The organism is Microcystis sp. M049S2 (assembly GCF_020245625.1).
GTDB classification, from domain to species: Bacteria; Cyanobacteriota; Cyanobacteriia; order Cyanobacteriales; family Microcystaceae; genus Microcystis; species Microcystis ichthyoblabe_A.
Genome location: NZ_JADBUN010000132.1, coordinates 1 through 41,660, shown reverse-complemented (window position 1 = coordinate 41,660; position 41,660 = coordinate 1). Strand labels below are relative to the sequence as shown.

40 protein-coding genes, 1 tRNA gene and 1 pseudogene are annotated in these 41,660 nt (G+C 43.5%); 26 read left to right on the top strand and 16 right to left on the bottom strand.

From position 1 onward, the window contains the following. Nucleotides 1-478: 478 nt before the first annotated feature. Nucleotides 479-769: a DUF2288 domain-containing protein gene (locus IM496_RS11330; protein ID WP_287661959.1), complete on the bottom strand. Its 291-nt coding sequence runs from the start codon at nucleotides 767-769 to the stop codon at nucleotides 479-481. A 133-nt stretch (nucleotides 770-902) separates the two neighbouring features. Here IM496_RS11330 and IM496_RS11325 point away from each other — a divergent pair, with 133 nt between their 5' ends. The 6 genes from IM496_RS11325 (at nucleotide 903) to IM496_RS11300 (ending at nucleotide 5,787) form a co-directional block, all read left to right on the top strand. Further along, the gene (locus IM496_RS11325) at nucleotides 903-1,475 is read left to right on the top strand and encodes a TetR/AcrR family transcriptional regulator (RefSeq protein ID WP_287661958.1); all 573 of its coding nucleotides are present in this window, start codon (nucleotides 903-905) and stop codon (nucleotides 1,473-1,475) included. A 31-nt stretch (nucleotides 1,476-1,506) separates the two neighbouring features. Further along, on the top strand, nucleotides 1,507-2,790 hold the full coding sequence (locus tag IM496_RS11320) for an HlyD family efflux transporter periplasmic adaptor subunit (RefSeq protein WP_287661957.1): 1,284 nt from the start codon (nucleotides 1,507-1,509) through the stop codon (nucleotides 2,788-2,790). A 107-nt stretch (nucleotides 2,791-2,897) separates the two neighbouring features. After that, a complete protein-coding gene (gene devC, locus IM496_RS11315; RefSeq protein ID WP_287661956.1) occupies nucleotides 2,898-4,070 on the top strand; it encodes an ABC transporter permease DevC in 1,173 nt (390 codons plus the stop codon). An 18-nt stretch (nucleotides 4,071-4,088) separates the two neighbouring features. Then, nucleotides 4,089-4,808, top strand: a complete 720-nt coding sequence (locus IM496_RS11310; RefSeq protein ID WP_287661955.1) for a DevA family ABC transporter ATP-binding protein — start codon at nucleotides 4,089-4,091, stop codon at nucleotides 4,806-4,808. A 61-nt stretch (nucleotides 4,809-4,869) separates the two neighbouring features. Continuing rightward, nucleotides 4,870-4,961, top strand: a tRNA-Ser gene (locus tag IM496_RS11305). Between the two features lie 19 nt (nucleotides 4,962-4,980). After that, on the top strand, nucleotides 4,981-5,787 hold the full coding sequence (locus IM496_RS11300; protein WP_287661954.1) for a radical SAM protein: 807 nt from the start codon (nucleotides 4,981-4,983) through the stop codon (nucleotides 5,785-5,787). Here IM496_RS11300 and mrdA read toward each other — a convergent pair. Continuing rightward, complete coding sequence (gene mrdA, locus IM496_RS11295) at nucleotides 5,784-7,658, bottom strand: penicillin-binding protein 2 (protein ID WP_287661953.1); 1,875 nt, start codon at nucleotides 7,656-7,658, stop codon at nucleotides 5,784-5,786. The two genes, IM496_RS11300 and mrdA, sit on opposite strands and share 4 nt — an antisense overlap. A 604-nt stretch (nucleotides 7,659-8,262) precedes the next feature. After that, a complete protein-coding gene (locus IM496_RS11290; RefSeq protein WP_004268950.1) occupies nucleotides 8,263-9,372 on the bottom strand; it encodes an S-(hydroxymethyl)glutathione dehydrogenase/class III alcohol dehydrogenase in 1,110 nt (369 codons plus the stop codon). An 83-nt stretch (nucleotides 9,373-9,455) separates the two neighbouring features. Between IM496_RS11290 and IM496_RS11285 the strand changes: the two genes are divergently transcribed. Further along, entirely contained in the window at nucleotides 9,456-13,331 is a 3,876-nt protein-coding gene (locus IM496_RS11285) for a tetratricopeptide repeat protein (protein ID WP_287661952.1), read from the top strand. A 230-nt stretch (nucleotides 13,332-13,561) separates the two neighbouring features. Here the strand turns inward: IM496_RS11285 and IM496_RS11280 are convergent, their stop codons facing one another. After that, complete coding sequence (locus tag IM496_RS11280; RefSeq protein WP_002749954.1) at nucleotides 13,562-13,912, bottom strand: hypothetical protein; 351 nt, start codon at nucleotides 13,910-13,912, stop codon at nucleotides 13,562-13,564. Then, nucleotides 13,913-14,221 carry a hypothetical protein gene (locus tag IM496_RS11275; protein ID WP_353737637.1) on the bottom strand — a complete coding sequence of 103 codons (309 nt, stop codon included), beginning with the start codon at nucleotides 14,219-14,221 and terminating at the stop codon, nucleotides 13,913-13,915. A gap of 312 nt (nucleotides 14,222-14,533) precedes the next feature. On the opposite strand from IM496_RS11275, the gene IM496_RS11270 reads away from it, so the two are divergent. The 3 genes from IM496_RS11270 to IM496_RS11260 all read left to right on the top strand — a co-directional run bounded on the left by IM496_RS11270 (nucleotide 14,534) and on the right by IM496_RS11260 (nucleotide 17,493). Continuing rightward, nucleotides 14,534-15,031: a DUF29 domain-containing protein gene (locus tag IM496_RS11270; RefSeq protein ID WP_194013256.1), complete on the top strand. Its 498-nt coding sequence runs from the start codon at nucleotides 14,534-14,536 to the stop codon at nucleotides 15,029-15,031. 443 nt (nucleotides 15,032-15,474) lie between these two features. Next, nucleotides 15,475-16,107, top strand: coding sequence for a type I restriction endonuclease (locus IM496_RS11265; RefSeq protein WP_287661950.1), 633 nt, complete (start codon nucleotides 15,475-15,477; stop codon nucleotides 16,105-16,107). 219 nt (nucleotides 16,108-16,326) lie between these two features. Next, a complete protein-coding gene (locus IM496_RS11260) occupies nucleotides 16,327-17,493 on the top strand; it encodes a SpoIID/LytB domain-containing protein (RefSeq protein WP_287661949.1) in 1,167 nt (388 codons plus the stop codon). Between the two features lie 300 nt (nucleotides 17,494-17,793). Here IM496_RS11260 and csaB read toward each other — a convergent pair whose 3' ends face one another. Continuing rightward, nucleotides 17,794-18,831: a polysaccharide pyruvyl transferase CsaB gene (gene csaB / locus IM496_RS11255; RefSeq protein ID WP_287661948.1), complete on the bottom strand. Its 1,038-nt coding sequence runs from the start codon at nucleotides 18,829-18,831 to the stop codon at nucleotides 17,794-17,796. A gap of 17 nt (nucleotides 18,832-18,848) precedes the next feature. Beyond that, nucleotides 18,849-19,928 (bottom strand): RuBisCO accumulation factor 1, encoded by a 1,080-nt coding sequence (gene raf1, locus IM496_RS11250; protein WP_194013260.1) that lies wholly within the window; start codon nucleotides 19,926-19,928, stop codon nucleotides 18,849-18,851. Nucleotides 19,929-20,141: 213 nt separating this feature from the next. Between raf1 and ccmO the strand changes: the two genes are divergently transcribed. The 8 genes from ccmO to IM496_RS11210 all read left to right on the top strand — a co-directional run bounded on the left by ccmO (nucleotide 20,142) and on the right by IM496_RS11210 (nucleotide 24,509). After that, nucleotides 20,142-20,942, top strand: coding sequence for a beta-carboxysome assembly protein CcmO (ccmO, locus tag IM496_RS11245; protein ID WP_002775137.1), 801 nt, complete (start codon nucleotides 20,142-20,144; stop codon nucleotides 20,940-20,942). Between the two features lie 382 nt (nucleotides 20,943-21,324). Continuing rightward, nucleotides 21,325-22,017: a hypothetical protein gene (locus IM496_RS11240; RefSeq protein WP_287661947.1), complete on the top strand. Its 693-nt coding sequence runs from the start codon at nucleotides 21,325-21,327 to the stop codon at nucleotides 22,015-22,017. A 292-nt stretch (nucleotides 22,018-22,309) separates the two neighbouring features. Then, nucleotides 22,310-22,534 carry a type II toxin-antitoxin system MazE family antitoxin gene (gene mazE, locus IM496_RS11235; RefSeq protein ID WP_147070224.1) on the top strand — a complete coding sequence of 75 codons (225 nt, stop codon included), beginning with the start codon at nucleotides 22,310-22,312 and terminating at the stop codon, nucleotides 22,532-22,534. Continuing rightward, nucleotides 22,527-22,898 (top strand): type II toxin-antitoxin system PemK/MazF family toxin, encoded by a 372-nt coding sequence (locus IM496_RS11230; protein WP_287661946.1) that lies wholly within the window; start codon nucleotides 22,527-22,529, stop codon nucleotides 22,896-22,898. The genes mazE and IM496_RS11230 overlap by 8 nt, the downstream gene beginning before the upstream one ends. A 146-nt stretch (nucleotides 22,899-23,044) precedes the next feature. Beyond that, a complete protein-coding gene (locus IM496_RS11225) occupies nucleotides 23,045-23,254 on the top strand; it encodes a DUF2281 domain-containing protein (RefSeq protein ID WP_194013263.1) in 210 nt (69 codons plus the stop codon). Next, complete coding sequence (locus tag IM496_RS11220) at nucleotides 23,254-23,661, top strand: PIN domain-containing protein (RefSeq protein ID WP_287661945.1); 408 nt, start codon at nucleotides 23,254-23,256, stop codon at nucleotides 23,659-23,661. Before IM496_RS11225 ends, IM496_RS11220 begins: the two co-directional genes overlap by 1 nt. Nucleotides 23,662-23,848: 187 nt before the next feature. Further along, nucleotides 23,849-24,151: a hypothetical protein gene (locus IM496_RS11215; RefSeq protein ID WP_271932027.1), complete on the top strand. Its 303-nt coding sequence runs from the start codon at nucleotides 23,849-23,851 to the stop codon at nucleotides 24,149-24,151. Then, entirely contained in the window at nucleotides 24,132-24,509 is a 378-nt protein-coding gene (locus IM496_RS11210) for a type II toxin-antitoxin system PemK/MazF family toxin (RefSeq protein ID WP_287661943.1), read from the top strand. The genes IM496_RS11215 and IM496_RS11210 overlap by 20 nt, the downstream gene beginning before the upstream one ends. Nucleotides 24,510-24,654: 145 nt before the next feature. Here IM496_RS11210 and IM496_RS11205 read toward each other — a convergent pair whose 3' ends face one another. Continuing rightward, the gene (locus tag IM496_RS11205) at nucleotides 24,655-24,876 is read right to left on the bottom strand and encodes a DUF29 domain-containing protein (protein ID WP_287661960.1); all 222 of its coding nucleotides are present in this window, start codon (nucleotides 24,874-24,876) and stop codon (nucleotides 24,655-24,657) included. Between the two features lie 439 nt (nucleotides 24,877-25,315). On the opposite strand from IM496_RS11205, the gene IM496_RS11200 reads away from it, so the two are divergent. From IM496_RS11200 to IM496_RS11190, 3 genes are all read left to right on the top strand, one after another. Then, nucleotides 25,316-27,517 carry a PhoX family protein gene (locus IM496_RS11200; protein WP_287661942.1) on the top strand — a complete coding sequence of 734 codons (2,202 nt, stop codon included), beginning with the start codon at nucleotides 25,316-25,318 and terminating at the stop codon, nucleotides 27,515-27,517. Nucleotides 27,518-27,808: 291 nt separating this feature from the next. Next, the gene (locus IM496_RS11195; protein ID WP_194013268.1) at nucleotides 27,809-28,675 is read left to right on the top strand and encodes a response regulator; all 867 of its coding nucleotides are present in this window, start codon (nucleotides 27,809-27,811) and stop codon (nucleotides 28,673-28,675) included. Continuing rightward, on the top strand, nucleotides 28,672-28,962 hold the full coding sequence (locus IM496_RS11190) for a circadian clock KaiB family protein (RefSeq protein WP_002752661.1): 291 nt from the start codon (nucleotides 28,672-28,674) through the stop codon (nucleotides 28,960-28,962). Before IM496_RS11195 ends, IM496_RS11190 begins: the two co-directional genes overlap by 4 nt. 254 nt (nucleotides 28,963-29,216) lie before the next feature. Here IM496_RS11190 and lepB read toward each other — a convergent pair whose 3' ends face one another. Continuing rightward, nucleotides 29,217-30,314 (bottom strand): signal peptidase I, encoded by a 1,098-nt coding sequence (gene lepB / locus IM496_RS11185; RefSeq protein WP_287661941.1) that lies wholly within the window; start codon nucleotides 30,312-30,314, stop codon nucleotides 29,217-29,219. 173 nt (nucleotides 30,315-30,487) lie between these two features. Here lepB and IM496_RS11180 point away from each other — a divergent pair, with 173 nt between their 5' ends. The 3 genes from IM496_RS11180 (at nucleotide 30,488) to IM496_RS11170 (ending at nucleotide 32,213) form a co-directional block, all read left to right on the top strand. After that, nucleotides 30,488-31,147: a glutathione S-transferase family protein gene (locus tag IM496_RS11180; RefSeq protein WP_194013270.1), complete on the top strand. Its 660-nt coding sequence runs from the start codon at nucleotides 30,488-30,490 to the stop codon at nucleotides 31,145-31,147. Next, a complete protein-coding gene (locus IM496_RS11175) occupies nucleotides 31,148-31,444 on the top strand; it encodes a glutathione S-transferase (RefSeq protein ID WP_194013271.1) in 297 nt (98 codons plus the stop codon). It begins immediately after the preceding gene. 148 nt (nucleotides 31,445-31,592) lie between these two features. Next, nucleotides 31,593-32,213 (top strand): chorismate lyase, encoded by a 621-nt coding sequence (locus IM496_RS11170; protein WP_193957480.1) that lies wholly within the window; start codon nucleotides 31,593-31,595, stop codon nucleotides 32,211-32,213. A 319-nt stretch (nucleotides 32,214-32,532) separates the two neighbouring features. Here the strand turns inward: IM496_RS11170 and IM496_RS11165 are convergent, their stop codons facing one another. Further along, nucleotides 32,533-34,572, bottom strand: coding sequence for a hydantoinase/oxoprolinase family protein (locus tag IM496_RS11165; protein WP_287661940.1), 2,040 nt, complete (start codon nucleotides 34,570-34,572; stop codon nucleotides 32,533-32,535). An 84-nt stretch (nucleotides 34,573-34,656) separates the two neighbouring features. On the opposite strand from IM496_RS11165, the gene IM496_RS11160 reads away from it, so the two are divergent. After that, nucleotides 34,657-35,664 (top strand): Gfo/Idh/MocA family protein, encoded by a 1,008-nt coding sequence (locus IM496_RS11160; protein WP_194013274.1) that lies wholly within the window; start codon nucleotides 34,657-34,659, stop codon nucleotides 35,662-35,664. Between the two features lie 326 nt (nucleotides 35,665-35,990). Further along, nucleotides 35,991-36,233 (top strand): annotated as a pseudogene (locus tag IM496_RS11155) (DUF4164 domain-containing protein); the annotation flags it as partial. Here the strand turns inward: IM496_RS11155 and IM496_RS11150 are convergent. The 6 genes from IM496_RS11150 to IM496_RS11130 form a co-directional block, all read right to left on the bottom strand. Next, nucleotides 36,230-36,913 (bottom strand): N-acetylmannosamine-6-phosphate 2-epimerase, encoded by a 684-nt coding sequence (locus IM496_RS11150; RefSeq protein ID WP_287661939.1) that lies wholly within the window; start codon nucleotides 36,911-36,913, stop codon nucleotides 36,230-36,232. The pseudogene IM496_RS11155 and the gene IM496_RS11150 overlap by 4 nt on opposite strands. A gap of 223 nt (nucleotides 36,914-37,136) precedes the next feature. After that, nucleotides 37,137-37,646: an inorganic diphosphatase gene (locus IM496_RS11145; protein WP_002770856.1), complete on the bottom strand. Its 510-nt coding sequence runs from the start codon at nucleotides 37,644-37,646 to the stop codon at nucleotides 37,137-37,139. 161 nt (nucleotides 37,647-37,807) lie between these two features. Continuing rightward, the gene (locus IM496_RS22710; protein ID WP_012267246.1) at nucleotides 37,808-38,002 is read right to left on the bottom strand and encodes a TLTLP motif-containing protein; all 195 of its coding nucleotides are present in this window, start codon (nucleotides 38,000-38,002) and stop codon (nucleotides 37,808-37,810) included. Between the two features lie 715 nt (nucleotides 38,003-38,717). Then, the gene (locus IM496_RS11140; protein ID WP_149986983.1) at nucleotides 38,718-39,896 is read right to left on the bottom strand and encodes an AI-2E family transporter; all 1,179 of its coding nucleotides are present in this window, start codon (nucleotides 39,894-39,896) and stop codon (nucleotides 38,718-38,720) included. 476 nt (nucleotides 39,897-40,372) lie between these two features. Continuing rightward, the gene (locus tag IM496_RS11135; protein WP_287661938.1) at nucleotides 40,373-40,828 is read right to left on the bottom strand and encodes a PIN domain-containing protein; all 456 of its coding nucleotides are present in this window, start codon (nucleotides 40,826-40,828) and stop codon (nucleotides 40,373-40,375) included. After that, nucleotides 40,821-41,072: a UPF0175 family protein gene (locus tag IM496_RS11130; protein ID WP_002764591.1), complete on the bottom strand. Its 252-nt coding sequence runs from the start codon at nucleotides 41,070-41,072 to the stop codon at nucleotides 40,821-40,823. Before IM496_RS11130 ends, IM496_RS11135 begins: the two co-directional genes overlap by 8 nt. Between the last annotated feature and the right edge of the window lie 588 nt (nucleotides 41,073-41,660).

Below are 41,660 nucleotides of genomic sequence, written 5' to 3'. Positions count from 1 at the left end.
TTTCCTCTGTATTTTGATCAGCTACTAATTGGGATTTTAAAGTATGATAACCTCTTTTACCCACAAAAAAATCGGCTCTTCTCGACTTTGTGTGATAATTTTTGCTTATGGAATCGTGAAATGCTTATCGGGCAACACTTTTAGGACTATTTTGTCGAAGAAACTATCAGTATAGACCTCGTTTCCACACAGAAACCAGAAGAGCCAAAAAATCTTTCTGTTTCTTTTGGGGGCGTTCAATGGGAGTTTCCGTTACATCCATTACCGTTACGACCCTGGCCAAGATACTTGTCGGGTTGCCGACCGGGGCAATAGCTCGATGCCAGGATTATTCTTTCTCACCTCTCAATCCCACAAGATTGGGGGGGTTGGTTTTATAGCATTTCCTGTTCGCAAGAGGTACATTATCGATGTTTAAAAGCTTAACCAGCAAAAGTTTAAGTGTACCACACAGTTGTGAAAACCGCTATATCTAAATCTAAACTGCGGCCTGAATTAACACAAAAGGTTGCACGATTAGTGTACTAAAAAGGTTATCGGGATGGGAATTCCAATCGCTTAATTGCTCTTGTGTCGGTTTTTCTAGTAGTTTTTCCCCGATCCAATTCTGCACTTGAGCAACTTGATCACTGGCGATCGCTTCTGCCACTTCGATTAAATTGAGGGAATCGGAAACCAGGATCAGCGCATCCCTTTGAGCATGGGGGATCAAGTCACTCCACTCCACTTCGGCTAATTCCTCTAATAACTGCTCGTGAATATTACCCATACTGTGAATCCTCGCAAAAAAGCTCGCTCAATAACGAATTAGCTCCTCTTTCTAGCATACAGGCAAAGGGACGACCGATTTCCATCTATAGTAATGTTAAGCTAAAATATAACGAACGTTCGATATTAAACTTATGCCTAAGATAGTAGATGTAGAACAATACCGAAAAGAACTCCTCTTAAAAAGTGCCGAACTCTTTGCCGAGAAGGGCTATGCTAACATGACGACGAGAGAATTAGCGCAAGGATTGGGAGTGTCCACGGGAACGCTATACCACTACTTTCCCAGTAAAGCGGCACTTTTCGAGCAATTAGTCGAGGAGATGTGCCGAGAGGATGTTTTATTAGCTAAAGCCGAGATCGATCGAGGAAAAACCCTGACAGAAAAGCTAAAAATTCTCGGAAAATTTATGACTAATCGCGAGGATTACTGCATCAAACAATTATTCTTATGGATTGATTATTCTCAATATCAAGGACGAGAAGAACTGAGTCGTAGTCAATTTTTTGAGCGCGTTGATCGCCGCTATCATCAGGCAGTAATCGAGATTTTAGGTATTACCGATCCGAGTGTAGCTTGGTTAGTTGTCAGCGTTATTAATGGACTGATATTAGAGCGCCTGTGGTGCAATGAACAGATTGCGATCGATGAACAAATGGAATTATTAGGTAAAATTCTTACTACTTATTTGCAGAAAAACTGTTAACCCCCAACAATCACTTATTAACTAAAAAATTATGAAAGGTAAAACTTTTGTGAAACCAAATCAAAAGTTAATGATCGGGTTAATAGTATTAGGCACAGGATTATTAGGAATAACCACCTTTTATAGTCTTTCCCAATTCGCCAGCAAACCCGAAACCAAAACCCCTGTCATTGCCTCGCCCGCACCGCAAAAAATCACCGCTTTAGGCAGAATTGAACCGAGGACAGAAATTATCAGCATATCTGCCCCGATGTTGCTTAATTCCGATCGAGTCAAGCAATTATTAGTCGATGAAGGAGATAGCGTCAAAACGGGACAAATAATCGCCATTCTCGAAAGTCAGGAAAGATTAGAGGATAACCTGCGACAGGCACAAGAACAGGTAAGAGTAGCCGCAGCCAAGGTAGAACAGGTAAAAGCTGGAGCAAAAGTCGGTGAAATCGATGCTAATGCCGCTAACGTGCGAAAAATCGAAGCACAATGGGTAGGGGATCAAGCAAACCAACGGACAACTATCCAAAGATTAACAGCGCAATTAGAAGGGGATATAGCTGCCCAAAAAGCGACAATTGCTAAATTAGAAGCAGAATATCGCAATGCCAAAGCTGAATTTGATCGCTACGAAAAACTCTATCAAGAAGGGGCAATTTCCGCCTCTAGTTTTGATAGTAAAAGACTGAATTTAGAAACCAGTAATCAACAACTAACAGAAGCAAAAGTTACCCTAGAGAGGATTGAAAGCACTGGTAAACAACAGATACAAGAAGCCAAGACTACCCTAGCCCGGATTGAATCCACCGGTCAACAGCAGATCAAAGAGGCCAGATCCACTTTAAATCAAGTCTCGGAAGTGCGGGGAGTCGATGTGCGGGCAGCCGAAGCGGAGGTAAATGCTGCCCTAGTTGCCGTTAAAAAGGCCCAAACCGAGTTAAATCAGGCTTATATTCGATCGCCAATTACCGGCAAAGTGATTAAAGTCAATACCCGTATCGGGGAACAAATCAGCGATCAAGGAATTGTTGACCTCGCTGAAACCGAGCGCATGGAAGTAATTGCCGAAATCTATCAAAGCGATATCGGCAAAATTCGCAAGGGACAAACTGCCACGATTACCGGATCGGCGTTTAAGGGCGAAGTTAGGGGGAAAGTGCGCTTAATTGCCTTAAAAGTTGACCAACAAAATATCTTCAGCAATCAACCAGGGGAAAACTTCGATCGCAAAGTTATCTCTGTCCGCATTGCCTTAGATCGCAAAAACAGTGAAAAAGTGGCAGGTTTAACCAATTCCCAAGTAACTGTAACTATTAATCAGTAGGTTTTAGGGGAAGTGGGGAAGTGGGGAAGTGGGGAATTTCAAATAAAACCCCAACACCCCAACACCCCAAAACCCCAACACCCCAAAACCCCAACACCCAACACCCAATGAAACTAACCCATCTATTCAAAAAAACGCCCCTATCTTGGTTACAGGTGACGCGAGAGAAAACCCGTTTGATTGTAGCTATTGCCGGGATTGCTTTTGCCGACTTCCTAATTTTCACACAGTTGGGGTTTCGGGATGCCTTATTTGATGCTTCCGTTAAACCCCATTATGTCCTCGATGCGGATTTAGTCCTGATTAATCCCCAATTCGACACCCTCTTTGCCGTGAAAAGTTTCTCACGAGATCGCTTGTACCAAGCTAAAAGAGTCGAGGGCATTCAATCTTTAGCCTCAGTTTATATTGCTTCGGCCCAGTGGCGCAATCCCGAAACTGCCCTAGAAAGAACTACTTTAGTCTTTGGTTTTGATCCCAGTCAACGGGTTTTTACTCTCCCAGAAGTCAATCAAAAATCCAGTGATCTAAAGATGTTAAATCGCGTCTTGTACGATCAAGCAGGAAGACCAGAATTCGGTCCAATTGTCGATTTACTCCAGAAAAACCCCGATTTGACAGTTCAGTTAAATAAAAAAGAGGTACAGGTAGCGGGAATTTTTACCCTTGGTGCCTCCTTTGCTGCCGATAGTAACGTCATTACCAGTGATTCTACCTTTTTAAGGCTCTTTCCCGAACGTCAACCCCACGAAATCGATATAGGACTGGTGAAACTGCAACCGGGGGCAAATATCGAAGCAGTTAAGGTCAATTTACAGGCACTTTTCCCTAAAAATGAAGTAATAGTCCTTACTTTAAAAGAATTTGCTGAAAGGGAAAAAACCTATTGGGCAAATGGTACAGCCATTGGTTTTATCTTTGGTTTAGGTACAGTAGTCGGTTTTATCGTCGGTATCGTCATTGTCTATCAAATTCTCTATTCCGATGTCACCGATCACTTACCCGAATACGCTACCCTAAAAGCTATGGGTTACGGTGATTGGTATTTAGTCGGGGTTTTGATGCAAGAGGCCTTATTACTAGCGGTTTTGGGGTATATACCCGGGTTTATCGTCTCTCTCGGTGTTTATCATCTCGCTTCCTCCGCTACACTTTTACCCATAGTGATGACTACCGCTAGGGCGATCGAAGTTTTAATCCTGACAATTATTATGTGTATTGCCTCTGGAATTGTCGCCATGGGCAAATTAAGGACAGCAGATCCAGCCGATATTTTCTAAGCGATCAAGGGTGAAATAATGCGGATTTTTCAAAAAGAGCGAGAATTAGTCGATTTTAGCCCTAATGAACCCGTAATTGCCATTAAAGGCTTAAATCACTATTTTGGCACGGGGGAATTAAAAAAACAGGTTTTATACGATATCGATCTGGAAATTAAAGCGGGGGAAGTAGTGATTATGACTGGTCCTTCGGGATCGGGGAAAACCACTTTATTGAGTTTAATGGGAGGTTTGCGATCGGCACAAGCGGGCAGTTTAAAAATTCTCGGCCAAGAAATGTTAGGAATTAGTAAGGGCAAAATGCTGAAAATTCGCCGACAAATTGGCTATATTTTTCAGTCACATAATTTACTAAAATTCCTCACAGCGAAACAAAACGTTAGGATGTCTTTGGAACTGCACGAGGAGTTTTTAGAACAAGATCTCGATCAAAAAGCCACAGCAATTCTAGCGTCAGTCGGTTTAGGCAACCGCGTTGATTACTATCCCCACGATCTATCGGGGGGACAAAAACAACGAGTGGCGATCGCTCGCGCCCTCGTCAGTCATCCCAAATTAGTCCTCGCTGATGAACCGACCGCGGCCTTAGATAAACAATCCGGGCGGGATGTGGTGGAAATCATGCAGAAATTGGCAAAAGAACAAGGTTGCACGATTTTACTTGTCACCCACGATAACCGGATTCTCGACATCGCCGATCGCATTGTCAATATGGAGGATGGTCGTTTAGGCGATTAACTGCCCAAAAATTACTTGCCAAAAATCAGCCTTTTATGTTAGACTAAAGTAATGTCATCTTGGAGAGGTGGCAGAGTGGTCGAATGCGGCAGATTGCTAATCTGTTGTACGAATCGTAAGACCGTACCGAGGGTTCGAATCCCTCCCTCTCCGTCTTCTTTCGGTATTTTCGATGACTGCTCGCCAAGATTATTTCTGCTCCGTATATGGTCCGGTTGCCTCTTGGCGTTTCGGCAGTTCCTTGGGCATCGATCCGATTGGTTTAGTTTCTACCTGTTCCTTTAACTGTGCTTACTGTCAGTTAGGAGAAATTGAGCAAAAAACCGAGCAACGAAGAGTTTTTATCACCAGCGAACAAATTAGCAGGGATTTAAGTGCTTTTGCCCCCTGGGACGTGGATATAGTCACTCTCAGTGGTAGCGGGGAACCCACCCTCGCCCTCAATTTAGGGGAAATAATGGCCACCGTCAAGGAAATAACCGAGCGGCCGGTGGCGGTCTTAACCAATAGTACCCTTTTGGGAGATGCCCAAGTGCGTCAAGACTTGAGCAAAGCTGATATCGTCGCCGCTAAAATCGATGCTGTTTCCGAGGCCCAATGGCGACGGGTTAACCGTCCAGTCCCTGGCCTAGATTGGCAGATTCTTTGGTCGGGATTAAGACAATTTCGCCAAGAATGGTCGGGAAAACTAGCAATTCAAACCATGGTGCTGGCCTCTTGGTCGCCCCAAGAGCAAGACCGATACATCGATTTGATGCAACAGCTACAACCGGATGAAATTCAACTCAACACCCCGACCCGTCCCCGGGCCAGACAAAGACAATTAGAAACCCGCGGTAATAATCCCCTCACCGCTGCCGACGGAATGCAAATTCTCAAACCCGTAAACGCTGAAATATTGGCGATTTGGGCGGAAAAAATTGCCACGGCGACGGGAATTACCGTGCGCTGTGTGCCGCTTACCGCCACAGGTCTCTAAGGCTTCGGCCGGGGTTTTTCTTCTTTGGGTTTGACATTAAAATAAGCCTCCATTACCTGACGTACCATAGGTGCGGCCACTTTCCCACCACCACCGCCGGAATGTTCCGCAAAGGCGACCACGACAATTTCGGGCTTGTCGAAGGGTGCGAAAGCTCCAAACCAAGCGTGGGACTGCCCCGGGGGTGCTTCTGCTGTGCCGCTTTTGCCCGCTACAGGCGGTAAAGCGGGGTCTGATAGGGCCCGACCGGTTCCTTCCGCTACCACGGCTCTCAGGGACTTTCTCAGGGTGTCTAGGGTGCTAGGTTTCATGTTCAAAGACTTGCGCCATTCCTTAACATCCCGGGCATCCTGTAAAAGGTGCGGTTTCACCAAAAAACCGCCGTTAGCAGGGACGGCAAACATCACAGCTACCTGTAGGGGAGTCGCTAGGGTAAATCCTTGACCGATCGACATATTGATCGTATCCCCTACGGACCAATCCCAGTTTTTAAAATTACGCAGCTTCCAATCGCGATCGGCAATTAACCCCGGGGTTTCTTCCGCTAATTCTATCCCGGTTTTCTGACCGAAACCGTAGCGCCGGGCCATGGCAATTAAAGCCGGTCCCCCCACTCCGCGACCAATTTGACCGTGAAAAGTGTTACTACTCATGGCCATGGCCCGGACAAAACCCATCGGACCAAAACCGGCGTGATTCCATTCTCCAAAAGCTGTCCCCCCCACATAAAGGGCAGCAAAGGTATTTAAGACCGTATTGGGGGGAAATTTCCCCGATTCCATGCCAGCAGTGGCAGTGACGACCTTAAAGGTGGAAGCGGGGGGGAATCCTTGGAGAGCGCGGTTAACAAACGGGTTGCCCTCCGCTTGTAGTTTTTTCCAAGTGGCGGTGGTAATTGGGGCCGAGAAAACATTAGGATCGAAACTAGGATAACTGACCATGGCCCGCACGGAACCATCCCGGGGATCGATCGCCACGATCGCACCCTTGCGTTTTCCTAAAGCGGCCTCGGCGGCTTTTTGGAGTTTTAAATCTAGTGTCAGGGTGACATCTTGCCCCGGTTTAGCAATTTTTTGGCCGAGAATTTGGATTACTTGTCCCGATCCGTTGACCTCTAACTGCATTCCTCCCCATTCTCCCCGCAATTTTGACTCGTAGGCGGCTTCCACACCCATTTTACCGACGACATCTCCCAACCGGTAGCCCTGGGGTCTTTTGGCTTTATATTCCTCCGGGGTTAGTTCCCCCGTATAACCGAGAATATGCGCCCCAATTTTACCATTGGGATAGTAGCGCACTGATTCCACGTCCACTTCAATGCCGGTTAATTCGTCTTTGTATTCCTCTAGGGCGATAATTTGGGCTGGAGTTAAACCCCTAGCGATGCGGATCAGGGTGGAGGGGTTTTCGTCCGCTTCGTTAATGCGTTTTTCTAGGTCGCTTCTGGGAATGCCTAAAATACTGGCTAAACGGTCAAGATTGAGTTTTTGGGCGGGATTACGCTGGGATTTGGGCCAAATATAGGCCGCATGGGTTAAGCGGGCCGTAGCCAAAACTTTGCCATTGCGATCGAATAAGTTGCCCCGGACTGGAGGTTTGGGAAGAATGCGAATCCGGTTATTTTCTGCCCTTTCTCGGTTAATTTGTCCTTGCTGCAGTTGTAAATAGGCCAAGCGTGAGCCAACTCCTCCTAGCAGGACAATGCTAATTAAGCCCATAATTAGCCATGACTGACGCTGACGACCGACTAGACGCTCTTTATCTTTAGTTTTATTCTGTGATTTATTTGGCCCTGGCCGCGTCGGCGAGGTGAGCGTTTTTTTCCGTTTCAGTTTGACTTTGGTTTTTGATAGGAGTCCGCTATTACGCATTTGCTTAAAGTTAAAAATTTAAAAGTTATTAGTCATCAGTTAGGGACTTGCGTGGGAATAATATCCCAGCCAGAAAATCGCTCTGTAGAAGAATTAGACCAGCCAGATGGCACATTATCAAAGCGCAAGTCCCTAACATCTCGAAGGCTCTCGCCCTACTTAGGGTGATCAGCAAACCTGATCGATCGGAGGGCGCAAGCTTTGCGCCCCTACAGTAACGGATTTTGTCCACAATGTAGGGGCGAACTGCGTTCGCCCAAAAGGTACATTATCAAAGCGCAAGTCCCTTATCAGATTTGAGTTCTAAGTGAGTAGTTTTAAATAGCACTTTCCTGATGTCTTTTCACTGTTCACTGGACGGCTACGCCGTGCCTTTGGCAACACTGAAAAGGACGCAATACTAGGTGATTTAGCTCCTCTCTTGACTAAAGTTCAGGGTATCTGCAATATATCTTAACAAAATAAGTGTAAATACTGGGAGTGGAAGGAATCACTCCAGACACAGAGGACACAAAGATTGATCGCTTCTATAGTAAGTTAAAGAGAGCCAGAAAACTGGCGCAGACATATAGTTAAGAGTTTGTCAAGTGTTTCTTAACTATGTTCAAAATGTAATCACACTGCGGATAGAATCCCCTTGGCGCATCAGGTCAAAGGCCTCGTTAATTCTTGCCAGAGGTAGAACGTGGGTGATTAAATCATCAATGTTAATCTTGCCCTCCATGTACCAATCGACTATTTTTGGTACATCTGTACGACCTCTCGCTCCACCAAAAGCCGTACCTTTCCAGACCCGTCCGGTGACTAATTGAAAAGGACGGGTACTAATTTCCTGGCCGGCCCCAGCTACACCGATAATAGTGGCAACACCCCAACCCTTATGGCAACATTCCAAAGCTTGACGCATAATCTGGACATTGCCGATACACTCAAAACTATAATCGGCCCCACCTTTAGTTAAATCCACCAGATAGGCCACTAAATCCCCCTCAATTTCTTGGGGATTAACAAAATGAGTCATCCCGAATTTGGTCGCTAAAGCTTGTTTCTGGGGATTGATATCGACCCCGACAATCATATCGGCCCCCACCAAACGGGCCCCTTGAATAACATTTAAACCGATACCTCCCAGACCAAAAACCACCACTTTTGCCCCCGGTTCCACTTTAGCGGTATTAATCACCGCACCGATACCTGTAGTGACTCCGCAGCCGATATAACAGACTTTTTCAAAGGGAGCATCGGGGCGAATCTTGGCTAGGGAAATCTCCGGCAGTACGGTATAGTTAGAAAAAGTCGAGGTTCCCATGTAGTGATAAAGAGGCTGACCATCGAGGGAAAAACGACTGGTTCCATCTGGCATTACTCCCCGACCTTGGGTAAGACGAATTGCTTGACAGAGATTGGTTTTAAAGCTGAGACAGTATTCGCACTGACGACATTCGGGAATGTATAGGGGAATAACATGATCCCCCACTTTCAGGCTAGTGACACCTTTTCCCACTTCTACCACGATTCCGGCCCCCTCATGGCCTAAAATTGAGGGAAATAAGCCTTCAGGATCGGCCCCAGAGAGAGTATAGGCATCGGTGTGACAAACTCCCGTGGCTTTGATTTCTACTAACACTTCCCCCGCTTGCGGTGCGGCTAATTTTACCGTTTCAATAGTTAGGGGTTTTCCTGCTTCTAGGGCAACTGCCGCTCGAACATCCATAGGCTCAAAGCAATAGGTTTTTCCCAGTATAATAGCGTTAAACTGCTGAAGAGTTGTAATAGAACAATTCTCAACTTATCTCTATGCCAGTCCTCACCATCCGCGAAGAAGGAATTAACGATGGTGGCTTTACTGCTAGTCTCAATTTTGATAGCGGTAACAGCTACCCAATTACGGTTACTGACCCCTTTACTAACCAAGAAGAAAAAGACCTAGAATGGTACTTTGAGGAATGGTTAGTATTTCCGACGCTAGACACGGATAAAGCGCAAAAAGCCGCCAACAGCGTCCAAAACTATGGCGAAAACCTATTTAAACAGGTTTTCCAGAGTAATTTAAATGCTTATGGGGAATATCGAGACTTGCGAAAGCAGTTAAGTCAACTGCAAATTATCATCGAAAGTCAGTCGCCAGAATTTCAAGCTTTACATTGGGAAGCGCTGAAAGATACTGATTTACCGCGTCCCTTTTCTATAGATTGTATCATCTCCCGCCAGCGTCGAGGGGCTACAGTTGTCCCGGTGCAAATGGCCACTTATCCTACTATCAATCTTCTGGTGGTGATTGCGCGTCCTAATGAGGAATCTGATGTTAACTATCGCACGATTTCCCGTCCTTTAGTAGAACTGGTAAATAGTAGTGAAATACCGGTAAAAATTGATATATTGCGTCCCGGAACTTATGAATCACTAACCAGACATCTGGATGAGAAGGGAGAAGGATACTATCATGTTATTCATTTCGATGTTCATGGCGGATTAATGGAATATGAACAGTACCAAAGACAGGTTCACGGGGATTCTTGGCGCTATCAAAGGGGATGGGGACTGGAGGATTTAGCAGAATATGAGGGAGTAAAAGCTTTTCTGTTTCTGGAAGGAGAAGAAAAAGGTCAAGCGACTCCGGTAGAAGCGACGGAATTAGCGAATTTACTCACTGGGAAAAATATCCCTATTTGTATTCTCAATGCTTGTCAGTCAGCAAAGCAAATTTCCCAGGAATCAGAAGACTATCGGGAAACCAGTTTAGGAAGTCGTTTGATGACTGCGGGAATGCAAGCAGTGGTGGCGATGGGATATTCGGTGACGGTTTCTGCAGCTAAGTTGATGATGAAACCAATTTATCAGCAATTATTGAACGGAAAAGACCTAACGGAAGCGATGCGAAAGGGACGGTTAGAGTTATTCAATAATAAGCAACGCCGCGCCTATTATAACACGAGAATAGATTTAGAAGATTGGTTATTACCGGTGATTTATTGTCGCGGTAAAATTAATCTCAATTTGCGTCCATTTACTCCAGAAGAGGAAGAAAAATACTGGGAACATATCGGCAATCAATATGTCTTTCCTTTACCAGAATACGGCTTTGTCGGCAGGGATTTAGAAATTCTCAAGATGGAAAAGGCGCTGCTGAAACATAATATCCTTTTACTCAAAGGAATGGGAGGGACAGGAAAAACTACCTTACTCAATTATCTACGAGAATGGTGGCAGAAAACCAACTGGGCGACCCATATTTTCTATTTTGGTTATGATAGAAAAGCTTGGACGTTAGAACAGATTGTCTATGAAATTGGTCAGGGAATTTATAATCGCTTTGAACAGGCGAGTTTCCAAGCGATGAACCTGAAAGCGCGGGTAAAGAAACTAGAGCAAAAACTCCGCAGTGAGGCGTATATTCTGATTTTAGATAATCTGGAGTCGGTGACGGGACAACCGTTAGCAATTCAGAATACTTTACCGGAGAATGAAAGGGAAGAAATCGCCGAATTTCTCAAGAATTTGGTCGGGGGAAAGACGAAGGTGATTTTGGGTTCTCGCAGTGAGGAAACTTGGCTGCAACGCAGGACTTTTAAGGAGAATATCTATCACTTACAAGGATTAGACCAAGAGTCGAGAACTGAATTAGCGGAGAGAATCTTAGAACGTCAGGCGAAGAGTCGGAAAAATGCGATTAAAAAGGATGATTATTTTAAACGCTTGATGAAGTTGTTGGCGGGGTATCCGTTGGCGATGGAAGTGGTATTAGCGAATCTGAAGCGACAGTCACCGGAGGAGATTTGGCAAGGGTTACAGTTGGCGGAATTAGTTAATGTGGGGGATGAGAATAAGACTAATAATATCATCAAATGTGTGGAATATTCCCACAGTAATTTGTCGGAGGAGGCGCAGAAGTTGTTACTCTGTTTAGCACCTTTTAGTGGGTTTATTTTCAGGGGTGTTATTCGTCAATATAGCCAACAACTACAGCAATTAGAACCTTTACAAGGCTATCAGTTTGACCAATTTGATGCAGCGATAGAAGAAGCGATTCATTGGGGTTTGCTTTCGCCGATGAGTGAAGAAATGCCGAGTTTATTGACTATCCAGCCCATTTTTCCCTACTTCCTGAAGACGAAGTTAAAGGAATTAGCACCAGAGACACAAGCAGCAATTTGGGAGGGTTTTAAGAATCATTACCGAGACTTGGCAGGTTATTATGATACCTTACTAGATTCCAAAAATCCGCAAGAGAAGCAGTGGGGGATATTGTTATGTCGCTGGGAGTATGAAAATCTGTTCAATGCGTTGCAGATTTGTTTGGAGAAGCAGGAAAGTTTTGGATTTTTTACTTGCTTAGATAATTACTATAAAGTCACTTCTGATTCAGTAACTAGAGCAAAATTCATGGAGAGTTTGTGCCAATCGATAGAAAAATATCCTCCTGAATTTTTGCAAACTGAGTTTGGTTATGAAATGGGATTTGCATTTCATAGGTATGGAAGTGGACTGCTAGACATAAAACAATATAACTTAGCCAAGAATTACTATGAAAAAGCTTTGCAAGCATATCAATCACTAAGTCAAATAGAAGAAAGGACAAAACAATCTTACATATCTACAACCCTGCACCAGTTGGGAATCGTAGCGCAAGAATTGAGGGAATGGGAGCAAGCCCGCAGCTACTACCAGCAAGCTATTGAGATCTACATTGAATATGGGGATCGCTTTTCCCAAGCCAGACCCCTGCACAATTTGGGAAGGGTAGCGCAAGAATTGAGGGAATGGGAGCAAGCCCGAAGCTACTACCAGCAAGCTATTGAGATCTACATTGAATATGGGGATCGCTACGAGCAAGCCAGCACCCTGCACCAGTTGGGAATCGTAGCGCAACAATTGAGGGAATGGGAGCAAGCCCGAAGCTACTACCAGCAAGCTATTGAGATCTTCATTGAATATGGGGATCGCTACGGGCAAGCCAACCCCCTGCACGGGTTGGGAAGGGTAGCGGGAGAATTGAGGGAATGGGAGCAAGCCCGAAGCTACTACCAGCAAGCTATTGAGATCTGCATTGAATATGGCGATCGCTATTCCCAAGCCCGCACCCTGCACCAGTTGGGAATCGTAGCGCAACAATTGAGGGAATGGGAGCAAGCCCGAAGCTACTACCAGCAAGCTATTGAGATCTACATTGAATATGGGGATCGCTACGAGCAAGCCAGCACCCTGCACCAGTTGGGAAGGGTAGCGCAAGAATTGAGGGAATGGGAGCAAGCCCGAAGCTACTACCAGCAAGCTATTGAGATCTACATTGAATATGGCGATCGCTTTTCTCAAGCCAGCACCCTGCACAATTTGGGAATCGTAGCGGCAGAATTGAGGGAATGGGAGCAAGCACGAAGCTACTACCAGCAAGCTATTGAGATCAAGATTGAATATGGGGATCGCTACGAGCAAGCCAGCACCCTGCACTGTTTGGGAAGGGTAGCGGAAGAAGTTGGGGAATTGAGCCAAGCCAAAAGTTATTACCTGCAAGCCTTACAAATTTGGGCAGAATTTAACGATAGTTACACCATACAAACCTTTTCTTTGCCTCGTCTTGTTGCTCTTTATCGGCAAACGCAAGATGAGGAGATTCTTGTCGGTATTGCTTCTGTTTTCGGGGTTGGGGTTGAGGAGGTGCGGGGTTTGGTCTAACTCCCCCCTAATACTAAATCCGGCTTTAAAAAGAGAGGGTGATGGGGTGATGGGGGGGGTGATGGGGTGATGATCCTCCCTCACTCCCTCACGAACCTGGCTTGTTGTTGCGCTTCAGCGCTAACTATTTCGGGCTTGCTGAAAAAGTAAGGGCGAAGCATTCGGATAGGAAATCTACGGTTTCAGCGATAGGTTATTGCCCGAATGCTTCGCCCCTACAATGTTGTGATCTACGGATGAGGTGTAATAGCGAGAATGGTGATTTCCCCCGAATGAGGTCCATAGCACCAGAAAATTCGATAGGCTCCTGGTGTATTCTGTTGGGCGTAGGCTTCAAAAACCTTCTGTGTTGAATCATAAGGGTTGTCGAGGGAATTAAATTCGTGGGTTTTTAGTCCTGGATGTCTTGGGTTTGTACTGAGGAGCTTGAGGGCTTTTGTTACCTGTTTGTAGAGACCCTCTTGTTTCGATGCTTTTGTCCTACCTTGAGCTAGGCGAGTCTTTTGAGCCTGTTCCGCTTCTGCTCGCAATTCAGATAGAGTATTTCGAGCTTCCTGTGTCTGTCGTAAAGAAAAACTCACCTACTCCTCGACCTCTTCAGGAATAGATGCAGCAAACTCAAGCATAGCGTCTAAATCGACTGTTTCTTCAGCGAAATCTCCCGTGCTGGCTTCCGCGAGTCCCCGTTTGAGCGACTCGCGGACACTAGGATTCTGAAATACCCATAGTTCTCCCTCTGGAATCGCCACCATGGGAACCAAAAGAAGTTCCCCGCTTGCATTCATCAGTATTCGATAGTGACGGTTGCTACATTGAGTCCCAAGGCTAATCCGTCCGCAAGCATCAGCCTGAATATCTTCTTTAATGAGCGAAAAATTCTGATACTCCATCACGTCTCCTCCTCTCTTCATATACTTATTCTAGATAAGTTACCCAATTTGGGCAATAGGGTTATGTCCATTTAGCTTCTCACTACCTAAAGAAAACAGGTTAAACTTGTTCGGGCTAGAGCCTTGACAACAAACCCAGTTTGTAGTTGCACTCTCTTCGCTAAATTCTCTCCCCTTTCCTTGTAGGATAGGGTTCAGGGGAGAGGTCAATAATTAAGAATCCAATGCGATTGCAATATCTGGTAATGATCAAGTATAATAATAAATATAAAGACCAAATTATTCATCTACCGTTAACTTAATGAAAGCCAAATGAACTTATTAAAACAATCGGACATTCAAGAAAATCCCACAACACTTTACGAACAAGATCTTCAGTTGTGGATTGAGCAAACTATTCATCAATTACAGAATCGACAGTTTGAACAACTGGATATAGAAAACTTAATTGAGGAGTTAAAAGATTTGGGTAAGTCAGAGAAACGCGCCTTAGAGAGCAACTTAATGGTCTTGTTGATTCACTTACTCAAATTAAAGATACAGCATGATGCTCCTGAGACAATGAAAGCAAGTTGGTATAATTCAGTAGATGAGCATCGCCAGCGCGTTCAAGATGATTTACTTAAGACTCCCTCTCTTAAATCTTATCTCTTAATCTCCATCACACAAGCCTATTCCAGCGCTCGTAAAGTCGCCATCAAACAGGGTAAACGCGCTCAATTTGGTATTCGTATTCCCCAAGAAAGTGAGTATCCCCCCGCTTGTCCTTTCACACCTGAACAGATTCTAAATGAGGACTTTTACGGGTAAAAACGAAAGTAAACATTATCGATAATAAAACCATGAAACCAGAATATGACCTTGCCAACATGAAAAATCGCCCGAATGACCTAACCCCCCTTCCCTGGGAAATAAGGGGGGAATAAAGTTTTTAACACCTAACTACTTATATCTCAATAAATCTCTTGGATAAATCATAGCAAAGTGAACCTTTCATGTACTCTAAATTAAGGAGAAGACGATGGCTAATCTGGATGATTTAGGAAGAGCGAAAGCAGCTGATAAAAACCTGAACGATGCTAACCGAAGCGATGTGCAGGTAAACAAAACAAGACCATATCCTTAACTGTTCTCTCTGATTTAGAGCAGTTAACCCTGTCAGTAACGGATATTTTGCTTGGTTAAAAATTTAGGTAAATTCAATTAAAAATAGCAAATTACCATTAACGTAAATCTTAATTAAGGAGGTAAATATGGTTCAAATTTTACAAGCGAAAGAAGTCACTTTCAGAGATTTAATTAATCATTTTCAACTACAGTTTATAGAAGATGAGCATTTTTTTGGGGAATGGCAGCAAGACCTAGAAGCAATCTCTGAACAAGAAAAAGAATTGTTAGATAAAATCAAAACAGGTTATTTTAACTTATTGAATTATCCTCCCTTTTTAGAAACTTCGGTGAGGATGACGGTTTTAGACCCATTATTATTTATTGGTAACTTTTATCTATTTCCCTTTCACATTAAAGCAGAAGAGTCTGTTGAAATTATTACAGAAGATCAAGATTTAATAATTAAAGGAAGGTTAGATACTTTAATTCTAAAAGAGCAATTATGGGTAATGATTATTGAATCAAAACGGGTGATTTATTCCGTTGAAGTAGGTTTACCGCAATTATTAGCTTATTTAATAGTCAATCCTCATCCCAACCGTCCTAATTATGGAATGTTGACCAATGGTTCCGAGTTTTTATTTGTTAAATTATTATGGGACGGTAAACCTTTATACGGAACCTCTCGTTTATTTGCCATGAGAAATCCGGGGGATTTATACGAGGTTCTCAAAATCCTTAAACATCTCTGTCAGTCTAGCGAGGGGGTGGAATGAACCACAGAGACACAAAGGACACAAAGATCGATCGCTTCTATGGTAAGTTAAGCTGATCACACAGAACCTAGAAGAGCCTGGATTAGAGGAGATTCGGCTAATCTAAGGATGGGTGGTTAAGAATTTTTTCGGCTTTTCTTGACTATTTCAGCCTTATTTGTCCTAACAAGCTCAAGAATACGAGAGTTTTTCTCTAGAATTGCCCGGCCTGAGAGGGGAATGATAAAGTTAGATAAGAAAATTAAAGATGGTGTGATTAAAGTGAAATTTGCTGCTAGTACCTATTTTTCCCTGCTGCGTCATTGTGCCGTTCCTTTGTTGTTGATCGCCACTTTTACGCCAATTCTCTTAACTTATTTAGCCAAGGAAAAACCAGAAACCCCGCAACCGCAGGCAAATCTAGAAACTGCTGCCTCCCCTGATCCTATTATCCCATCTCCGATCGCCCCCTTAACCGCACCATCGCCGAAACTATCTCCCTCTCCCCAATCTTCTGCGATTCCAAAATCAGCACCCTCTCCTCAGTCTTCCCCCTTGGCACCGAAAAAATTAGCACCATCGGTTCAAACTTCCCCTAATACTTCCCCTAATACTTCCCCCGCTGCTGCTGCCAAACCAGTGACTAGACAACCTTTAGCGGTTCCCGCTAATTATACGCCGCCGGTCCTAGAAATTCGCGTGGCGATTAAAAGGGATGTGGCCAGTGTTTTGATTGGAGTTAACGGGCCGGCGGTGATCACCGACCGCCAAGGTCGTGGTTTAAAAACGATTGCCACTAACGAGGGTTTACCGGTCATTCCAGGTGCCAATGGCTTAAAAATGGGCGATTTATCGCTGCCAGAGGTGATTTTTGTGCAGCCCACCAGTGCCGATGGTTTAGTTTATGTGGATGATGGTTGGTATCGGGGCAAAGTGCTGCTGGTTGCCCAAGGCGATCGCTTGTTAGTGGTTAATCATGTTAATTTAGAGGCCTATCTCTATAGTGTGGTGGGTAGTGAAATGCACTCCACCGCACCAATGCACGCTTTAAAGGCACAGGCGATCGCCGCTCGTTCCTATGCCCTAGTACACATGATCCGCCCCGCTAATGCTTGGTTTCATCTGGGCAATACCCAACGCTGGCAGGTATATAAAGGCATTCGCTCGGAGTATCAATCGACTCACCAGGCGGTTAATGCCACTGCTGGGCAGATTCTCAGCTATAAAGGGGGTGTAGTCGAGTCTCTTTATGCCGCCACGGATGAAATTGTCGCTTGGGCCCACGGTGGTCGCGGTATGAGTCAAACTGGAGCTTATAAATTAGCGGAAAAAGGCCTAGATTATCAACAAATTCTCGGTAATTATTATCCCGGAGTTGGTTTAGCTCGTCTAGTTCTACAAAATTAGATTGATTGGCTTTCTCGACTGCGCGTACTCGCAAAGGCGGATCGTAAAAACCCGCAATCGCTAGTAAGGGAGAAACTAACAATAAAGTCACGGTTCCTTCTAATAACTGTCCCGCCGATCTTTGGTGTAAATACTTTTGTCTTAGTTCATCCAAACTCTTTTTTTCATGGCTAGATAGAGACAGTAAATCATTTTGCTATTCGGGGGAAAATGCCCCATCTTCTGTTAAAGAGAGATTAAATCTTGTCTCGGCTAGGGCAATAGTCGTGATAGCATCAGTAATAGCACTCGACATAAAAATTAGCTCACCAATCTAGATAAAATTTCTCGATGAATTAAAGCTCGATCGATTAAAAAATGTTTGCGATCGCTGGTTAATCCCTCTCCATTGGCATAAAAATCAATCCAAGCATTACTAATATCATTAACTGCTTCTGGTAACTGATCTAATTCCCAACCCTGCATCGGTACTTCGGCAATTAATCGCGACACTTTCGGATCATAACTAAGGGCAAAACAACGACAATCTTCTGCCGCGGCCATAATCAAACTATGAAAGCGCATTCCGATCACCATTTCTACCCCGCGAAATAAGCCTTTTAACTGTCTTGGATCCTCTAAACTAATGATTTGATGATTTTCCCTTAATTGACGGGCTACAGCTTCACAGAGGGGCAAATCCCGCGAGTTTTGAAAAGGGACTAAGAGAATAAACGCCCCCGTACTAATTTGTAAATCAATTAAAGCTTGGGTTAATTTATCTAATTTTGCCGGGGTTAATAGGGGATGGGGACGTAAATTGACGGCGATTCTTGGGGCGGGTAAATCCGATAATCCCTTGACCGATCGAGCTTCTAAAGCCCATACTGGATCGGGGGCAACAATGGGACTAATACCCCAATTGGCGACTAAATGAGCCGAAGTATCATCGCGCACAGTAACTAAACTACATTGTTGTAAAACTTTTTTGGTTAACCAACGGGTAAACGGTCTATTTAATGGACCAATTCCCTGGCCCCAAGCAATAGTTTTTAAGCCCAATAATTGAGCAAGAGCCATTAACCCACCATAATAAATTGGACTGGCAAAACTGGTGACATCCTGCATTAAACTGCCACCACCCCAGATAAATATATCCGCTTTTTTAAGAGTTTTAAAAACTTGCCACCAATCCCGACTAGGACAGGTTTCCACTCCATAACGTTGACTGGTTTCTCTGGGATTATTTGACAAAACAATAGGTTTAATTTCTGACGGCAACATCTGCAATAGAGACACTAATAATGCCTCATCTCCTCCGTTTCCTCTCCCATAATATCCACAAATTACTGCACGCATATATTCAGTTATCAGTTTTAGTCGTCCATTTGCCAGGGTTCGGTGATGTTTTTTTCATCGAGGATATTTTTGGCTCTTAAAATCAAGACTAATTCCCCTAGTATTGTGACATCGGGGGGACTATCAAACCATTGTAAAGAGACGGAATTATCTCTCTCTACTAGATAATAATTGTTCACGTCCCATTCAGCCAAAACTCGATCGATTACTAATAACACTTCCTCAGACCTAGTGGCAATCGATCGAGGTAATTGATCGCTAGGCCATAAAATAGCTACAGGATCGATCGCCTTTAGAATTGCTTGCCAACCGGGGAGAGGCACAATCGTTTGTTTATCCCCCACCGTTACCAGTCGAAAAGGTTCCTCGACGCTCAGACTTTCTGTGCATTTTATATCAGTTACCGTCACCGGAAATCTTCCTACTAAAGGAATAATTCTGGCTAATTCGTCCTCATCCTGTAAACGATGGACGGGCAGCAACGGTGCGCTACGGGTGGGAGTAACGGTAAAATCTTGTAGTAAGGACTCGATCGCCTGTCTGGCCGAGTCAGAATGGGCAAATTTCAACCCTTTAGCGATTAATTTCGCTCTTTCGGCTAAATCTCGCTTTTGTTTGCCCCGTTTCCAACACTGGTAAGCGATCGCATCTCCAGGATGACGAGTAAATTCACTGGGAATCTGGGATAAACGGGAAAAATCTTGGATAGCTTTGGCGATATCGTGTGCTTCAGCCACCTCAATCCTTTTTTCTGCCGCTAATTTCGCTGCCCCCAATCTTTGTTCTTGGTTGAGAATCCGTAATTCGTATAGCACATCACTGCGCGGCCCGACGTAGTAACTTAATAAATCTTCATCTGCCCCCGCTTTGATTAAACTCTCAAAAACTTGGGCAGCGACAATAATTAAATTTTGTTGGGCATTTTGAAACCCGGTTTGTTCAAAAATTAACTGGGAATCGTAGCCAGCTTTTTGCAGTTTTTGACATTTTTGCCCCCAATTCACCCAATTTCCTTCCTTATGAAGCAGCGATCGCATTAATTCGGTCGCTTCCGTTTCGCTGATTCGATCATCTGTACTGCGAGGCTGTTCTGTCATAGACAACTTGATCAAGCTACAATAACTAAAATTTATCTAATCCCTCAAAAATCTTCAATAGCAATTAAGGTTAACAGGATAGACTAGATAGTAACAGGATAGCTGACAATCACCCCCTTCGTACCTGTTAGGGCAAGTTTATCTTCAATGTCTAGATTAAGAGTTAATGGAAGCATTCCCCCCTCGTCCACAACTAACCCCGGTCAAAGGACGATGAAAACCAAGCGTCACCCCAAAGATAGCGCCTTGGGTTTAGTCTCTACCCTCAGCTTTCCGGCGATCGTCGGGACCGCGGATATGATGCTAAAATCGGCAGAAGTTACCCTCGTGGGTTACGAAAAAATTGGCGGTGGTCACTGTACGGCGATCGTGCGTGGTAATATTGCCGATGTGCGGTTAGCAGTGGAAGAAGGGGCAAAAACCGCCGCACAGTTCGGACAATTGGTATCTAAATCGGTTATTCCCCGACCGATGCCCAATTTAGAGGTAATTTTCCCAATTGGTAGCCGTTTAGCTGAAATTGCCCAAAGTCAACGGGGTTTCAGCAAACTGAGCAATATGTCGATCGGTCTTTTGGAAACCAGGGGTTTTCCCGCTATGGTGGGGGCAGCCGATGCCATGTTAAAATCCGCCGATGTGCAGTTAGCTTCCTACGAAACAATTGGGGATGGTTTGTGTACGGCCATTATCCGGGGTTCCGTCGCTAATGTGGCCGTGGCCATTGATGCGGGAATGCGGGAAGCGGAGAAAATCGGTGAACTGCACGCGGTGATGATTATTCCCCGTTTATTGGAAGATTTAGAACATACTTTACCGGTGGCCAGCTACTGGTTAGAAACTCCCGAACCTTTACCGATGTTGTTACCCAATACTGTCCGGGAAAAACAACGGGAATTGGTCGCTTTACCGGAATTGGAAAAAACCAAAATACCGATTCGTCGCCAAGAAATGCAGGAAAAAGTGTTAGAAGAAGTGATTCCCGTGGAAGTTATCACCGATGAGGACAGTTATTAATTTTTATTTTCAACCTTGCTCCTGTGCTGCTAAAAGTATAGGAGCAAAAGGTTGAATTAGGATTTGCTGAAAACGTTTGTTGGTGGGTGTGGATTTCCAGGTAAAAAATCTTTACAGAAGGCCTCGACAATTAAACGAATCGAATAATTATAAATTTTTGTCAAGGGGTGCGGTCAGATCGAATAATCGTCGCTAGAATCAGCCTAGTTGTCAGAAATTTAGTTAAATAAGGTTTTTGGCAATAGGCTAATCAGGCTAACACGCTTTTGGGCGTGATATAGGGAAAAGTTCTGGCGATTGCTCCTAAATGGGGTGATATACCGAAAGTTTCCGTATAATATATAGTTAGCTGACTTATTAAGTTTATGAAAGGAAAACACACATGACTGCTGAGCAGAATATATCAACTGGCAAAATTACGGCTTTGATTGGTGTAGTTTCTTCTGTAATCACCATAGTATTGACAGTCTTTAATACCTATACAAAATGGCAAATTGATGCAGCCGATCAAAGATTGAAAGAAAGAGGGCAAGAACTTGAAGCAATCTTTAAACAGAGAACAGCGGATATCGAGGCATTAAAAGAAAGAACTAGCCGATACACATTTGTAAAAACTCTTTTTCAAGATTTAGAAAGTAACGACTCAAAAAAACAAACTCTTACAATAAATTTGATAAGGCTCACTCTTACAGAGGGTGAATCAGAAAGACTTTTTAGAGGATTCACAAATTCTCCTGATCAAACACTTCAGAAAGTAGGAAATGAAGGTATTGCCGTGATTCAAAAAGAAAAGAGTTCTGCTCAAGTTGCTTCCGAAAAGGAAAGAGAGGGGTTCTTGTACTTACGTGAGAAGAAATTTGATGATGCTCTTAAAGCTTTTGAGGCTGCGGAAAAATCCTTTCCCACATATCACAATGTATATGAAATTTCTAATTTGCTTAGAAAAGAGAGGGGTAACTTTTCAAATCCAGAGGCAAGAAAGAGAATCCTAAAGAGGATCATTGATGAATATTCATGGGGAATGCCAGATGATATCAAAGATCAGTTGAGAAAAATTTCTGACAGTAATACCTAACAACCCGATTCGAGAGGACTACCGAGTAGTCTTGAGTAGTAGATCGCAATTTTGTAGGGTGCGTTCCCTAAGGTGGCTCCTACTGCTCCACTAATAGATTTTTGGGGAACGCACCATGCACATTGATTGAAACTGTGGGTTAAAGTGCGATACCGAAGGCACTGGGTAGCACCCCTAGATGTCGTTAGGCCTTCAATCTACCTACAGATCAGAGGCAGGCATTGACAATTAATGTAGGATTAGTTAGTATGATGATCTAATCCTACCAGGCTGTCGTAAACAGTTTATGGCAATGAGTAAGAAAGTTAGCATAACCTTAGACGACGAAGTTTTGGAATTTGTAGATCGACTAGCAAGCAATCGTAGCAGCTTCATAAATGATGTTCTCTGGCAAGAGAAGAGAAGGGTTTTTATGAAAGAGCTAGAAGAAGCTTATAAAGATCAGGCCAATGATCCAGAGATGCAAGCAGAAATCTCTGTCTGGGATATTGTAGTGGGCGACGGTCTAAATGCCTAATGGAAGACTAACCTATAAGCGAGGAGATATCTGGTGGATCGATCTGAAACCCGCTATTGGTCATGAAACCGATAAAGAACGTCCTTGCCTGATTTTACAAAACGATATTGGCAATCAAAATGGAACAACGACAGTAGTTGCTCCATTGTTGCCCGGGAAAAGGACTTATCCTTTTGTTGTCAATATTACACCGACAGTGCAGAATGGACTAGACGGAGATCGACACATCAACTTAAGTCAAATGAGGGCTGTAGATTCTCAAAGAATTAAGAATAAACAGGGTGTTTTAGAAGACATTTATTGGGAAGAAATAGAAAAAGCAGTATGTATTGAGCTCGGTTTCAGCAAATCGCTATCGCCGTAGGGTGCGTTCCCTACGGTGGTTCCTACTGCTCCAGCGATCAATTTTGGGGAACGCACCATGTACATTGATTGAAACTGTGGGCATTATGCTAGAGTGGTGGTAAGAGCAGTTATCAACTACTACAAACAGTTGAATTGGTAAAATACATGAGTACGTCTGCAAAATCACTAGAAGAACTGGTGAGACAATTACCGCCCCAGTTAAGGGTTGAAGTACAAACGTTTGTAGAGTCACTTTTAAGTAAATCTAATCAACCTATAAAACGTAAACTCCGTCAAGACTGGGCAGGGATGCTTAAAACCGATTACACATCAATTGAGTTACAGCATCTTGCAGTTGAATGGAGAAATGGCTAGTGTTTCTTCTGGATACGAATATTTGGCTAGAACGCTTATTAGGACAAGGACAGGCGGAGGTTGTTGCGGAGCTACTTGATACGCTCTCACCGTCTGATATGTGTATGACTGATTTTACTTTACATTCTATCGGGGTGATCTGTAATCGGCTGAATCAAAGAGACGTTTTTATCAAATTTGTCGATGACGTTTTGATTGATGCTGGTGTTGTACTGGTCAGTATTCCTGCTAACCAAATGAAGAGAGTCGTAGAAATAATAGATCTCTTTCGCTTGGATTTTGATGATGCTTACCAATATGTTGCTGCCGAGCTTCAAAAAGCTACTATTGTGAGTTTTGATCAAGATTTTGACAAGACAGAACAAAGACGTTTGACTCCTATGCAAGTGCTTAAAATTAGAAATTAATTGCTTGCTCCCGTCAGTGCGATGCCGAACGCAATTTTGTAGGGTGCGTTCCCTAAAGTGGTTCCTACTGCTCCAGCGATCAATTTTGGGGAACGCACCATGCACATTGATTGAAACTGTGGGTTAAAGTGCGGTCGCCGATTTTAATAAGCTATATTAACAACAATACTTAAAGAGAAGGCTTAAAATGGTTAAATCAACTTTGTACACGACAGCAAAAGTCCTACCGGGAAATAGAATTGAAATTGAATCTCCAGATCTGACTGTAGGACAAACTGTTGAGGTAGTTATTTTGGTTGAAGAAGTTAGTTCTGATTCTTCCACCACCGAAGATATATCTCCATCCTTAAAACAGCGTCTTGCTTTTCTGAAGTTACCAATGACTGAACGGAGGAATATTCTCAAAAGTCAAGCCGATATAATGCTCTCTCACTATCAACAAGATTCTGAATGGCAGCAGTTAATGGCCGGTGACATCATTGAGTATTAACCCTGAGCTGCCAAAACGTGGAGAAATTTGGTTAGTCAACTCCGATCCTACTGTTGGTGCAGAAATCAAAAAATTGCGTCCTGCTGTCGTTATCAGTTCCGATTCAGTAGGAAAGCTTCTTATCAAGCTTATTGCTCCTATTACAGACTGGAAAACATATTTTTCAGCAAATTTCTGGCACGTTAAAATTGAACCTAACAGTATCAATGGATTGAATAAAGCTTCTGCAATTGATACTCTTCAACTAAGGGGGGTGGATTTACAAAGGTTTATTCGTAAATTAGGAAGCGTTTCTGAAATTACAATGCTGGAAATTGTAGCCGCCATTGCTACTGTAATCGAATTTGGGCTCTTCTAGGTTCTGTGTGATCAGTTTAACTTACATAGGATCGATCGATCTTTGTGTCCTTTGTGTCTTTGTGGTTCGTTCCACCCCCTCACTAGGAGAAATGTATCTTAGAATACATTTTACCCACCAAACCTAGGAGAGCCATTAATTTTGCTTAAGTACTTACATTAACAACAATACTTATGGTGGAAATCCAATCAGAAGTTCGTTTTTCTGGTCGGTATTTCCCTTTGAGCAAGTGCATGATTAGAATCCCTAATCTACCGATGATTTTGCGTTTTTCACTGCGTCCTATTGATTCAAGTTCTTTAATCAAGTTTTCTAGATCAAGGTCTTTTAGTCTGCCGTTTTTGAGTTGGTTTACGGTTTGCTCTATTCATTGGTTAAAGTCTGTATCATACTATAGCGTTTTTCAGTCTGCTGAGGTACAAAAGTTATGGGTTTTAGGCAAAGGGCAAGAGGCAAAAGAGAAGAAAAATAGGCGTACCTCACTAGCTTAGGAAACGCGATAAATTCGTTGAGTATAGGCCACATATCAGGACAGGCAATAGGCAAAACGGGCAATAGATAATCAGTCTTTAATAGCTGGATTTAGTATCATTAAGCTCACTAACAAGAACGCTTTTTGCTCCCTTCTCCCCACTTGCCACTCCCCACTCCTCACTCCCTCACCCCTAGCCTCCAATCCCGATACTTTTAACTGGCTGTTAACTTAGTCATAACTTGCATACTGTATAATTCCTATGTCAAGCTTATGTAATAAAATTTAACCTAATCAAGGTCTTAACACCAGTTTTGACTTTATTTCTGAAAATATGAGTATTTCTCGCCGTAATTTCCTCACCTTTTTAACTGCCACTGCTGGTGTCTCTTTTTTCAGTCTGCAAGAGAAAAAATATTCCTCTCTGATTAGCAGTCCTGCGATCGCTGCCAATAGTTTTGGCTTAAACTTTTCTCCAGTCAAACTGCCGATTCCCTTAAAAATTGACGGCATGAGCGATGAAAGCCAAAAAAATGCCTATCAAACCTATAAAGTCCTAGATGATCTCGTTCTTCCTCAAGGATTCACCTATGATGTGCTGGCACAGTGGGGGGATAAAGTGGGTGATTCCCGTTTCGGTTATAACAATGATTATCTATCTTTTATCGAAACTAGTCCGGGTCAAGGTTATCTAACCGTTAATTTTGAATATATCAGTGGTCGTACTTGGCTACAAACCTTTGAACAAGTGATCGGTAAAACCCTACCCGTCCAGGAAGTACGGGAAAAAACGAACGAAAAGGGCGAAATTGCCGCCTATCGCCTGCAAGATGCCAGCTTAAGGGCAAAAATCGAGGAAATCTCCCTAGAAGGTTTAATTGATCAGGGAATTGGCGTAATTTCCCTGGCTAAAGATCAAACGGGAAAATGGCAACGTACCTATAGTAAAGCTGATCGCCGCATTACCGGTATCTCTGGACTAAAGGACGGTCGTTACCTGAAAGCCACCGGTCCTGCTGTAGCAATTTTTACCAAAACCAATAAACTTGGCTACGATGACGGATTAGGGTCAAAAATTATCGGAACGTTTCAAAATTGCGCCGGGGGAACAACTCCCTGGGGGACCGTATTTAGTGCCGAGGAGAACTTTCAAGACCAAGTGACCGAGGTAGTGTTAAAAGATGGTTCTTCTTTGCATCCCGATACTACCCCCTTTATTCTCAATAGTGGGGAAGTGGATGGCCGGGGTAACGTTTTTGGGTTAGCGGGAAATAAATACGGTTGGATGGTGGAGGTGGATCCGGCCAATCCCGACGATTACGGCACAAAACACACTTGGTTAGGGCGTTTTCGCCATGAAGCGGTCGCTTTTCTCGCTCAAACGGGGCAACCCTTGGCGGTTTATTCAGGATGCGATCGCAGAGGCGGTCATGTCTATAAATTCGTCTCCGAGGGCAAAATTAGCGATATTAAAGACAAAAATAACTCTAAACTCCTAGAAAAAGGAATGCTTTACGGGGCGAAATTCAACCCCGATAAAACCGGTTATTGGATCCCCTTAAATCCCGAAACGGAGATAAATCCCGTCCTACCGAGTCAAATTGCCGCTAGTCGCGGGGATGGGGTGGTAGCTTTGCCGAATCCCGAAAGAACGGTCAATGATAATCAATTACTGTTATTTAAGGACGATGAGGAGATTCTAGCCTACAAATCTAAATATAAGACCCTCGCAGACCTGTATGAAGGTAATGGAACGGAAAAACAGGGAGCAATTCTCATCGATGCTCATTTTGCCGCTAACGCCGTTGGGATCACTTGTACTGGTCGGCCAGAAGATACGGAAGTGGACGAGAATGGCACTTTATATATAACCTTTACCTCTGGTAGTCCCAGTCAAGCGGAGGGAGGAGCCGATAAGGAGATATTTAAGGGACCAAATGGCGAAATACCCTACGAATTTGGTTGGATTATCAGCTTAAGGGAAGATAATAACGATGCTGCTTCCTTAAGTTTTCGTTGGGATGTGGTCGCTTATGGAGGGGAACCTACAGAGAAAGGTGAGGGTTTTTCTAATCCCGATAACCTCGCTTTCGATAAACAGGGAAATCTCTGGATGGTTAGCGATATTTCCACGGGTGGGTTAAATCGAGAGATGAAAACTCGTTATCCCCAAGGGGTCCCGGTTAGTCAACGGGATTTATTGGGGATTTTTGGCAATAATAGCGCTTGGGTGTTTGCCAAGGGTCAAGAGCATCCCTATCCTTTTGCTATCGCTCCCATGGATGCGGAATTAACGGGATTGTACTTTACTCCCGACCAAGAGACGTTATTTTTGGCAGTACAACATCCGGGGGAAGCGGGGGGAATTCGTCGGGATTTGGCCTTTGAAAACCGTAAATTTGCCCTTAAAACCACTAATGGGCAGGAATTTGAACAAATGCGACAAGTACCCCTAGGGTCGAATTGGCCCAGTGGTCAAGTTAATCAACCTCCCCGGCCGGCAGTGGTGGCAATTCGCCGAATCCAGTCAAAATAGGTGAGGGAAGTGAGGAAGTGGGGAAGTGGGGAGGTGGGGAAGTAGGGAAGTAGGGAAGTGAGGAAGTGGGGAAGTGGGGAAATGGGGAGAAAAAGGAAATAGATTGTTTCCTTGGAGTAGAAAAGCGATCTTTTTCAGGAAAAATCGTTAAATTAAGGAATTTAAGAGCAAGGTCGCCATTAAAATCTCACTTTTGCCGGAGATATGTTGTGATTTTGTCCTTGAGTTTCCCAAAGATGGGCTTACTATGAGAGTAGGGGGAAAAAAGATAATTTTAGCGATCGATTAACAATGACTAGGGATCTCTGTAGAATTTTATTGATAGAGGACGAACCGACGACTGTTAAATTAATCCAGAGATTGCTGTTAAAGGCCCCCCAATGTTCTCTGGCTGAGGGGTTGACTTTTACCCTCACCCAAGCTCAGGATCTACAGGAAACTGCCGAAAAACTGGCAGGGGAGAAATTTGATCTCATCCTCTTAAGCTTGGAAATCTCCGTCCCCCCCGGCTTAAATATTCTAGTCAAAACCAGAGAATTAGCCGCTGCTATACCGATAGTGGTTCAAACTACTAGCAATGATGAGAAATTAGTCGTTAGAGCCTTTCAACTCGGTGCTGATGGTTATATTCAGTTAAATAATATCGATAGTAGTCTTTTAGTCTATCAAATTCGTGTGGCGATCGAGCGTCAGCAATATATCCTCAATCTTAAACATCAACAACAGGAAGAAGAATTTCGCGAACTGGAACAGTTAATCAAGGGAGGACAAACTAGCATCACAGCGAAAATGTTCGGTTCTGAGGCAATAAGGCAGAGTATTCCCGATATTTTTCAAGAATTAGTCCAAAATTACGGAGATTTATTAGATTTAGCTTTAGAAGAACAAGCATACAAAGTGGAACATAATCTATCGGAACGACTGCGAAGCTTGGCTGATAAGCTAGGATTCTTAAAAGCTAGTCCTCGCGATGTGGTGGACATTCATACTACCACCCTACGCCAAAAAAATCAGGATGTCACCCTGGCCAAAGCGCAGGCCTACGTTAGCGAAGGTCGTCTCATGGTCTTGGAATTGATGGGTTATCTCGTCTCTTTCTATCGTAAATACTATATCGGTCTCAGCAACATTAAACTATTCAATAACACGCAATCATGAGTCAATATCTTCTCAAACTCTACATTATGGGTGATTCAAGTAAATCCCAGAGGGCGATCGCTAATATTTTTCGTATCTGTCGCGAGGAGTTATCCGATCTTTATACGGTAGAAATAATTGATGTTCTCGAACAGCCGCAATTAGCGGAACAGGATAAAATTCTCGTAACTCCTACTTTAGTCAAACAACTTCCCCCACCCCTACAAAGAATTATCGGCGATATGTCCAATACCCAAAAGGTTCTCCTCGGTTTGGATGTTATTCCCAAAGACTCCCATCTCAATTAGGATTCACCTAAAAATTCGGCTCTTCTAGGTTCTGTGTGATAAGTTTAACTTACTATATGATCGATTAATCTTTGTGTCCTTTGTGTCTTTGTGGTTCGTTCCACCCCCTCGCTAGGAGGAATGTATCTTAGAATACACTTTACCCACCAAATCCAAGAGAGCCAAAATTCTTGCGGTTAGGTTTTTCCTCGCTAATAAGTAGATAGGATTAAAATTACCCCTTGAAGATAGCTGAAAATCAATAGTCATCCGCATCATAACAAAGACTGGACACGATCGAGGGGCCAGTAAACTTTATAGGCTTGACCAATGATATAACTTTCTGGCAAAAAACCCCAAGCATGGGAATCAAAACTATGGTTACGATTATCTCCCAAAACAAACAGATTTTTTGGGGGTACAGTCATAAATTCTATTTCATAATTGCCCAACTCGGCAGTGTAGGGTTCTTGGATAACTTGCCAGTTGAGATAAACTTTACCCCTGCGGATTTCAATGGTATCTCCGGCAATAGCGATGACTCGTTTGATAAAAAAATCTCCAGACTTAGGATCTAGTTGCCTAATTTTTTCCGGAGTTCTAAAAACAATTATATCGCCTCTTTTCGCTTGATAATTACCAGATTGACTGACGAAAACGCGATCACCTATTGCGAGGGTAGGTAGCATGGATTCGCTCGGAATCTGGAAAAATTCTATTTTTTGATGTAACCAATTGGGAAAATAATTACAGATAATTCCCCAAGTAAAAATCACTCCCACCATCAGTGCCAAAATGGAACGATAGGTGTGACGATGGGGGTGGAATTGATCAGGGAAAGTGTGATAAACGTGATAAATAGCGATCACTGTAACTAAAGGGGTAAGAAAGAGGATATTGGTGAAAAAATGATCCATTTTCAGGCTAATCTGGGATATAGTCAGAAAAATTATCCCTAATCTCACCTTATCAGCGTACAATTGCCCCAAACCTGGCATAATCCGGTTAGCGAAGACGGCAAACCATGGGTTTTTTTGTTTCCGGGGAATTTTCTCTAAGCTGTTATTCTGTCTGGAATCATAAACAGTCCAGTGAGCGTCAAAAATATTGCTAATGTAAACGATAACCAGAGCAACTATTCCCCCTAATCCCCAGCTTACAGGGCCATTGGGGCTAAAAATTGACCAAATTGTCACAATTATTAATATTACTTGAGCGATCGCCCAAATGGTTGCTTTTTGGTTTTTGTTAGCATACCATTGTCCCAAACCGGGGAAAAACATCGAGAGATTGACCGCTAACCAGGGATCTTTTGCTTGGGAATTAGTCGCATCAGGAGGAGAAACAGCCGAAAAAAGGGGGGGTTTACTCATAGTATATATTTATTGGCAATTCAGTAATCAGTGATCACTAAACAGTAATCAGTAAACAGCAAACAGTGAAAACACAGTAGGAATAATACTGCTCGCTTAATACATACTGCTCACTTAAAACTCAAATCTGATAACTGATAACTGATAACTACTATAGCAATCAACAACAATTAATGCTTTTACTTCAATTTAGCACCTCTCATTACTGTCGCAAAGCTCGTTTAGCCCTAGGTTATAAGGGGATTGATTACCAAGTAGAAAATCTCACCCCCGGACTACATATTCTCAAACTCAGGTCCCTAACCAAAGGGTTAACCACTGTCCCCGTTTTAATGACAGCAGATGAGATTATTGCCGATTCTACTGCCATTTTAAAATATTTAGAAAAAGTAGTTCCTGTCCCCTCTTTTATTCCCGCTGGGGAAAAGGAGAAAAATCAGGCTTGGTTACTAGAGGATTGGTTAGATGAAAGTATTGGAGTAGCGACGAGATTTGTCTATTATAATTATCGCGCTGGAGAGGGAAAAGCGATCGATCCCTCCCTGAGTAGTCAAATAATTATTAAGATCGTGCGACAACAATATAAAATCACCCCAGCTAGGGTAAAACTAGCGGAGGAGCGCCTAGAAAATGCCCTCAAGATTCTAGAATATTGGCAAAATCAGCCCTATTTGGTGGCGGATAAATTAAGTGTAGCCGATATTGCCGCCACTGCCCTCCTCAGTCCTCTGGCTCTAATTCCCAGTTATCGTCAAAAATATCCCTGGTTGTTTGCTAGAATCGGGGAAATTCATCAACAGTGTCGAGAAAAATTGCCCCCCGGTTTAAAGTAAATGCAGCGAACGATCAAAATTATCATCCTCATCTCGATCGGTTTCTTCTCGCCCCTAAAAGCCCTTGCTTTGCCCTCTCCTGAAGATATTCCCGAAGAAGTTTTACGAGCAGAAATTATCACTTCGGCTCGATCGCCCCTGGATAATCAACCCCTAACTGCGGCAGAATATGCCTTACTAGAAGAACAATTAGCCACCAGCATTTATCCCCCCCAAATTAATCCCAAGATTCGACAATTAATTGCCCTGAGAAGATTACAAAAACTCCTCCAGATATTGATACCTTTCTATCGTTAAGATCAAAATAGCCGATCTCCTTTGGCGAGAGTGCATCTGCTAACCAAAAAGTTAGAGAGGATTAGAGCAAGGCGATCGCTTTTATCGCCAGCAGACAAAAATCCCGTGTTATGATTAATGAAAAAATCATAAAGTTTTGTAACAAACCTTGACTGCTATCCTCCACCCCCAAGAAAAGCCCCTGCTTAATCCTCCTTGGTACTCCCTGTCCCCTCTCTGGCAAGGAGACGAAACCGATGTTAAACAAGGTTTACCCCATAGCCAACTCGCGCCTCCTTGGCAGATTTTAATTCTCGGCGATGGTTCTCCCACCCGTCATTTACAACTTTTAACCGGTGAAAAAACGGAAGTGGATGTGATCGATATGTCCCCCATCGGCGACGATGAGGATGGCGCACCGATGAAAATTAGCCTGATTCCGGGACCGAGATTGCGTCGTCAAGTCTGGTTACGCACAGCCAGTGGTCAAAGGTTAGCCTATGCCGCTTCTTGGTGGTCCGCCAATCAAGTGGACGAATATCTAGAAAATCGTTCCCTACCGATTTGGGAAAGTCTCTCGCGGCTGCACACGGAATTATATCGCGATGTGCAGGGACTTTATTACGGTCATTCCCCAGAATTAGAAATAGCTTTTGGGGAAAAAGGAGCTTTTTGGGGTCGTCATTACCTATTTTGGCACGCTCGCCAACCCCTTACCCTGATTTACGAGGTTTTTTCTCCCTATCTCCGTAAATACCTCGGCGAAATGAGAATTGATCAATTAGAATAACTGCCGTAGATATTTCTATGTAGGGTTTACTGAATAAAGCTAAAAACCTTGTTGGATAATATAGCGTTTTTCAGTCTGCTGAGGTACAAAAGTTATGGTTTTTAGGCAAAAGGCAAGAGGCAAAAGGCAAAGGGGAAGAAAAACAGGTGTACCTCACTAGCTTAGGAAACGCTATATCTTTAGGCTTTTTTGAAATCAAAAAGTGGGGGAAATTTAGGCACTTTTTCCCTGAAAATTAGGTAATTGGCCACCTCAAAACTGGTAAAACCCCACACCCCACACCCTACCCCCACGAAAAACTTTTTGCCGCAAACCCTAGTTAATCTTTGGAGAGAATTAAATGATTTTTCTCCGTTAATTTGGCCATCCAACCCGGTTCGATCACAATCGTGCTGATTTTTTCGATAATAATTGCTGGTCCGGCGAGACAATCAAAAGGTTGCAGATCTGAACGCTGATAAATTGGCGTTTCCCGCCATTGATTAGCCATAAAAACCGCTACTCGATCGAGCAGAGGAGGTAATTCTTTCATGGGACGGGTGCGAGTTAAAATTGCTTCTTGGGGACTGTCCATAGTCTGGATCAATTCCACGGCGATGGACTCAACAATTAAAGCTTTTTGTTCTTGCTTAAACCCATAACGTCTTTGATGTTCCCGTTCAAAATCCTGACGCATTTGATCGCTAAAATTAACCGCTAAAGTGGCATCACTGCCTTGATATTTTAAACTAACTTGCTGCCGCACCTGATTATAACCCTCTAATTCCCGACCCGCTAAAACTTCTAATTCGTTCATTTCCGGGAGTAACTCCCCGATTAAATCGGCATTTAACGGCTGTTCGATCGCTTTTTCTTTAATTACCCTCAAATCAGCCAAACCCATGCCGTAGGCGCTTAAAACCCCGGCGTAGGGATGGAGAAAAATGCTTTTCATTCCCAGAGTATCGGCAATTAAACAGGCAACTTGGCCTCCAGCACCGCCAAAGGTACAAAGAGTATAATCACTGAGATCATAACCCTTTTGCAGAGAGATTTTTTTAATCGCATTAGCCATATTTTCCACGGCAATTTTAATAAACCCAGCAGCCAGCAGTTCAGGACTATTATTACCCCCCATTGTTGCCGCCAATTCTTGAAACTTTGTCAGCACAATCTCTCTATCTAGGTTTAAATTTCCCTCTTCTCCAAAAATAGCGGGAAAATAGGCAGCTTGAATTTTTCCTAACAAAACATTAGCATCGGTAATTGTTAAAGGTCCACCTCGTCGATAACAGGCAGGTCCGGGATTAGCTCCGGCACTTTCTGGCCCAACGCGAAAACGATAACCATCATAGACTAAAATCGAACCCCCACCAGCAGCTACTGTGTGAATACTTAACATCGGCGCTCGCATTCTTACGCCGGCAATTTCGTTATCTGTTTGCCGCTCGTATTCCCCTTGAAAATGAGAAACATCGGTGCTAGTTCCTCCCATATCAAAACTGATAATTTTGCTAAATCCCGCCCTTAAACTGGTTTGTACTGCCCCGACTATTCCCCCCGCAGGACCGGATAAAATGCTATCTTTGCCCTGAAATTTATCGGCGGTGACTAAACCGCCATCGGATTTCATAAATAGTAAGCTAGTCTTCGGTAATTGCTGGCTAATACTATCAACATAGCGGCGTAAAATTGGCGATAGATAGGCAGAAACTACCGTGGTATCTCCCCGGGATACCAGTTTCATTAAAGGACTGACTTGATGGGAAATGGCTAGATGAGTAAAGCCGATTTCTTCGGCAATGGCTGCCACTTGTTTTTCGTGGTCGGGATAACGATAACTGTGCATAAAAACAATCGCACAACTTCGGATACCCGCTTGATAAACTGGTATTAAATCGGCTTTAACTTGGGCGGGATTAACGGCGATTAATTCTTGTCCTTGACTATCGTAGCGTTCGGCCACTTCGATAACTTGTTCGTATAATAAAGAAGGAAGAATAATTTGACGGGCAAAAATATCGGGGCGATTTTGATAGCCAATTCTCAAGGCATCTTTAAAACCTTTGGTGATTAACAAAACCGTGCGCTCTCCTTTTCTTTCTAACAGCGCATTGGTGGCTACCGTTGTTCCCATTTTGATCACTTCGATGTTATCTAGGGAACCGCTAATATCTTTGATCCCTTGAATGACTGCATCTGGGTATTTTTCGGGATTCTCCGAGAGCAGTTTATAGAGAACAATCCACTGTTGATCGGCAAGGGGAACAATCAGAAATCTAGCGGCATCTCTAGCTAGTCGTTCAATAATTTCTGGTCGATCGATTATCGCCACTATATCGGTAAAAGTCCCCCCTCGATCGATAAAAAATTTTAACATAATCCCTTCCAGTTCTCAGAATCAATGAACAATTGCGCCTAATCCTTTTAAAATAAACTAGATTGATCTATCTGAGTAAGCAAAATGTCCACAGGAATCGCTATTTTAGGGGTAGGACGTTGGGGAGTGCATTACGTCCGTCATTTTTCTCAACATCCCTCAGCGCAAGTAGTGGCGATCGTTGACCCCTCCCCCGAAAAACTCCGTCTCTGTCGCGATCAATTTAATCTCGATACTAATAAGGTTATTTTAGCCAATGACTGGGAATCTATTCGCAATCACCCCGAAATCTCGGCCGTAGTCGTCGTTACTCCCGCCATCAGCCATTATCCCCTGATTAAAGATGCTCTTAATTTAGGTTATCACGTTCTGGCCGAAAAACCCTTAACCCTCAATTCCCAAGAATGTGCCGAATTAACGGCATTAGCGGTGCAAAAACAGCGTATTTTATTAGTTGATCATACCTATCTTTTTCATCCGGCCGTTATCACCGGACAAAAAGTCCTGCAATCCGGTGGCATCGGTAAACCTCTTTATGGTTATGCCACCCGCACCCACCTGGGTCCAGTGCGTCAGGATGTGTCCGCTTTGTGGGATCTGGCTATTCACGATATCTCGATTTTTAATCATTGGTTAAATAATACACCAGTATCGGTGCAAGCGCGAGGAACAGTTTGGCTACAACCTAATCTAGCCGATTTAGTCTGGTTAACCCTGATCTATGGCGATGGTTTTCAAGCGACTATTCACCTTTGTTGGTTGAATCCCGATAAACAGCGACGTTTAGGGATGGTTGGCAGCGAAGGGACTTTAATTTTCAATGAATTAGACTCTCGATCGCCTTTAACCCGACAAAAGGGCTATTTTGAACGTCAGGAAGCCTATTTTATTCCCCGGGGACAGGAGACGGAATCTATCCCTATTGCCGATGGTGAACCACTGAAAGCATTGTGCGAACATTTTTTAGAGTCGGTGGCTACGGGTGTTAATTCTCCTGTATCTTCGGGATCGGTAGGGACGGAATTAGTCAAAATCCTCCAGGCAGCAGAATTATCTCTAGCCAGAGGTGGAGAGATTGTGCGCTTAGAATAGGGAAACATGGGGTTGATAAGCTGTTGACTATCTAAATTACTCGTTAAGACTGCACCGGGGTTGACAGCAGGGAAACGAGCGATCGCTGTCTGCTTAGTCGATGTGTTGGGCAATGATGCCAGTGCTACAGTTGAGGTGAGGTAAAATCTCCGACGTTTCCCAGAAAGATGAAGTATAACCTGATTTGCTATTGACGAGGAGTTTATACGGTGTTAGATTTACCTAATTTCTTTCACCCGGTCGGTGCGTAGCATGGATGGTCAGTTTATCGGCGACCATATAGTTAGTAAGACTTATATGAAGGGAATCCAAACCTACAAAGAGATGTTACTCAAAAATTCGACAAAATCGATGAACGTCTCACAAAATTAGAAATCGGAAAGGCCGAACTCAAGGGAGAGTTAAAAGGAAATATTAAAGCTTTACATAAGCGATTGACCCCTGAAATCAAGGGATTAACGGCACGGATTGCCTATCAGGAATTTACTAACTGGGAAATTCTAATCCCTTTAGTTGTCGCCATTTTGGGTGGCGCGGCTAAACTTTTTGTTTTTTGTCCCTCCCATTAATCCTTTGATGAAATTCCTTGTAAAAAAGCGGTAGTTTTTAAATCAATCCCAGTAATTGCCGTGCCGACAACTACCGAATATGCACCAACTTCTAGGGCTTTTTTTGCTTCTGTTGGAGTCGATATTCCTCCCTCACAGATAACAGGAACTGATAACTTAGTAACTAATTCTTCTAGGAAAGAAAAACTCGGCGGCTGCAGGTGTTTAGTGGCTTCTGTGTAACCGTAAAGAGTTGTACCGACAATATCAGCACCAGCTGCCACGGCATAAATAGCACTTTCGATCGAGTCTATATCTGCCATGACTAATTTACCAGTTTCTTGATGAATACGATCGATAATTGTGGCTAAATTTTCATCATCGGGACGCTTTCTGGGGGTAGCATCCAAGGCAATTATATCGGCACCCGCATCGGCAATGGCGAGAGCATCTTGATATTTGGGAGTAATATATACCGAACAATCGCGATAATTGCGTTTCCAGAGTCCAATTATCGGTATATCCGGCAATTGTTGACGGGTGGCTTTCAGATGAGCGGGACTATCAATTCTTACCCCACAAGCACCCCTATCCACACAAGCATGAGCCATGGCAGCAATAATTATGGGATCGTGCAGAGATGAATCCACTGGAGCTTGACAGGAGACGATTAAACCCGATTTTAAGGTTTCTATTCGCATAAATTGGGGTGTGGGGTATGGGGTGTGGGGTGTGGGGTGTGGGGAAGTGGGGGAAGTGGGGAAGTGGGGGAAGTGGGGGAAGTGGGGAAGTGGGAGAATTTCAACTAAAACCCTAAAACCTCAACACCCCTAAACCCCTAAATCCCTATCACCCTATCACCCTATCACCCTATCCCCCGACTCCTAACCCCTAACCCCAGCAACAAACTTTTTGCCGCAAACCTTACTTATAAGCAGCAATACACTGTTCAACTAAAGCATTTACTGCGTCCACATCTTTCCAACCGAGAATTTCTGTGACTTTTTTCTCTAGATTCTTATAGGTTTTGAAAAACTCGGCGATTTCCTCCAAGCGATGGGGAGAGACATCTTTGAGAGATTTTACCTCTGCATAACGGGGATCTTTAGCGGGAACACAGAGAATTTTTTCATCGCGATCACCACCATCGATCATTTCTAGCATACCAATGGGACGCGCCGTAATCACACAGCCGGGGAAAGTAGGCTGATCCATGATCACCATACCATCTAAAGGATCGCCGTCATCGGCGAGGGTATTGGGAACAAAACCATAATCACAGGGATATTGTACCGAAGAATAGAGAACGCGATCGAGAGCAAAGGCGTTTAAATCCTTATCAAACTCGTATTTATTCTTACTACCGGCGGTAATTTCCACTAAAACGTTAATTAAACCGGGTTTCGGTTGGGCAGGAATGCGCGATAAATCCACAAGCTTTCTCCAAATACAAGACAATAGCGCCTTTAGAGTCACCTAAAAGCGCAAGCAAAATTAAAACACACTTTGATTAACTCCGATCCAAATTTTACCCATAAGGGGGATCGGGACGAAGAAAAAAAATTTTACCTTGGCAATCGTCTATCTCAATTCTGTCACCTCATTTGCCTCGTTAGGGAGTAGGATGTGTTACCGGTAAGGGGTTCTTCGGTATAGTTAGGCGTGGAGTTATATCCAATCGCTAACAAGGGTAACGTTAGGGTCAGAATTGCGATCATGGTTCCGAGTAAATTGGCCCACCTATGACTAGGAGGTTCGGAAGTCTTCCCTGACGGGTTGCTTGATTCCATAAAGGGGTCGTGTTGAACTCGACAAGTAAAGAATACGAGAGATGTATAGAGCAGTCAGCCATTGGCTTTGAGCTTTTGGCAAATTACTGCTATTTTTTGCTTTTGAGCTTGGTTAACGTCTCGTTAAAAAGCGAAACATTAACAGCAATACTCTCCCTACTAATTATATTTTACCAATTCTTTTCCAAGAGTTCACTCTGATACTTTTCTTGACGATCTCTCCAGATCATGGTCTGTTGGTTTTTGTCCATGTCATACTAAATCAGTTTTTAATAACTGGATTTAGTATCAATCCACAAAAAAAATGTCTGAAAAGCCCAAATATTAAGCGATTCAAACATTTTCTCATTGCAATCGGAGGGTGATATTGACTTTATGTCTTAACTTCGAGCTTACGATAGAAACTTGGCTGTTAATGTAGCCTATTTAACCAAAATATCGATTTTTTGCTTATTTATCGGGATAGACAATGACCCGTTCTTAAAATTATCCGAGTTTAGAGACAATTGGTTAGCTAATCTGCCCATAAGTCAGACTCCAGAGACTGGCAAGGCATCCGCCAGGGACGGCGATCAGGGCAAGTGGAGTTAATCTACCAATATGGATATCATAACTCGATCGAGGGAGAAAAGCCAAGAACCTGCGAGAAAATTGCCGATTTATCCCGGCCAATATTACTGCTCACATCGCCCTAGATCATGCCGTCAGTCATTCTTCAGCGAGAAACTACCTCGCTAGAGGATTCCGATTCTAGGGGGAGAGAGGGTTTAATTATCCCGTATTTTGTCTCCTCTGGTGTCACTTGACGGATAACCTCCAAAGCTTCCTTAATCATTACTGCCATGGGAACCGCGACAATCACCCCCAGTAAACCGCCCACTCGCGCCCCCGTCAAGACCGAAACCAACACCCAAAAGGGATTTAACCCCGTGACACTGCCCAAAATCCGGGGAGCAATGCCGTTTTCGACAATTTGCTGCACCACTACAGCTACGGCTAAAACTTGCAGAGCTAAACCAATATCGCGCAAAGCTAGTAAAGCTGTCACTGTGACAATGCCGACAGTTCCCCCAAAAGGGATTAAGGCCATGGTGCCAATCAAGAGGCCGAATAGGAGACCAAAAGGGACTTTAATCGATAAAAATGCCGTGACTAATCCCAGGGCCATGCAGGTGGCACAAATCACCTGTCCGACAAAGTAATTCTGAAAACTTAAGCGTAGGGTTAGAGAAAAGGGTTGTTGGACGGGTTTGGGCAACCATTGGATAATACTCCTCCAGATATCGGGACTGTGGAGAAGTAGATAAAAGGTGAGGATAATGGTTAGCAGCACATCAAGCACTCGCACCACGGTAAAAACGGTGAGATTAAGGGCTAAATTAACGCTTCTTCCCGCTAGAATTTGCAATTCTGCCCCTAAACGACTGTTAAACTGAGCGATAACACCATCGAAACTGATCGGAATCGGTAGATTCATCGTGTCGATTTTGGTATCTAGTTGCATCAGTTGGCGCTGTCCCGAGTCTAACCATTCTGGCAATCTGTTGACAAATTGCTGTGCTTGGGTGAAGACTAGGGGAACTAGGGTTATGCCCACGGCCACAAAAATTAAAATCGTGATCAGGGAAACCACGATCGCAGCTAAACCCCGTTTTAATCCCTGACGTTCCAACCAAGTCACCGGATAACCCAAGAGAAAAGATAGAACGGCCGCTATCAGTAAAATAACAAATAAAGATTCAAAATAGCCAAAAATTGCCGATAATGCCCAGACATTCAGGACGACAAGTGGTGCAGCTAGAGCAATCACCAGTAAGCGAGATAAGGAATTCAGGGATTGCCACCACGTCTGAACCCAATTGCGTTTCGGGGGGACGACTTTAACTTCCACCATGAAGCCTCTTAAAAGGGTTGTTTCAATACTTGTATTCTGACAGATCGAAGCCGAACCCGCTAACTCAACCCGGGGAAGTGGGGTGATGGGGTGTGGGATGCTGACAGGTGTAGGTTTATTACAACCCAGATGGTTCTTCGGTTTGTCTTATGCAACGTACAGGATTATAAGGAATGAAACTCTTATAGAGAAAGACATTTGGCGATTTTTGTCAATTGTTTTTGATCTAGAGCGAACTAATCAATTAAGTCTCTTGCCAGATAAGGATTTAGTCGATTTATGCTCCCCTATCGAACCATACCAAGTAACGAAGAGCCTTTTTTTTAAGCATACTTACTCTCCAGCTAATCGAAGAACATCATTGACAACTTTAAGTACCTAAGCAAAATTAATTACACATATCTAACCACCTCTTGCCTCTTGCCTCTTGCCTCTTGCCTCTTGCCTATCTTCACTAGGAAATTAATTTTGCACGACTACTTATCAGTTAGCCACATTCCTTGATGGCGTAACTTAGCAATAACGGGAACAACAGAAGATAGATAGCCCTGCTGCTTCGCTTTAACTAAAACACCAAGCGTTCCTGAGTATTTCAAGCGATATAAATTGGCAATACGTCGGGCTAACTGATCATCAAAAATCAGTAAACTACCTGGATTTTCTAATCCCAAAGCTAAGACCTCAGCTTCTCCTTGCCCTAAATCAATAATAGCTGGAATTAGACTGACTAATTTAACCAGAGTAATTGAAATCCATTCAATTGCCTGAATATTGGGAACATCAATTCCTTTATTTTTACCGATTGCTAATTCTTCGATTACTGCTGGAGGAGTCAAGATTTGAGAATACAAGCGTTGGAGCAATTCCAAATAGCCCACTTGATGTAAGTACAGTAGAGGAGAGGTGTTGACAATGACTTGAGGATTAGGCATTGACAATATCTTGTTCCAATTGTTCAGTCGTTAAAGAAAAAGGGGAGACTTGATAACGCCCCAAAATAGTTAAAAATTCTACTCGTGACATTCCGGCTAATTGGGCTGCACGTCCTGAAGATAGTTTGTCAAGTTCAAAAAGTTTAACGGCTGCCAATATTTTTAATTCTCTTGATAGATTTTCAGGAGTTTCTTTGAGACTAATTAAGATTTCTTCAGGAATTTCAAGGGAAATAGTGCTCATTTTCTTTCTCTCTCAATAATTGTCTCTATTCTACACCAATAAAATTAGTCCTTCTCTGTGAGCAGAATCAGTAACGGGTTTCCCCTCTCCAACCGACAGAATGAGCGGGTGCAGCCTATCTTGTCCTCAAGGGGTTGGAGACCAAACCTCTACGGCTTTATGGCAATATAATCGTGCTTAATTTGGGTTAGCGATCGCGTTGAGGGGCAGTCAAGGGAGAACACAAAGGCGAATCCGACATACCGCGCTACAATCCCTTACGGAAGACGATAGTTCGCCTGAGAAGGAGTAAAACAGGGAAAATACTTGAGACTCCTTCTCCTGTGAATCGCTGCGATCGCACTCTTAGGATACACTTATAAATGTGGTAAAACTTAAAATGAAAGCCAGAAAAACAATAAGGAGGTAAGGGCAGTAGCTTGACATCCTCGCCGCCCTAAAAGTGCGGCGATTCCTAAACCTCACGATTTAAGTTTCTGCTTCCACCACCGTCGCATACCACAGTTAAAAAACCATGTACTGTCTTACACAGAGTCCACAGACTTTCGCCCCATTTCAGAAGCCCGATTCCGTGTGTCCCACGGTACG

Excerpts from the sequence above, each read along its gene's own strand:
- IM496_RS22710 (WP_012267246.1), bottom strand. The coding sequence starts at position 38,002 with ATGGAATCAAGCAACCCGTCAGGGAAGACTTCCGAACCTCCTAGTCAT.
- IM496_RS11285 (WP_287661952.1), top strand. The coding sequence starts at position 9,456 with ATGCCAGTCCTCACCATCCGCGAAGAAGGAATTAACGATGGTGGCTTT.
- IM496_RS11240 (WP_287661947.1), top strand. The coding sequence starts at position 21,325 with ATGACTGCTGAGCAGAATATATCAACTGGCAAAATTACGGCTTTGATT.
- IM496_RS11180 (WP_194013270.1), top strand. The coding sequence starts at position 30,488 with ATGCTTTTACTTCAATTTAGCACCTCTCATTACTGTCGCAAAGCTCGT.
- IM496_RS11215 (WP_271932027.1), top strand. The coding sequence starts at position 23,849 with ATGGTTAAATCAACTTTGTACACGACAGCAAAAGTCCTACCGGGAAAT.
- IM496_RS11260 (WP_287661949.1), top strand. The coding sequence starts at position 16,327 with ATGATAAAGTTAGATAAGAAAATTAAAGATGGTGTGATTAAAGTGAAA.
- mrdA (WP_287661953.1), bottom strand. The coding sequence starts at position 7,658 with ATGCGTAATAGCGGACTCCTATCAAAAACCAAAGTCAAACTGAAACGG.
- csaB (WP_287661948.1), bottom strand. The coding sequence starts at position 18,831 with ATGCGTGCAGTAATTTGTGGATATTATGGGAGAGGAAACGGAGGAGAT.
- lepB (WP_287661941.1), bottom strand. The coding sequence starts at position 30,314 with ATGAGTAAACCCCCCCTTTTTTCGGCTGTTTCTCCTCCTGATGCGACT.
- IM496_RS11175 (WP_194013271.1), top strand. The coding sequence starts at position 31,148 with ATGCAGCGAACGATCAAAATTATCATCCTCATCTCGATCGGTTTCTTC.
- IM496_RS11320 (WP_287661957.1), top strand. The coding sequence starts at position 1,507 with ATGAAAGGTAAAACTTTTGTGAAACCAAATCAAAAGTTAATGATCGGG.
- IM496_RS11310 (WP_287661955.1), top strand. The coding sequence starts at position 4,089 with ATGCGGATTTTTCAAAAAGAGCGAGAATTAGTCGATTTTAGCCCTAAT.
- IM496_RS11330 (WP_287661959.1), bottom strand. The coding sequence starts at position 769 with ATGGGTAATATTCACGAGCAGTTATTAGAGGAATTAGCCGAAGTGGAG.
- IM496_RS11135 (WP_287661938.1), bottom strand. The coding sequence starts at position 40,828 with ATGCCTAATCCTCAAGTCATTGTCAACACCTCTCCTCTACTGTACTTA.
- IM496_RS11300 (WP_287661954.1), top strand. The coding sequence starts at position 4,981 with ATGACTGCTCGCCAAGATTATTTCTGCTCCGTATATGGTCCGGTTGCC.
- ccmO (WP_002775137.1), top strand. The coding sequence starts at position 20,142 with ATGAAAACCAAGCGTCACCCCAAAGATAGCGCCTTGGGTTTAGTCTCT.
- IM496_RS11225 (WP_194013263.1), top strand. The coding sequence starts at position 23,045 with ATGAGTACGTCTGCAAAATCACTAGAAGAACTGGTGAGACAATTACCG.
- IM496_RS11200 (WP_287661942.1), top strand. The coding sequence starts at position 25,316 with ATGAGTATTTCTCGCCGTAATTTCCTCACCTTTTTAACTGCCACTGCT.
- IM496_RS11325 (WP_287661958.1), top strand. The coding sequence starts at position 903 with ATGCCTAAGATAGTAGATGTAGAACAATACCGAAAAGAACTCCTCTTA.
- IM496_RS11270 (WP_194013256.1), top strand. The coding sequence starts at position 14,534 with ATGAACTTATTAAAACAATCGGACATTCAAGAAAATCCCACAACACTT.
- IM496_RS11195 (WP_194013268.1), top strand. The coding sequence starts at position 27,809 with ATGACTAGGGATCTCTGTAGAATTTTATTGATAGAGGACGAACCGACG.
- IM496_RS11275 (WP_353737637.1), bottom strand. The coding sequence starts at position 14,221 with ATGGAGTATCAGAATTTTTCGCTCATTAAAGAAGATATTCAGGCTGAT.
- devC (WP_287661956.1), top strand. The coding sequence starts at position 2,898 with ATGAAACTAACCCATCTATTCAAAAAAACGCCCCTATCTTGGTTACAG.
- IM496_RS11160 (WP_194013274.1), top strand. The coding sequence starts at position 34,657 with ATGTCCACAGGAATCGCTATTTTAGGGGTAGGACGTTGGGGAGTGCAT.
- IM496_RS11190 (WP_002752661.1), top strand. The coding sequence starts at position 28,672 with ATGAGTCAATATCTTCTCAAACTCTACATTATGGGTGATTCAAGTAAA.
- raf1 (WP_194013260.1), bottom strand. The coding sequence starts at position 19,928 with ATGACAGAACAGCCTCGCAGTACAGATGATCGAATCAGCGAAACGGAA.
- IM496_RS11130 (WP_002764591.1), bottom strand. The coding sequence starts at position 41,072 with ATGAGCACTATTTCCCTTGAAATTCCTGAAGAAATCTTAATTAGTCTC.
- IM496_RS11140 (WP_149986983.1), bottom strand. The coding sequence starts at position 39,896 with ATGGTGGAAGTTAAAGTCGTCCCCCCGAAACGCAATTGGGTTCAGACG.
- IM496_RS11150 (WP_287661939.1), bottom strand. The coding sequence starts at position 36,913 with ATGCGAATAGAAACCTTAAAATCGGGTTTAATCGTCTCCTGTCAAGCT.
- IM496_RS11230 (WP_287661946.1), top strand. The coding sequence starts at position 22,527 with ATGCCTAATGGAAGACTAACCTATAAGCGAGGAGATATCTGGTGGATC.
- IM496_RS11165 (WP_287661940.1), bottom strand. The coding sequence starts at position 34,572 with ATGTTAAAATTTTTTATCGATCGAGGGGGGACTTTTACCGATATAGTG.
- IM496_RS11290 (WP_004268950.1), bottom strand. The coding sequence starts at position 9,372 with ATGGATGTTCGAGCGGCAGTTGCCCTAGAAGCAGGAAAACCCCTAACT.
- mazE (WP_147070224.1), top strand. The coding sequence starts at position 22,310 with ATGAGTAAGAAAGTTAGCATAACCTTAGACGACGAAGTTTTGGAATTT.
- IM496_RS11265 (WP_287661950.1), top strand. The coding sequence starts at position 15,475 with ATGGTTCAAATTTTACAAGCGAAAGAAGTCACTTTCAGAGATTTAATT.